The following is a 57,671-nucleotide window of genomic DNA, read 5'->3' on the forward strand; positions in this document are numbered from 1 at the left end:
AAATATAGAGAAGAATAAAAAAAGGAACGAATTTCGTTCCTTTTCACCATTTATATGTGTAAAAATTTCTCTACTTTTTCGTCTGGTAAAATGTTTCCAACGAAGAATGTTCCAAATTCACCATAACGAGCACTTACTTCATCGAAGCGCATTTCGTATATAAGTTTCTTAAATTGAAGAACATCGTCAGCGAATAATGTTACGCCCCATTCGAAATCGTCGAATCCAACAGATCCTGAAATCACTTGGCGTACTTTACCTGCGTATTGACGACCAATTTTACTATGGCTGTACATCATTTTTTTACGTTCTTCCATAGGAAGCATGTACCAGTTGTCATCACCTTGGCGACGCTTATCCATTGGATAGAAGCAAATATGATTTGCTTTCGGTAATTCAGGATATAAACGAGCTAAAATTTGCGGGTTTTGGTATGGATCCTCATCAGCTGGAAGGTAGTTGCTTAATTCAACAACAGATACGTAAGAATATGCAGGAACCATATATTCAGCTAAAGTTGTTTTATTCAATTCTGTCTCAATTTCATTTAACTCTTCCATTGTTGGACGTAAAATCATAAGCATAATATCAGCTTTTTGGCCAACAACTGTATACATTGCGTGACTACCTTTTTTCGCAGTAGCTACTTCGTTCCATTTTTCAACGACATTTAAAAATTCAGACACTGCTTGTCCGCGTTCGTCGCTAGATAATGTTTTCCATGCAGCCCAATCAATAGAACGTAAATCATGTAAACAATACCAGCCATCTAACGTTGTTGTTGCTTCACTCATTCTATTCACCTCAGTTAATGATAGTTTTACACGTTAACTATAGCATATATAGTTTTAAAATCATCTATATAAAACCTTGGCGCATAAAATTGTCACATTTAAGTGTTTAAGCAAGGTGAATTTAACGGCTGAATTTTATGAAAATATAATCATTTTTATTTTATCTATTTTTTGGGAGCTATAAGTTTAAAATATAGAAGAAAAGCAGTATTCTTAAAGATAGAGTTTTTTTAACATATGTAGGAGGGTTTATTCGTGAGCAACTTATTTACAACAGTAAAAGAAAAAGTTCAAGGAAAAGGCATTTCTATCGTACTTCCTGAAGGAACTGATGAAAGAATTTTAGGCGCTGCAGAGCGTTTAGCAAAAGAAGAGTTAGTAAAACCAATCTTAGTTGGTAATAAGGAAGAAATTAGCGCAAAAGCTGCTAGCATGAATTTAACATTAGTAGGCGTTGATATTTACGACCCAGCTACATACGAAGAAATGGATGCAATGGTAGCATCTTTCGTTGAACGCCGTAAAGGTAAAGCAACTGAAGAAGACGCTCGCAAAATCCTTAAAGACGAAAACTACTTCGGTACAATGCTTGTATACATGGGCAAAGCACACGGTTTAGTAAGTGGTGCAGCTCACTCTACAGCTGATACAGTTCGTCCAGCACTTCAAATTATTAAAACAAAACCAGGCGTTACAAAAACTTCTGGCGTATTCATCATGGTACGTGAAGAAGAGAAATATGTATTCGCTGATTGCGCAATTAACATTGCACCAAACAGCCAAGATTTAGCTGAAATCGGTATCGAAAGTGCGAAAACTGCTGAGTTATTCGGCATTGATCCACGCGTTGCTATGTTAAGCTTCTCTACAAAAGGTTCTGCGAAATCTCCAGAAACAGAAAAAGTTGTAGAAGCAACTCGCATTGCAAAAGAAATGGCTCCTGAGTTAACTTTAGATGGAGAATTCCAATTCGATGCTGCATTCGTACCATCTGTAGCTGAGAAAAAAGCTCCAGGTTCTACAATTAAAGGTGATGCTAACGTATTCGTATTCCCAAGCTTAGAAGCTGGTAATATTGGCTACAAAATCGCTCAACGTTTAGGTAACTTCGAAGCAGTAGGACCAATCTTACAAGGCTTAAACATGCCTGTAAATGATCTGTCTCGTGGATGTAACGAAGAAGAAGTGTACAAGTTAGCTTTAATTACAGCAGCTCAAGCACTTTAATTCTATAATGAATTGAAATAAAGACCGTCGCTATAATAGCGACGGTCTTTATTTTTCTAAGCCAAGTGCTTTATTATTACGATCAATAATACGTTGTAAATTCGTCTCATATAAAGGAATCTCATCTATTGTTAATTGAGATGGTGTTAACTTTGGAGCGAATTGCTGCAATGTTTTTAAAAGACGCATCATTAAATCTTGTACTGTAATGGTTTCGCCAAGTAATTCTGAGAGTGAGGCCATCGTACTTGGTACAATTTCAGGGTACGTAAAGCGTGTTTCTTCCCCTTGAATTGCTAGGTTGTAGAAATCACGAACGAGTGCGGCACGCTCAGAGCCACTTCCGGTAGCACAGAGATAAATTTGGACAGTGACACCGCCGCGAATACGACGTTGTGAAATACCAGCGAATTTTTGATCGCGAATACTTAAGTCATAACTACCAGGACAGTAAGAGCCAACAATTTCTTTTGCCTCGATAGTAACGTTGTAATCCTTTAACATCTCCTTAATTAAATGCCACATCGTATCGTATCCAAGATCAATATCGATACCTTTTTCTGTTTCTTGGAATAAAAGTGATACGTTTAAAACACCTTCATCAAGCACGACTGCAAGCCCGCCAGAATTACGAACAATAACATTGAAGTTGTGTTGTTTTAAAAAAGAAATACCTTCTTCTAAATGCGGAAGGCGTGAATCTTGAATGCCAAGGACAATTGTATTGTGATGAACCCAAGAACGCATTGTTGCGGCTGACTTGCCATTTCCAATGCTTGTGCATAATGTGTCATCCATTGCGAATGACTGAAGTGCATGGAATGTTGGTCCCAAACTAGACTGATCTACAATGCGCCACTCTGGCTGAGATAAAATGGAACGGGAATTGCTCATATAACTAACCCCTTATCTTTAAAATGACAATCTCTATTATAGCAAAAAATGAAGAATGGAGTTTTCTCACATATAAAGGGGGAGCTTAAAGGTGAAATAATAAAAAGGATGCATTACATGCATCCTTTTTATTCTGCAATTTTTTCTAAATTACCGTTTCGGTCCATTCGGAAAGATGTTTGAGAACGTTCTTCGTCATCCATGACTGCCAATTTACGAGCACGGTTCATAATGTTCATAAGTGTTTCGTAATCTTCTTGTACAGTATGAGATTGCTTTTCTAATTTTTCTAGTTTCTTTTCTAGTTCCTCATTCCGAAGGATTTGTGCTTTAATTTCTTGTTTCAATCTCGTATTCTCGTTTTCAAGAGCTGTCACTTTTATATTTGAAGATCCGACTGTTTGTAAAAAATAAATAACATCTTGCATTGTCATAGAGCTTCTTGCAGCAGGAGCAGTAGATTCTTGATATGGAATAGCTTCTTTATATTGTACGATTGATTCTTCTTGTACTAATTCTTCATAATCAGTTATCGAATCTGAAGCTGGTGGTGTATAAAGTAAACGTTTTTTCGCTTGTTCACCGCTTGCAGCACGCATTTTATCTTTACGATGTTTTTTTGCTAGTTGAAGAGCTTGTTCATAGCTATAGCGAACAACAGCATTCCAGCGGAAACCACAAGCAGCAGATGTACGATTTAACTGATCCCCTACTTCCTCAAATGCATTTAATTGCGTACTTCCTTCTCTAACATGACGAAGTACCGTTTCAGCAAGTAATAAATCATCCTCATCTGTCCAAGCATCTTGTCTTACTTTCATAGATTCAACTCCCTTTCTTTTTATGAACTTCCTATTTTTATAATGGGCAAAAAAATAAACTTTTATACAAAGCTTTTAAAAATATGGTAGATTTCGATGAAAGGTAAAAATTTTCCCATGAATGGTGAGCGCTTCTGTAGGAGAGCATATAAATATGTATCATTATGTAGAGAATAGGCTTTGTAGGGAAACTTGCAACGAGCTTCAAAGAGCGGTAAAATACCATTTAGTGTTTATTTTTAAATGTACTTGAGAAAAGTTTAAAATAGAGGAAGTGTTATGTAATGGGAAACGAGTTTCGCGTGTGCGATGACTGTCAGGCAACGAACATTAAAACGTTAGTTCCGAAGTTAAAAAAAGTAGATTCATGTGCAACGATTGAAGTTGGATGTCAGTCTTACTGTGGTCCTGGTCGTAAAAAATCATTCGCATTTGTAAATAACCGTCCAGTTGCGGCTCCAACAGAAGATGAGTTAATCGTGAAAATTGAAGCAAAGTTAAATAAGTAAGAAAAAGAAGAGTGAAAAGATTACTCTTCTTTTTTTATGCCCATAAGAGGAATGATTTATTCTGCGAAAGTACTCTTGTGTGGACGAACATTTTCTAAAGGATGAACATAACTTTTGTATTAAAATACCAATTTGTATAAATTTATATTTCAAAATAATGGTTGACAGTCTTTTAAAGCGATAGGTAGAATAGAAGTGTCTGATTCTGAGAATCATTATCAGGGAAATAACAATTCACCTAATTTTTTTATTACTATTTGAGAATAAATTTCATTTCAATAAATATATGTTGTTGGTTAGGATGGTTGAGGGATGGAAGCGAGCGCAAGCAGTATAGAACAGCAAGAAGAGAATGTTAAAGAGATTAAGAGCAGACCGCTCATCGCTTCTATTATTTTAGTAGCGGGTACAATTTTGTTAGCTTTAAGCATGGCAGTTTCTATTTCTTTTGGGGCTGCAGATATTAGTTTAAAGACTGTATGGCAAGCTGTATTTCAGTTTGATGGATCTATTACACATCATAACGTAATTCAAGAGCTTCGCATGCCTAGAGCAATAGGGGGCGTAGTTGCAGGTGCCTTTTTAGCGGTATCAGGAGCAATTATGCAAGGTATGACGCGAAATCCACTTGCTTCACCATCGTTAATGGGGATTACAGATGGAGCTGTATTTGGAATTGCAATTATGTATGCATTTTTCCCTAATTCACCTTATTTAATGTTTGTTATCGCATCTTTTATTGGAGCTGCGTTTGGTGCAAGCATTGTATATGGAATTGGATCTTCTTCACCAGGTGGATTAACACCTGTGAAATTAGCTTTAGCAGGTGCAGCTATTAGTGCTTTATTAGGGGCAATTTCATCTGGAATCGCATTGTATTTCAATCTTGCCCAAGAGGTGAGTATGTGGAATGCAGGCGGAGTCGCTGGAGTGAAATGGCAAAGTATTAATATGTTAGTGCCAATTGGCCTTATTTGTCTTTTTATCGCAATTATGATGTCGAGATATATTACAATTTTGAGCTTCGGTGAAGAAATTGCGATTGGACTTGGTCAAAATACGACATTGATTAAATTTATCGGAACAGTACTTGTTCTTGTTTTAACGGGTTCCGCAGTTTCCATGGCAGGATCAGTTGGATTTGTTGGTCTTGTAATTCCGCATATGACTCGTTTCCTCGTAGGCTCGGACTATAGATGGGTTATTCCATGTTCTGCGGTCTTAGGTGGGCTGTTAATTGAATGTGCAGATATGTTATCTCGCGTTATTAACCCGCCATTTGAAACGCCAATTGGAGCAATTACAGCGCTAATTGGGGTTCCATTCTTCCTCTACTTAGCACGTAATGAAGGGAGAGGAAAGATGTGAGGACGAGTGTCTTAACAAAAAAGAACATTTCTATATTAACGATTTTAGTAGGACTAATCGTTTCTATATTTCTTATTAGTTTAAATACAGGAACTTTTAAAATCCCGCCAATGGACGTATTAAAGTCATTGGTTGGACTAGGGGCTGAAGATCAGTCTGTTATTTTATTTGAATTCCGTATGCCGCGTATGGTAATTGCTATACTAGTCGGATCTGCTTTAGCTATGTCAGGCGCGATTTTGCAAGGTTTATCACGAAATCCTCTTGCTGATCCAGGTATTATAGGTATTAATGCTGGAGCGGGATTAACAGTTGTTATATTCGTCTACTTCTTCTTCGGGAAAGTAGGGACTGGTACATTTTTATCTGTATTCATTCTCCCATTCTTCGCACTAGTTGGAGCGATATTAGCAGCGGTAATTATTTATTTACTAGCATGGAAAGACGGCGTTTCATCGACTCGATTAATACTAGTCGGTATTGCCGTTGCAGCTGGATTTGGAGCTGTTAGTTTAATTTTCTCTATGAAGATGACATCTAACGATTTTCGTTTTGCTACGATTTGGCTGGCGGGAAGTCTATGGGGTACAGATTGGAAATTCGTATTAAGTGTACTTCCATGGATGGTTATTTTCTTACCGCTTGCTATAAGTAAAGCACACATATTAAATGTAATGAACCTAGGCGATTCTACAGCAGTTGGCCTTGGTGTAAACGTAGAAAAAGAAAGACGTAAATTATTATTTATTGCAGTTTGTTTAGCAGGGGCATCTGTTGCTGTTGCCGGCGGAATTGGCTTTATCGGTTTAATGGCCCCGCATTTAGCAAGGCGCCTTGTTGGTGGTAAACATCAAATTATGTTGCCCACAGCTGCGCTAATAGGAACGTTTTTACTTTTATTCGCAGACGTAATTTCAAGAAGTGTACTAACAACTTCAGAAATACCAGTCGGTCTTGTTATTTCTGTAATTGGTGCACCGTATTTTATTTATTTACTTATGAGGACAAAATAAAGGGAGGCTTTTCGTATGGCAACTTTAGCGGTGGATGCGGTATCGGTTGGCTATAATGAAGGTTTAATTATTGATGGATTAACAGTTGAAATTCCGGAAGGGAAAATTACAACAATTATTGGACCAAATGGTTGTGGGAAGTCCACATTATTAAAAACGGCGTCTCGTATTTTGAAGGCAAAGCAAGGTACTGTTTATCTTGACGGAAAAGCAATTGAGAAACAGCCAACGAAAGAAATTGCAAAGAAAATGGCGATTTTACCACAAACTGCAGAAGTGCCAACGGGTCTTACTGTATTTGAGCTTGTGTCATATGGAAGATTCCCTCATCAAAAAGGGTTTGGCACGTTGAAAGAAGAGGATTATCGCTATATTAACTGGGCACTTGAAGTGACAGGAATGAAAGAATTTGCGAATCGTCCAGCAGAAGCGCTATCAGGCGGTCAACGTCAACGTGTTTGGATTGCAATGGCTCTTGCACAAGGAACAGAATTACTTGTATTGGATGAACCAACGACGTACTTAGATATGGCTCATCAATTAGAAGTATTAAACTTATTGAAAAAGTTAAATGAAGAAGAAGGTAGAACGATTGTTATGGTTATCCATGACTTAAATCACGCTTCCCGTTTCTCAGATCATATGATTGCATTAAAAGCAGGTAAGTTAATGAAACAAGGAACGCCAGATGAAGTTATGACAAGTGAAACACTTCGTAACGTATTTGAGATTGAAGCTCAAATCGTTCCATGTCCAGTAAACTGTAAGCCAATTTGTTTAACATATGATTTAGCGATGATTAGTAATCAATTGCGTAAAAAAGCATAAGTAGAACCCCCTCGTGAAGAGGGGGACTTCTAATGGACGTTGAGCTTCTTATATAAGAATGGGAAGTTGAACGCCCGTTAGAATGGGTTATTAACAACAATTAATAAATATATATTAATTAATTGTTATCTTTGTTTCTTATAGTTCGTTGTAACTTATAAGATAAATACAGCTAGAAGGAGTGGGAACATGAAGAATTTTAAAATGGCACTATTAGCAATGGTACTAGTTGTGACTTCTGTACTATTTGCAGCTTGTTCTAACAAAGAAGAAGAAAAGAAAGCAGATGCAAAGACTGAAGAGCGCACTGTAAAACATGCAAAAGGGGAAATTAAAATTCCTGCAAACCCAAAGAAAATTGCTGACCTTAGTGGTTCAACAGAAGAATTATTAATTTTCGGTATGAAACCGGTTATTACTGCTAATACATCTCAAGAAAAAATTGATGCACATATTGAAAAGAAACTAAAAGACGTTAAACCAGTTGGTTCTGCTTGGGGCGATAAAATTAACATCGAAGCAGTAGCTGCTGCAAAACCAGATTTAATTCTTGTAAATAATCGTCAAGAAAAGATTTATGATCAATTATCTAAAATTGCACCAACAGTTATGTTAAACACTCCATTAGATCAATGGCGTCCAAAATTTGAAGAAGTAGGTCAAATCTTTGGTAAAGAAAAAGAAACAAAAGAATGGTTCAAAAAGTATGATGAAAAAGCAAGCAAATTACATGACAAAATCGTCGCTAAAACTGGTGAAGCAACATTTATGAAAATGGCTGCATATCCAAATGCTTTCCGTGTATACGGTGACTACGGTTACGGTAGCGTAATCTTTAATGATTTAAAACTACCAGCAGTTAAAGGTACACCAACTGATAAACCGTTAGTACAAGTACAAAAAGAAGCTTTAATTGATTACAACCCAGATTACTTATTCGTGTTTACAACTGGTGACGGTTCTCAGCGCTTGAAAGAATTCCAAGAAGAATCAATTTGGAAAAACATGAACGCTGTTAAAAACAACCACGTATTTACAATTAAAAATGAAGACTTAAACAAAGGTTACTTCCCACTTGGGAAAGATATGATCTTAGACGAAGTTGCTGAATTCGTTTTAGGTAAATAATGTATAAAGGAAATCACTTTTACTTCGGTAAAGGTGATTTTTTCTTTTTATAAAGGGAATTAATACAGTCTTTCATTTCTTTCTGTTTCTCATTTCGTTTATAATATAAAGTAAGAATGTAGTAAAGAAAGGGGGATGTCGGAAAGTGGTATATTTAAACGACAAACTCAGCGAAACAAAAGTGTTTAAAGACCCAGTACATAAATATGTGCACGTGCGTGATCGTGTTATTTGGGATTTAATCGGAACGAAAGAATTTCAACGCTTGCGCCGTATTAAGCAGCTTGGAACGACATTTTTTACATTTCACGGTGCAGAGCATAGTCGCTTTACTCATTCGTTAGGTGTATACGAAATTATTCGTCGTATGATTGATGATGTGTTTGATGGCAGACCAAATTGGAATGCTGAAGATAGATTGTTATGTTTATGTGCGGCATTACTTCATGATGTCGGCCACGGCCCATTTTCTCACTCGTTTGAAAAAGTATTTTCATTAGATCATGAGAAATTTACGCAAAAGATTATCGTTGGCGATACGGAGATTAATGATGTATTAAGTCGTGTTGATAAGGAGTTTCCACAAAAGGTAGCAGACGTAATTGCAAAAACGTCTACTAATAAATTAGCGATTAGTATGATTTCGAGTCAAATTGATGCGGATCGTATGGATTATTTATTAAGAGATGCTTATTTTACAGGCGTAAAGTACGGAAACTTCGATATGGAACGTATACTGCGTGTAATGCGTCCGTATGGGGATCAAGTAGTCATTAAAAATAGTGGTATGCATGCTGTTGAGCATTACATTATGAGTCGTTATCAAATGTATTGGCAAGTATATTTCCACCCGGTAACGCGAAGTGCAGAAGTTATTTTAACGAAGATTTTACACCGTGCGAAATCACTGCACGAGAAGTATTATACATTTAAAAATCATCCTGTTCATTTCTATTCTTTATTTGAAGAAGAAGTAACAGTAGAGGATTATTTAAAGTTAGACGAGAACGTTATGTATTACTACTTCCAAGTATGGCAGGAAGAAGAAGATCCAATTTTAAGCGATTTATGCCGCCGTTTTATGAATCGAAATCTATTTAAATATGTAGAGTTTACAAATAAACACGGTTTAGATAATTGGATGGAATTAAGTAGTTTATTTAAAAAGATTGGACTTGATCCGGAGTATTATTTAGTAGTTGATTCAACATCAGACTTACCGTATGACTTTTATCGTGCAGGAGAAGAAGAAGAGCGTCTACCAATCCTACTTCTTATGCCAAACGGAGAGCTTAGAGAGCTTTCACGTGAGTCGGATATTGTTGAGGCGATTACAGGTAAGAAAAGAACGGATCAAAAGCTATTCTATCCACATGATTTAATCTATGAAGATGGAAGAAAAGGAAAATATAAAGAGAGAATTATTGAGTTGTTAGAAGGAAAGAAATAAGAAGCAGCTAATGGCTGCTTCTTATGAAAAAACTTGAAATTATTTGTCGCTTAAGCGTTTTCCGCCAACTGCATAATGGTTTTTAGACATTTCTTCGATGAAAACAACGATGTTTTCTTCAGGAGCACCAGTTGTTTCGCTTACTGCTGCTGTTACTTTCTCAGCAAGAGCTTTCTTTTGTTCTTCTGTGCGTCCTTCTAGCATTTTCACTGTTACGTATGGCATGTACAATCGCTCCTTTTATGTAAGTTACACTCTTATTATAGCGGATTATGGGGAAGAACAATCGAAAAAACAAATAATTTCTTTTTTTGACATATGGAAGAGGAGATGAAGTATGGATCAGTTATTTAGATATCCATTGCACGAAATTCCGTTAGTAGCAATGGCAATTATTATTGCACTATCCGTTCATGAATTTGCACATGCATATGTTGCATATAAATTTGGGGACGATACAGCAAAGAGACAAGGGCGTTTAACGTTATCACCGATGGCCCATTTAGACCCTATCGGTTTGATTGCAGTATTAATTCTTGGATTCGGTTGGGCAAGACCAGTTCCTGTTAATCCATATAACTTTAAAAGACCGCGTCTGGCAGGTATATTAGTGTCAATTGCAGGGCCGATTAGTAACTTAATTTTAAGTGCAATTGGTTTAATTATTTGGTATAGCTTATTAAAATTTGGTGTATTATACTCAATTCCATCTGCAGTGGCAGATACGTTAGCTCAATTTTTCCAGATTTTTATTATGCTGAATATCGTTTTACTTGTATTTAACTTATTACCGATCCCGCCACTTGATGGATATCGAGTTGTGGAAGATTTAGCGCCAGCAAATATTCGCGCAAAAATGACACAGTATGAAAAATACGGGGCAATTGCGTTATTAATTCTCGTTATTACACCGCTTAGTAATTACACAATTCAACCTATTTTCCAGGTAGTTATTCCGCATGTATTTGTATTTTTAGACAGCATCATTGCGCCTATTTTTGGCCTTTTATAATTTTTAAGTGAGGAGGATTTTACATATGACAGAGAAAAAGAAAAAAATCGGTTTTAATATCGTGAAAAATGATTCAACAGATGGACATGGTGGATTTGGTGTTGGAGCATTAAGCTTAGAAAACATTTCACCTGTATTTGTTGATGTACTAGAGAAGACTGCATTCGTTGATATCGGTGCGATGCATGCGCGTAGTACAGTAGAAAAAGGTATTAAGTTTTTAACAAATAAAGATGAAGTTCCAAATGGAAAACCATTTTGGCTTGTTTGGGTAACAATTGAAAGAACTGCGACAGGTGCGTATTACGCGGGTGTAACAGCTTGTGAAATGACAGTTGACCGTGAGATTCGCCGCGGATATAAATCACTTCCAGAACACGTAAATAAAATGGATAAATCATTGAAGCGTCACATTATGGTTGACCATATGGATGAATCATCTAAAAAGGTACTTGGTACGTTCTTGAAAGAACATAATGAAGCGATTTGGAACGAATCTAGTGAAGAATTGCGCCGTGCATTATTAAGTGAATAAAAAATAGCTGACGGATGCCCGTCAGCTATTTTTTTTACCAAGGAAGATATTTTTTCCACCAACTTGTTTTTTTCTTTTCTTCAGTCGTTTTTTCAAATTCTTCTTTATCATCGACGTGATCCATACAATATTCAGTCGGTTCGGTACCTTTAGCGAAATACATTTTCACAGAAATAGGACAATTTTTTGTAGCAATTTTACCGTTCTCTGGATTGATATTAACCGCTACGACGTCACTTGGTTGTTTAAATTCTTTTTTAGGCTGTCCATCTAAGCCCTTCTCCATCGTATCAGTCCATATTTTCTTCGCATACCCCTGTTCTGCTACGTTTGAAATAGATTTAGGTTGATCATATCCGACCCATACACCTGTTACGATTTGCGGAGTAAATCCGATCATCCAACTATCCGTTTCAGTAGAACCAGATTTGCCGGCATATGTTCTTGATAATTTTGATAACATCGATTGGCCAGTTACAGCAGCATAACTGCTTAGTTTCTTATTAAACATACCAGTCATCATTTCTTCCATTACAAACGCTTTGCTCTTGTCGAGAACTTGTTTACTCTCTAAATGAGCATCGTATAATATATTTCCTTCATGATCCATAATGCGGCGAATGAAAGTAGGTTTTACTTCTTTTCCACCGTTTGCGAACATGCTATAAGCGTTAACCATTTCAATTGGTTTTACTGGTGATGTACCGAGAGCTAGAGAAGGCACATCTTTTAATGCACTTTTAATTCCAAATTGTTTCGCTGTTTTTGCTAGCGTGTCATCTCCTAAAAACAAATTCGTTTTCACAGCATAAATGTTATCAGAGACTGCGAGAGCTTGTGCCATCGTTACGAAATCATCTGCATAATAATCTTTATAGTTCTTCGGTTTATACTTTGAAACGCCGTCACCTAGGGTGAATACAGTATATTCGCTTTTTAAGCGCGTAGCAGGCGTGAATCCTCGTTCTAATGCCGCATAATATAGAAATGGCTTAAATGTAGAACCAGGCTGACGAACGGCTTGTGTAGCCCTGTTAAATTGACTCATATTATAATCAGTTCCACCAACAAGAGCAGCCACTTCACCTGTCGTTGGATTCATAGAGACGAGAGCAGTTTGTATGTTTGTTGTGTCAGGTATATGATCTTTTACAGCTTGTTCTGCTACAGCTTGTAGTTTAGGGTCTAGCGTTGTATAAATTCGTAAGCCACCTCGTTGTAAAGCTTGTTCGTCTAATCCAACATCACGAAGAAGCGAAGCTTGTACAGCATCTTGGAAATATGGTGCGACCTCTGCTACTTTTTTCGTATCTAATGAGGCAAAAGTTAGTGTCTCTTTCTTCGCTAAGGTTGCTTGTTGCTTCGTAATATATCCTTGCTTCACCATTTCATCTAATATGAGAGCTTGTCGTCCTTTAGCGCGATCCTCTTTCAAAAAGGGAGAATAGACACTTGGCCCTTTCGGGATACCTGCCAGCATACTAGCTTCTGCTAATGTTAACTCTTTTGCCGTTTTATCGAAATATAGACGGGACGCAGCTTCGATGCCATAAGCGCCATGTCCGTAATAAATTGTATTTAAATATCCTTCTAAAATATGATTTTTATTATAGTTTACTTCAAGGCGGATAGTGTACATTGCCTCTAATAATTTTCGTTTCCACGTTTTATCATGATCTAAATACAGATTACGCGCGTATTGTTGTGTAATTGTACTAGCTCCTTGTACCTTTGCCATCGCTTTTAAATCAGCAACAATTGCACCTGCAATCCGTTTCACATCGAAGCCGTGATGTTTATAAAATCTTTGATCTTCAATAGAAAGGGTCGCTTCTTTTACATAAGGTGAAATTTCATTAAGAGAGACATTGTAACGTTTTTGAATTTCGTTACTTTGTCCAATAACAGTATCATCGTTTGCGTAAAAGACGCTTGTTTGCGGGACCGCAACAGGAGGAGGTCCCATAATTTTTGCAACTATAATAATAACAAAAAAAGAAAAAACGAAGAAAAGGACGCACGAAAACATTGCGGTGAAGAAAAGACGTTTATATTTTTTAAGTTTTGGATTCATAGTTTGATCCATCTTTTTTCAGCCCCTCATTAATACAAGCGTTATTGTATTAGTATTGAGGGTTTTCGTTTATTTTAAACAATGAAATTTCGAAAATAAAAAGCTCCTTCCATTAAGAAAGGAGATCAAAGGCACGTGCTGGCCAATCGGTAATGATGACATCTACACCATAATCAATCATAGTTTGTAAATCTTTGTATTCGTTAATTGTATATGGACGGAAAACATATCCTTGCTCTTGTGCTAACTGCACAAATTCTTTCGTTAATAACTGGAAGTTTGGATGTAATCCACTTGCTTCTCTATGTTTTGCTTCGGAAATTGGATCAGTAAGTGGTGTATCATATAAAATTGCTCTTGGGATTTCAGGAGCAATTTCTGCTAATAATGAAACAGAGTCATGGTTAAATGATGAAAATACAATTTGATTAGAAAGATGATATTCACGCACAAGTGCAACAGCTTTTTCCTCAATATTTGGGTAATGAATAACATCTGTCTTTAATTCAATATTTAGTTGTAAGTTCGTTGTGGAAAGCCAAATGAAAACCTCACGCAACGTTGGGATTTTTGCTTCATGGAAAGAAGGGTCTTTATAGCTACCAGCGTCCAATAATTGTAGTTCCTCTACCGTTTTTTCAGAAACAAGTCCAACGCCATTTGTTGTACGATCGACGGTTTCATCGTGAATTACGACAAGTTCACCATCTTTTGATAAGTGGACATCGAGTTCAATTCCGTGAGCACCAATGCGTTCTGCTTCTTGGAAGGCAATCATCGTATTTTCGGGATGTGTTCCTTTTACTCCGCGGTGAGCGAAAATAAGTGGTTTACTCATGTGAAATTCTCCTTATTATCTCTTTTCTTTTATTATGAAACTGCTTTAGGGAAAATACAATTGAATATGACAAACATTTACAAAAGTCTAACAGTTGCAGAAAAGTTAACGTTAACGTAAAATGTAATAATCAAGTGAAGGGAGGAATAAACATGTATAAAATTGATGAAGTAACAAAGCAAGTCGGTTTAACAAAACGTACACTTCGTTATTATGAGGAAATTGGTTTAATTCATCCCCCAGAACGTAGTGAGGGAAATATCCGTCTGTATACGGATGAGGATATTGCCAGAATTAAAAGAATTGTAGAAGCGAAAGAAGTGCTAGGAATCACACTTCAAGAAATGCAGCATTTCTTATCACTAAAAGAAAGAATGGAGCAAAGAAGAAATAGCGAAAATCCTCGTGATCGTGAAGTGATTCAAGAAATTAAAGATATGCTTGAAAAACAAGTGCAAACGTTAGACGAAAAAATGGAGCAAATGCAACGTGTAAAGGCAGAACTAAAAGATAGTTTACATCGTGCAGTAACATTTTTAGAGAGCACAAAAGGAGAGTAATCAAAATGGAGAGCAAACAAAAACTAGGGAGATTGATTACAGTGGTGGCTACCTTCCTTGCCTTTTCGGGTATAGGAGTAGTCGACCCAATTTTGCCGATTATTGCAGAGAAAATTGGTGCATCGCATTGGCAAGTTGAAATGTTATTTACTGCTTATATTTTAACGATGGCAATTATGATGTTACCAGCTGGTATATTTGCATCGAGATTTGGTGATAAACGGATGATGACAATCGGTCTTGCGATTGTGACTGTATTTGCGTTTATATGTGGTATGTCACAAACGATTGCTCAATTATCTCTTTTCCGCGCTGGATGGGGATTAGGGAATGCGATGTTCTTCGCGACGGCGATGACTTTATTGATTTCATTAAGTAAAGAAGTTCATGAAGCAGTAGGATTATACGAAGCAGCTATCGGCTTAGGTATGGCTGGCGGACCGTTATTAGGCGGGATATTAGGTGGTCATTCTTGGCGTTATCCGTTTTTCGCGACGAGTATTTTAATTTTCTTAGCATTTATTTTAGTATTCTTTTTTGTAAAAGAACCAGAACGAAAAGTGAAGCGTAAGGCTGCTGGCGTAGGGGAATTACTTAACCTGGTGAAGTATAAACCATTTATGCAAGGTGCCATTTCAGGGATGCTATACTACTACGGATTTTTTGTCGTGTTAGCATATTCACCACTTATTATGCATTTATCAGCTATTCAATTAGGCTTTGTATTTTGCGGATGGGGACTCGCGTTAGCTTACGGTTCTGCAATTTTAGCACATAAGCTAGAAGGGAAATATGAACCAAAAACATTATTGAAGGGTAGTTTACTCGTATTTGCGATTTTCTTAATTGCACTATTCTTTGTGAAAATTATGTGGTTACAAATTACTCTTATCGTTTTATCAGGATTGGCGTCTGGCTTAAACAATGCATTATACACAAGTTATGTAATGGATATTTCACCTTATGAAAGATCTGTTACGTCAGGTGTTTATAACTTTGTTCGTTGGTTAGGTGGTGCGATTGCTCCGATTTTATCAGGAATTATCGGTCATACTGTTTCACCACAAAGTCCGTTTTTAGTAGGTGGAATTGTGGTGTTAGTTGGTTGTATTATGATCCTAATTCCAATTCGTAAACCAGTAGAAATAGAGACAAAAGCCCTTTCTTAAGAAAGGGTTTTCTTTCCTTTTACGGTGCAAACCCTTTCCGCACATATGTTAGAACCCTCTGACTAAAATATATTTTCGGTATTTTTGTACTTTTAACTATACATTTTGGATGTTTTGTTTTATTTTTGTTAGGGGACATTAATGATGTCCCTATTATAAATTTGCATTGAAAGGCGTGATTGTACGATGGAACTATGGTTCACTGAAAAACAAACAAAACATTTTGGGATTACGGCGCGTATTAACCGCACATTACATACGGAGCAAACAGAATTCCAAAAACTTGATATGGTTGAAACGGAAGAGTTCGGAAACATGCTTATTTTAGATGGCATGGTTATGACAACAGAAAAGGACGAGTTCGTTTATCACGAAATGGTAGCGCACGTACCTTTATTTACACATCCAAACCCTGAAAACGTATTAGTTGTTGGTGGCGGTGATGGTGGTGTTATTCGTGAAGTGTTAAAACACCCAAGTGTAAAGAAAGCAACTCTTGTTGAAATCGATGGAAAAGTAATTGAGTACTCTAAACAATACTTACCATCAATTGCAGGCGCATTAGATAATGAGCGTGTAGAAGTAAAAGTAGGAGACGGTTTCCTACATATCGCAGAAAGCGAAAATGAATACGATGTAATTATGGTAGATTCTACTGAGCCAGTAGGACCAGCAGTAAACTTATTTACAAAAGGCTTCTACGCTGGAATTTCAAAAGCGTTAAAAGAAGATGGTATTTTCGTTGCACAAACGGACAACCCTTGGTTCACACCAGAGTTAATTACAACTGTGTTTAAAGACGTAAAAGAGATCTTCCCAATCACTCGTTTATACACAGCAAACATTCCAACTTACCCAAGTGGTCTTTGGACGTTCACAATTGGATCTAAAAAACATGATCCATTAGAAGTAAGTGAAGAGCGTTTCCACGAAATCGAAACGAAATACTACACAAAAGAATTACACAATGCAGCATTCGCATTACCGAAATTTGTTGGCGATTTAATTAAGTAAGAGAATTGTATCAAACAAATAAAGTGTAAGTAGCTCATTTAAGGTGTTTGTCCAGAAGACTTGAACATGCTAGCTACTTACACTTCTGTAGAGAAAATCGTCTTCTTGTTGTTAAAAAGAAGACCCGGTAAATCGAGAAAGAGGAGCAATTCGCTCCAAATTTGAGAAATAGTGAAAGGTTGGGATACCTTAAGTTCCACATAAGGAGGAAAAGAATATGCGTTTTGATGAAGCTTATTCAGGTAAAGTATTTATTAAAAGTCATCCAAGTTTTGAAGAGTCAAAGGTAGTTATTTATGGGATGCCTATGGATTGGACAGTAAGTTACCGTCCGGGATCTCGTTTTGGCCCTGCACGTATTCGTGAAGTATCAATCGGTCTTGAAGAATATAGCCCGTATTTAGATCGTGAACTAGAAGAGGTAAAATATTTTGATGCGGGTGATATCCCATTACCATTCGGAAACGCACAACGCAGCTTAGACATGATTGAAGAGTATGTATCAAAACTTTTAGATGCCGATAAGTTTCCACTAGGTCTCGGCGGTGAGCACCTAGTGTCTTGGCCAATTTTTAAGGCAATGGCAAAAAAATATCCGGATTTAGCAATCATCCACATGGATGCTCATACTGATTTACGTGAATCGTATGAAGGGGAGCCTTTATCCCACTCTACACCAATTCGTAAAGTGTGTGATTTAATTGGTCCGGAAAACGTATATTCTTTCGGAATTCGTTCTGGAATGAAGGAAGAATTTGAATGGGCGAAAGAAGTAGGTATGAACTTATACAAATTTGACGTATTAGAACCGTTAAAAGAAGTATTACCGAAACTTGCTGGCCGCCCAGTCTATGTCACAATCGACATTGATGTATTAGACCCAGCTCACGCTCCAGGAACAGGAACGTTAGAAGCTGGCGGTATCACATCTAAAGAATTATTAGATTCCATCGTAGCAATTGCAAATTCAAATATAAATGTAGTTGGAGCAGACTTGGTAGAAGTAGCTCCAGTCTACGACCATAGTGATCAAACACCAGTCGCAGCAAGCAAATTCGTGCGGGAAATGCTGCTCGGTTGGGTGAAATAAAAGTGAAGCCCACTGTTTAGGCCCGGTGGCTAAGGTTCTTTCCTGCAAAAGGCGCTTTTTGCCTCGAAGGAAGAAGCGAAGCCACCGATCATTCTAGCCACTGCAGCTAGATAAAATAAAAGCCCTCTATATGATTAGAGGGCTCTTATTTTTTCGTTATGTGTCGGTAAGTCGATATATTAAAAAAATCGCTGATATAATTCGAGTTGCGCCGATATATTAAAAAAATCGCCGATATAATTCGAGTTGCGCTGATATATTAAAAAACCGCCGATATAATTTCATTTACTGTTACGCAACACAAAAAAGAGCTATTCCTAAACGATGGGAATAGCTCTTTTTCTTATGCAACCTTCTCTTCCGAAGTAACTCCGCGAATTTCATCAGCAGAGCGGATCGGATATTTACGGAACACAATAGATCCGATGTATCCGACAATAGTGGTAACGATTCCACATAATATAGCAGCAATTGTTACTTTTACAACGTCATTAAATCCGAATAAGACAAGAAGTCCTGGGATTGGTGATGCTGTTCCTGGTGCATTATTAACGAGCTGGAACAGAGAGGTAATAATACCAGCAAGTGCACCGCCAACGAAGTTTGTCGCATAAATTGGAATCGGATTTGCTGAAACAACATCGGCTTGTGTTAAAGGCTCGATTGCTACAGCAATTGTATCTTTCTTTGAACAAATTTTTAAGCGTTTAAAGAAAATAAAGTTCATTGGGGCTGAAGCTGCTACAGCCAGACTACCAATTGCCATTGGTAAACCTGTTAATCCAAGCATTGCAGTTAGTGCCATAGAACTCAGTGGAGAGGTAGAAATAACTGTTATTAATCCACCAAGCATAATACCCATAATGATAGGACTTTCTGTAGTTGCAACTGAAATCATAGAACCGATTTTACCAAGTGTGGCGTTAACGAGCGGATCCATAAGCATTGCCATTCCGCGTGAGATTGGTGCAGCGATAAATAGGATTGCTAAAAATTCCACACCAGCTGGTAATTTCTTTTCGAGAAATTTCACGACGAAGGCACAAACGTATCCAGCGAAAAATCCTGGTAAAATACCAAATCCACTAGTAGCGATACCAATTAAAACAGCATATACGGGGGAAACACCGATTGCTAATGCGACTAAAATCGCTGCTGCGACACCGCTCATACTACCGGAAGCTTCTCCTACTGATTGTAAAAAGTCATTATGAAACATTTCTCCACCTATATAACGGTGAAATGCTTCAATAAGAAAACTTGCAATTGCTGCATTAGCTAAAGCGCCCATCGCCTTCATTCCGTAAGGCGCACGGTAACTGAAAAGTGTAAATAGACAAAGTACAACAAGTAATAGTGCTAAACCTTGCAAGATAGCCATTTGAAAACTGTCTCCTTTGATTTTTGTAATAAAAATTCGTATCATTCAATAATAATATAAAAGTGTATGAAACGGAAAAATTTTTTCTTGGGAACTGGTTGTAAGAAAAAATCCCTTACAATAATGTAAGGAAAGTGTAAGACTTTTAGATAGAGTATAGTATGCTCTTTTCCGTATAATACAAGTATAGATATAATACTAGCGAGAAAGAAGTGCAAACAGGAGGTTCATGTATGAAATTGGTAATTAAAGTTTTAGCTGTATTCGCCATTATTCTAGGTGGAACAGCGTATTATTTGAACACAAAAACAGAAGGTGTACATGCTTTTGTAGACAACTTCTTTTCAAATAAAGAAATACAAGATTATTATGCGGTTATAGATAAAGGTGAGAAAAAAGACGGAGAATACTTGTATACTTTTAAAGGGTATACAGAAGATGGAAAGTTACAAGTTATTAAAAGAATGATGAACCGTGAATTGCATACGGGGGCGTTTATAAAAATTTATGCAAAAGGTATGCAAGGAAAAGGATGGGCTGAAATCCCGAAAGAATCCATTCCGCAAAAAGCGTTGGAAAAAATAGAAAAACCATAAAAGGAGCGACTCATTCGCTCCTTTTTTAGTACGTTAAAATAGTGATAGATGTCTTCTCTTTGTGAGAAATAATTTTTGCACGTCCACCAATTGGAAAAGTGAAAATCGGGGTTGTATGCCCGAAACTTGCGTTTGCAATGATAGGGATATGTGCAAGTTCAGGTTTTGAAGCAATCATTTCTTGAATGTCTTCTATCGTACATTCTGCACCTTTTTGCATCTTTCCTATAACGATTCCCTTTATGTATTCAAAACCTTGCTGCTGCATAAGGGAATGTAAATAACGATCAAAAGTTTTAAGAGTAGATGTTCCAGTTAAACTATCTTCTTCAATAAATAAAATTTTCTCCTTTAAATTTGGCATATATGGTGTACCTTGCAGTAAGTTAAATGTGCTCATATTGCCACCGATAATATCTCCCGTAGCTTCTCCTTCTTGAATTGAAACATATCCTTCATTTTTAATAAATTCTCGATTTTCCTGATCTATATACCAAGAATCATCGCTCCATGTTTCAGATGGAAGGACTTCAATAGGCTCATTAGAAGTTAAGCACTTTAAAAAGTAATCGGTTGTATACCCGAGCCCTTTCTCCATTCCAAACGAAGAGAAATGGGGTCCTGAATATGTAACAAGCCCTGTTTTTGCGTAAATTGCATTATTTAAGGCAGTAATATCAGAATAACCACAGAAAAATTTCGGGTTTTCACGAATTAAATCATAATCGAGATGTTTCAATAAACCATTTGAGTTGTATCCGCCAAGTGTAGTCAAAATAGCTTTTACATTAGAGTCTCGAAATGCTTCATGGAGGTCTTGAATGCGGGAAGAAATAGAGGAGGAAGCAAATCGATCTATCTCATCAGCATATTTTGAGAATGTAACTTGAAAGCCCATGTCAGTTAATCTTTTTATAGCAAGTTTTCTATTTTCATTTGAAACAATACTTAAACTACACGATGGTGAAATCACTCGTATTTCAGCACCCTTTTTTAACTTTGTTGGTATCACTACATTCACCTCTTTAATTGAAAGAATATTTAGATTTAAAAAATATTTTATCATATGAAATAAAGTAGAAGTGAATTATTTTTTGAAATGGAGTTTTCCTGATTTTTCAGCAGACAGACAGAGTCTTTTTTTGATATGATAGGAAAAGTGATTTATTATAAGTAGTATTTAATATCTATAACATTTGAAAGGTGTGCAAGACGTGGAGAAACAACTTGCAGGCTTGCCGGTACACGTTCATTTCGTAACAGAAATCCGTGAAGGGGCGAGGAAGGAAACCGTTGCTTTTGAAGCAAATGGTCAATACTATGTAAAAGGTCAAGGTACATATGTAACATTCCAGGAGCCGAACGAACAAGGCGAAGTGAAAACAATTATTAAAATTCAAGATGAACAAGTTCTCATTATGCGTTCAGGTGCTGTTTCTATGCGTCAGACGCATGTGAAAGGTGAATGGACAACTGGTACGTATACGAGTGAACTTGGTACGTTTGCATTGCAAACAAAGACTGATAACGTTCTTTTTAAATGGTCGGATGAAAAGAAAAAAGGACAACTCTTCTTAACGTACGCATTGCTTCTAAGTGAACAAGAAGCTGGCAGATATACTATTACAATTAATTTGAAGGAGGCAAAATAATGAATTCCTTAGAACAGGTAAAAGGATTGATTAAAGAAGAAATTCAGGCTGCTGTATTAAAGGCAGAATTAGCGACAGAAGAACAAATTCCAAACGTTGTATTAGAATCTCCAAAAGATAAAACAAATGGTGACTTCTCTACAAATATGGCAATGCAACTTGCACGCGTTGCGAAAAAAGCACCTCGTATGATTGCAGAAGAACTAGTTGCAAACTTCGATAAAGCAAAAGCTTCTATTGAAAAAATCGAAATCGCTGGTCCTGGTTTTATTAACTTCTATATGGATAATAGCTACTTAACAGATTTAATTCCAACAATCGTAAACGCTGGTGAAGCTTACGGTGAAACGAATACTGGTAAAGGTGAAAAAGTACAAGTTGAGTTCGTATCTGCGAATCCAACAGGTGACCTTCACTTAGGACATGCACGCGGTGCGGCAGTAGGTGACACTTTATGTAACCTATTAGCAAAAGCAGGATACGATGTATCTCGTGAGTACTACATTAATGACGCTGGTAACCAAATTCATAACTTAGCTCTTTCTGTTGAAGCTCGTTACATGCAAGCTTTAGGCTTAGAGAAAGAAATGCCAGAAGACGGATACCATGGTGCGGACATCATTGGAATCGGTAAACGTTTAGCAGAAGAGTTTGGCGATCGTTATGCGAAAGCTGATGAAAAAGAAAGCTATGAATTCTACCGTGAGTACGGTTTAAAATATGAGTTAGCAAAACTTCAAAAAGACTTAGAAAGCTTCCGTGTTAAATTTGATGTATGGTTCTCAGAAACATCATTATACAAAAACGGAAAAATTGATCAAGCTCTTGCTGTATTAAAAGAGCGCGACGAGATCTTTGAAGAAGACGGTGCAACTTGGTTCCGTTCAATGACTTACGGTGACGATAAAAACCGTGTATTAATTAAAAATGACGGTTCTTACACATACTTAACGCCAGATATCGCGTATCATCGTGATAAATTAGAGCGTGGTTTCGATAAGTTAATTAACATTTGGGGTGCTGACCATCACGGTTATATTCCACGTATGAAAGCTGCTATTCAAGCACTTGGTTACGATAAAGACACGCTTGAAGTAGAAATCATCCAAATGGTACAACTATACCAAAATGGTGAAAAAATGAAGATGAGTAAGCGTACGGGTAAAGCAGTTACACTTCGTGAGCTTATGGAAGAAGTAGGCGTGGACGCAATGCGTTACTTCTTCGCAATGCGTAGCGGTGACTCTCATTTAGACTTCGATATGGACTTAGCTGTATCAAAATCTAATGAAAACCCAGTATACTATGCACAATACGCTCACGCTCGCGTATGCAGCATCCTTCGCCAAGGTGAGGAATTAGGATTAGCTACAGGCGGAGATGTGAACTACAAACTTGTTACTTCTGAAAAAGAAGTAGAGTTACTGAAAAAACTTGGTGAATTCCCAGCGGTAGTTGCGGATGCAGCACAAAAACGTCTACCACACCGTATTACAAACTATGCATTTGAATTAGCAGCAACATTACACAGCTTCTACAATGCAGAAAAAGTATTAAACCAAGATAACTTAGAATTAAGTAAAGCTCGTTACGAGTTAATGAAAGCAGTACGCACTACACTTCAAAATGCATTAGCAATCGTAGGAGTATCTGCACCAGAAAAAATGTAATGAAGAAAAGCGGAAGCGGACTTTCGTTTTTAAATAAAAGGCAATCACACGATGTTGTGATTGCCTTTTTATGTGGAGATAATAAAAAAAATTTATCAAACAAAAGGGGAATTTGCGTCGTCTTATATAAATGACAGGAGGCTTATGATGGAAGAAAAGATAGAAGAATTAATTGATATATATAAGCAGCAAATATATTCCTTATGCTATAAGTTAGCAAAGACGAAAGAAGACGCGGAAGATATTTTTCAAGAGACATGGATAAAAGTTTTTTCATCGCGGCACCAACTTTCTTACGTGGAGAATTATAAAAAATGGATTACTACAATTTGTGTTCGTACGTTTTATGATTTTTATCGTAAGAAAAAAAGGTGGAAAGATCGAATATTGGATTTGTTTCATAAAGAGGATGGTGGAGAAATAGATTTCGCAGATGATGTGAATATATCAGAAGAATTTATTCAAAAAGTGGAAGCGGAAATGATACGGGAAGTTATACAGCTATTGAATGAAAAATATAAAACCGTGCTCGTACTCTACTATTATGAACAATACTCTTATAAAGAAATGAGCGAAATATTAAATATACCGATTGGTACGGTAAAGTATCGGCTTAATTATGGGAAAAAGAAAATGCGAGAACATTTGGAGGGGTTCGTTCATGAAGGAAGATAAATTTGAACAGAAAATAAAGAGCAGTTTAGCAGAAGAGATAACTCCAAGCGAAGAGCTAATAAATAACACGAAGCAGGGCGTGCGAAAGGCTCAGAAGTTAGAGAGGAAATGGATGATTTGTATTCACACCATTTGGATTGTTTTGTTAACAATTGTTATAGAACAATTTGTCACTCATTTGGATTATAAAATTCCTATGTTAATAGCCATTGTGATTATGATGCATGTATACATTCCGATATATGTTGTAATACAGTCATTTTTAAAGAAGGAGTATAAATTACATGAAAGAGTTCGCTAATCCGTTTGTACTATTTGAAGTAGCTGGAGTGACGATGTTTTTAGCTTTTATAGCACTTTTAATATGTGTTGCATCATGGGTATATACAGATGCTAAAGCACATCAAATGAGTAAAGGATGGAGTGTCTTAGCGGTTATATTTCCATTTTTTATCGGTTTTTTGTTATATATGGTAAGAAGAAGTAAAAAGAAAGTTGAAGGAGAATATAAGATGAACTTTGTTAAAAAACAGAAAGTAACATTAGTTGCGATATTGGCAAGTACAATGTTTGTATTACTTAGTGGCTTTGCTTTTGCACAAACGTTAGATGACGCGTGGAAAGCGGGAGATATATATTTAGAAAATGAGAAGCAAGGGGAGACAAGTTACGAGGCGAAATTCTCATCATGGGATATTGCCGGTAAAGATATTGAACTTCAGTATGAGAAGGACACAGAAGCGACATTTTCTTATGAGACAGATGCAAAACGAGGGAACTTATGCTTTAGCGTGTATGAAAGACGAGGAGAAGGTATAAAAGAGTTAAAGGAAATCTGTGAATCGAAAAAAGGTAGTTTTACAGTTACTTTAAAAGCAAATGAAGAGTATGTATTGAATATAAGCGGATTAAAAGTGAAAGATGGATTCGTAAAAGTGAATTGGCAAGAGAAATAAAAGGGGCCCTATAAAGGACCTCTTTTTTATTGAATAGTATAAGTAACAGAAAAACTAACAGGACTATAGTAAACGTAAGGTGCATGAAATTGAACATACATATTTCCATCTGTTTTTGCAGTGAAAATTCGCCCGTAACCATCAGAATAACGTCCAATTAGGTTATGATTTGAGTCATAAACACTGTAACTAGGAGTTTTGCTGTTTTAGTTCTTGTCCTTTTTGAAGGAAAATAGGTTCTTGTTCAGAACTACCTCCAGTTTGCAAAGAATAAAATTTTGTAAAGCTTTGTTCTTGAGCGGCAGCAGCGACTTTTGTTTCAGGAATAAACGCAGTAGCTCCAGTAATTCCTGCTAAAGTTAATGCACCTGCTAAAATCATTTTTTTCATAATAGAAAAAGCCTCCTTATTAGTTGTAATCGGTGTTGTTACAGTTAATATTGTATACGATAATGGGTAGGATAAAATATGCTTTTATGCATATATATTTTTTCTCAATAAAAGACCACTGATAAAATCAGTGGTCTTTTAAATGATTAAGCAGCTTTCTGTTCAGTTTGAGGAACAGGTTTTTGAAGCGAGTTATAAACTCCTGTTCCGATAACGTCTAATGCCATTCTCATTCGTTCAGGTGAAATGTTTTCTAATACGTTATCTTGAGGTGTATGGTATACCTTCTCAATATGATAGATTAATGGATTCCAACTATCGACACCCATCCAAATGAATAGAGCAGCAGGAATACCAGCTTCAGCAAATGGAACATGATCACTAGAACCGAATTTACCTTGTAGGACGAGGTCATTATTTAGTTGTTTACCTGCTTGCAAGGCAGCGTCTGTTACAAAGTTTGTAGAGCCATCAGGTGTCATAGCGTATAAATTCTTTGCTTTATCATAATTTGTTGCAACCATGTCGGCGTTAAAGACACCTAAAATACGGTCGCGTTCTTTTTGGGATAGACTATTCACGTAATAATCCGAACCAAGTAATCCAGTTTCTTCAGAACCAAAGGTAATAAAGCGAATTTCTTTATCAGTTTCTACATTTTGAAAAGCACGAGCTAGTTCTAATACTAATCCAGTTCCAGAAGCATTATCATTTGCGCCAGGTGCTCCGACAACACTATCATAGTGCGAGCTTACAACGACTGCTTTCTCATTACCTGTACTCTTTTTTGGTTTCTTTTTGGCGATAACATTTAGAGATGTTAATTTAGATTCATGTCTCACTTTTAGGGAAAGAATTGTTGTCCCTTTTTTAGCGATTTCTTCTTTAAATGCATTTCCTTGCGCATAAGCAAGACCAAAGACAGGGATAGATTGCTTTTTCGTTAGGCGGGGATTGAAGGTTTGTCCATAATTTCCGCGTCCGCCAATTAAACTGTATAAAAGAACACCTTTTGCACCTTTGCTAATAGCATTTTCAACTTGTTTATTATAGTCTGTAACTGTCGTTCCTCTTTCAAATAAAACAATTTTACCGTTTACTTCATTTGGAATATCTTCTAATTTTGTCCCACCTTGAACAAAGATAAGGGGAGCTGTAACAGCTTCTGTAGAAATGAGTGCATTAGGAGCAGCACCAGCTTGCCAATTACGTTTTGTTGATAGTGGTGATTCAATGAATCCAACGTATTGATCGGGCACCTGAAATGGTTGATATTCTACGTCATAGCCCATTGATTTAAGCTGCATACCAATGTAACGAGAAGCCCATTCTTCGGATTTTGTTCCACCGGGTCGAGGACCAATTGTTTCAGATAAGAAACGAACATGTTCAATTGCGCGGTTTGGATCAATCTGTTTTGTAATAGATGGAGTTTGTGTAACCTCTGACGTAGAATCCGCTTTTGCTTGCCCAATTGGAGCTAAGCTAACAGCGAGTGATACAGCAAGCAAAGAGCTTACTATTTTTTGTTTCAATGATTTTCTCATTTTTTCCTCTCCTATTCTTCTATTCTCTGTGACTGACAAAAGAAGACGGATAATGACTTTATTTTATCTTCGAGTCTTTTGTTTTTCAATATTCTGACATTGAGAAATAAAAACAATATATGCATATTTGCATATTTTTGAGGAAGATATGTATGCTATCATTTTAAACGAAGGTTCGCTTTCTACTCTGAAAGCTCCTACATTGCATGAATCTAGTGTACCCAAACTTTAGATTATGTAGAGAAATGGAACCACTGTAGGGCTTCATTTCTCATGTTTGAATCAGTTGATGGTAATTATGTTTCCGCATTTCATAATTATTATCAGTGATATATGTAAGGCATCCATATGAAAATAAGAGGCTGTTCAAAGGTTTTCCGTACTTTTGGGCAGCCTCACCCCGTTAAAAGGACGATACTTTATGTATCGTCCTTTTTGTATAAAAAAACATCCAATCAATTGAGAGATTGATTGGATGTGAAAAAATTATTAATAATTTTTTTTGCGTTTTGTAGCTAAAATACTTAATAATCCAGCTAGTAGAAGGACGGTACCTACTGTTTGTGTAGGGTCTTCTTTATGACCTGTATTTGGAAGGTGTTTATCCGTATTTCGATCATCTTGCTGTTTGTTATCTGTTTCATTTGATGTTTCTTCGGAAGTTCCGTTTTTGTGTTTCTCAGATGTTTCATTGCCTTTGTTCTCTTCTTTATTTGGAGGAGTAACTGGCTTGTCATCTCCACCTGACGAAGATTCAATCTTTTTATTTGAAACTGTAATTTGTAGTGGTGTAGCTTGGGCTTTATCAATTGTAAGGTTTATTGGTGATGCATCTAATTGATAGCCTTTAGGAGCCTGTGTTTCTACTAATTGATAATTACCAGGTTTCAAATCATTTACGATTACTTTTCCGTGTTGGTCTGTTTTTAAACCTTCTCGGATGATTTTTCCATCTTGGTCTAAAATATTGAAAATGGCACCTTCAAGTGTTCCATGGTGATCAATATCAACTTTAGTTAACTCAATTGAACCTGTTGTTAAACTATTTAAAGCTGTAACAGAGGTAATCTGAGATTGTCCTTTCGTAATTGTGAAAGGAATTGGTTTAATGTTTAAATCATAGCCAGTTGGAGCTTTCGTTTCAATGAACTGATAATCTCCCGGACGTAAATCAGAAACAGAAATCTTCCCATCTTTATCAGTAGTTAAATCAGAACGAACATCCTTGCCGTCCATATCTACAATTTTAAAGATTGCTCCTTCAAGAGTAGTACCATCGATGTCATCAACTTTAGTTAATTCAACTGCGCCTTTAGTTAAGCTATTCGTAGCAGTAACAGAGGCGATTTTTTCTTGTCCTTTTTTAACTGTGAACTTAATAGGTGTTTTGTTTAAGTCATAGTGTTCAGGAGCTTTCGTTTCGATAAACTCATAGTCTCCTGGCGGTAATTCATCCACAACTAAACGGCCGTTTTTATCAGTAGTTAAATCGGTACGAACATCGTGTCCATCCTTATTAACAATTTTAAATACTGCACCTTCAAGTGTTGTGTTTTGCTTGGCATCATCAACTTTAATTAACTCAACACTACCTTCCGTTAAGCTATTAATAGCTGTAACGAAGACATGCTTTGTTTGACTTCTTTCGATTGTGAACTTAATTGGTTCTTCATTTAAGTCGTAATGTTTAGGAGCTTTTGTTTCAATAAATTGATAGTCTCCTGGTTGTAAGTCTTTAGCGATGATTTTTCCGTCTTTATTGGTAACTAAATTCGTACGAATGTCGTTACCGTTCAGATCAGTAATTTTAAATACCGCACCTTCTAGCATTTCTTTCTTATCTATAGAGTCAACTTTCGTTAATTCCACGCCACCTTTTGTTAGGCCATTCTTAGCAGTAACAGAAGCGTGAGTTAGTTGACTTCTTTCAATAGTGAAGCTAATAGGTGTTTTATTTAAATCGTAATCTTTCGGAGCTTTCGTTTCAATGAATTGATAGTCTCCTGGGCGTAAGTTCGTAGCAGTAATCTTCCCATCTTTATCAGTAGTTAAATCAGTGCGAACAATTTTACCTTTCGCATCGATGATGTTAAACACTGCATCAGAAAGTTTTGTATCTGGATTTATATCATCTACTTTTATTAATTCTACAGAACCCTCAGTTAAGCTATTTGTAGCAGTAACTTGGAGCATTTCTTTTTGGCTTTTCTTAATTGTAAACTTAATAGGTGTACTATCTAATTTATAGTGTTCAGGAGCTTTCGTTTCAACAAACTGATAGTCCCCAGGACGTAAATCAGAAACAGAAATTTTTCCGTGTACATCTGTTGTAAGCTCAGTACGAATGTCTTTACCATTCAGATCAGTAATTTTAAATACCGCATCTTTAAGAGCAGTAGCATCTACATCATCCACTTTAGAAAGTTCCACAGCGCCTTTCGTTAAGCTATTTGTAGCTGTAACGGAGATAGGATCAGCTTGGCTCTTTGTAATTGTGAATGGAATTGGCTCTTTGTTTAAATCGTAGTGTTTCGGAGCCGTTGTCTCGATGAATTGATAATCACCAGGACGTAGGTCAGAAACGCTAATTTTACCTTGTTGATTCGTAACAAGATTTTTGCGAATTACAGTACCATTCATATCCGTAATTTTAAATACTGCGCCTTCGAGAGTAGTGCCATCGACGTCATCCACTTTAGAAAGTTCCACGCCGCCTTTTGTTAAACTATTTTTCATAGTAACGGTAGCAATATCTTTTTGGCTTTTTTCAATTGTAAATATAATTGGTTTTTTGTCTAAATCATAGTGTTCAGGAGCCGTTATTTCAACGAATTGGTACGTACCAGGACGTAAGTTTTCGATAACGATTTTACCTTCACTGTTTGTTTTTAAATCTGTTTTAAGTACTTTGCCATCTTGATCTAGTAAATTAAATACCGCATCGGCAAGTTTTGTTTGAGTGTTTAAATCATCAACTTTAAGTAATTCGATACTACCTTGTTTTAAGCTATTTGTAGCAGTTAAAGAAATAGCTTTCTTCTGTCCTTTTTCAATAGTGAATTTGATTGGTGTTTCATCTAAAACGTAATGCTTCGGAGCTTTCGTTTCGATAAATTGGTAATCACCAGGACGTAGGTCGTTAATTTCGATTATTCCTTGTTCATTTGTAACAAGGTCTTTATGAACTACATCACCATTCATATTAACAATTTTAAATACTGCATCTTTAAGAACAGTGCCATCAACATCATCAACTTTAGAAAGTTTAACTGCACCCTTTGTTAAAGCATTTGTAGCAGTGACATGAAGAGTTTCAGTTTGGCTCTTTTTAATTGTAAATACGATAGGTTTTTTATCTAAATCGTAATGTTCAGGAGCAATTATTTCAACGAATTGATACGTACCAGGACGTAGGTTTTCAACAACAATTTTACCTTCATCATTTGTTTTTAAGCCTTCTTTAACTAGCTCTCCGTCTGCATCTAATAAATTAAATACGGCGTTAGCAAGTTTTGTATTTATATCAATATCGTCAATCTTTGTTAGTTCAACGCTACCGTTTTTCAAAGCATTTTTGCCTGTAACATTGATCTCTTTCGTTTGACTTCTTTCAATTGTAAATGGAATCGTTGTTTTATCTAATACATAGTGCTCAGGAGCTTTTGTTTCAATGAACTGATAGTCTCCAGGGCGTAAATCAGAAACAGAAATTTTACCGTTTTTATCTGTAACAAGATTCGTATGAACTTCCTTACCATTCATATCAACAATCTTAAAGATTGCACCTTCGAGCATCGTACGATCGATGTCGTCAATTTTTGTTAATGTTACTGCACCTTTCTTTAAACTGTTAGTAGCAGTAACAGTAATATTCTCTTTTTGACTTTTTTCGATAGTGAACGGAATAGGGTCTTTGCTTAAGGTATAGTCTTTTGGAGCTTTTACTTCAATAAATTGATAGTCTCCAGGACGTAAATCAGAAGCAGAAATTTTACCGTTTTTATCAGTCGTTAAACCTTTGCGAATTACCTTTTTAGTATCATGAGCGTCAACGATTATAAATTCTGCACCTTCAAGAATAGTGCCATCAACATCATCAACTTTTGTTAAAGTGACGCCACCTGTAAGTAAACTATTTTTTACAGTAACAGGGATAGGAAGATCTTCCTTACTACCTTTTTTAATTGTGAACTTAATAGGTGTTTTGTCTAATTTATAATGTTCAGGGGCTTTTGTTTCGATAAATTGATAATCCCCTGGTGCTAAATCAGGAATAACTAATACTCCGTAATCATCTGTTGTTAAATCTTTCATAATTTCTTTGCCAGTTGCATCTTGCAATGTGAATACAGCGCCGGCAAGAGCTTTACTACTTTCCACATCATCTTCTTTAATAAGTTTAACTTTTCCTTTTGTTAAACTATTTTTAAATGTAAGTGGAAGGAGTTTTTGTTGTCCTTTTTCGATTGTAAATTCAATTGGTTCTACATTTACATCGTAATAAGTTGGAGCCTTTGTTTCGATAAGCTTATAGTTACCAGGACGTAAGTCATCTACAACTAGCATTCCTTTACTATTCGTAACAAGGTCCGTACGAACATCTTCATTAGTATCTCTATTAACGATTTTAAATACTGCACCTTCAAGTGTTTCCTTTTCATCTGCAGCATTCACTTTTGTTAACTCAATACCGCCTTTTGTTAAGCTGTTTTTAGCGGTAACAGTAGCCTGAGTTGTTTGACTTTCTGTAATCGTAAATTTAATTGGTTTTGTATTTTTGTCGTAATACTTCGGTGCTGTTACTTCGATAAATTTATAATCGCCAGGGCGTAAGCCAGTAGCGATAGCTTTACCATCCGCACCAGTTTTTACATTTTCGCGAATAACTTTCTTTTCATCATTTGCATCAACAATTTTAAATACAGCACCTTCAAGAGCTGTACCATCGATATCATCAACTTTTGTTAATTCAACATCTCCTGGTTTTAAAGCATTTTCAGCTTTCACAAGTAGAGTTTCTTTCTGACTTCTATCGATTGTAAATTCAATAGGTTCTGCTCGTAAAACGTAATGTTCAGGAGCAGCTATTTCAATAAATTTATACGTACCAGGACGTAGGTTACTAACTTTAACTTTACCGTATTTATCAGTAGTTAAGTTAGTGTGAGGGGAAACGTCATTATTATTTGTATCGACAAGTTTGAATACAGCACCTTCTAGTGGTTTTTTCTCACCAAACTCATCAACTTTTAATAATTCAACCTCGCCCGTTTTTAAGCTGTTATTTGCCGTAACAGTAGCAAGAGCTTGTTGGCTTTTATCAATTGTAAACTCGATAGGGTTTGTACTTAACGTATAATCCTTAGGAGCTTCTGTTTCGATAAATTTATAAGCACCAGGCTCTAAATCTTTAACGGTAACTTTTCCATCTGAACCTGTTTTTATATTTTCACGAATTACTTGTTTCTCGTCATTCGCATCGACAATTTTAAATACAGCACCTTCAAGGGCAGTGCCATCGACATCATCGACTTTTGTTAAAGTGACACCACCTTTAATGAGGTGATTCGTCGCAGTAACAGTAACTGCTTTCTTTTGACTTTTTATAATTGTAAACTCAATTGGTTTTTTATCTATGTCGTAATCTTTAGGTGCTTTTTCTTCGACAAATTGATAGTCTCCAGGGCGTAAATCTTTTGCTTCGATTTGTCCTTGATCATTTGTCGTTAATTTTTCATATCCACGAATTACTTTGTTATATCGATTGCGTACACTGAACTCCGCACCTGCTAAAGTTTTTCCATCTTTATCGAATTTTGTTAAAATGGCCGATCCTGGAATCAAACTGTTTATTGCAGTTCGGTTTATTACTGTTGTTTGATCTTCTTTGATTGTGAATTGAATAGGTGTACTGTCTAATTTATAATGCTCAGGAGCAGTTGTTTCTTGTAAGTAGTAAGTTCCTGGTTTTAAATTATCTACAGTAATTTGTCCTTGATCATTTGTTGTTAATTTTTCGTGTTCTGAAATTATTTTTTTGTCTTTATCAAGTAGTGTGAAAACGGCACCTTGCAGTGTGACGTTTTTATTCAGGTCATCAGACTTTGTTAAAACTACTTTACCGACAAACTTCTTATTTGCAAGTTTATATGTTGTAGTCTCTTGTGTACCAAGTTCAACAATTTTCCCTTGTTTTAAATCCCAGCTAATTACATAGCCTTCAGGAGCCTTTGTTTCTTTTAATAAATATTTATCGCGTTTTAAATTATTAAATTTAGCGATACCGTCTTTGTCTGTTGTAATTTTACGGATAACAGTTTTACCTGTACGATCGTATAAAGTAAATTCTGCCCCAGCTAATAGTGCGTTCTTATTGTCGTTATCTACCTTTATAATTTCAAGGTTTCCACGGCCTTTAGTAGCAGATCCTCCGCCTGAACCAGAAGACATTCTCACTTCAATCGTTTCAGTAGTTTCTGTGTTTTTAACTGTCAACTTATTGCCTGTGATTTTCGCTTTATTACTTACTTTTTCTTTATCGTCTGCATTAATAAGTGAGCGATATTCTAAAATATAAGCTCGATCAATTTTTTTCAAGAAGGCAATTTCGAAATGTTGCTTTCCGGTATTATTGTCTGTTGTTATTTTGAGTTTATAGTCTGTTCCTTCTTTTAATTCGTTTACTGTATCTTTTGTTAAATTTCCATATGGATCAACAGTTGTAGGATATAAGTGGAATGAATCTTCCACAATTACCTGATTTTCGGTTGGGTCATCTGTTACAACGGCATCTGCAATGGTTGATTGGCTTTCGTTAATTGCGATACTCCAATTAATATAGTTGTCGTCTTGCACAGCTTTTTTAGTAACGAAGCTACCACCTTTATTTACTTGAGTGTCACCTGTAAGGGTGTTTACGATTTTAGAGCCATCTTTTAAATCTGCCTCGTTTTTGTAGGTGCCTTGGATAAGTTCACCATCAAGGCTTGTTTTAAAGATAATATAGTAAGGTGAATTAATTGATTGTTTGAAATGAACCTTTAGGGTGTTTTTATTTTTCTCTGTAGGTTCTTCAAGTTCATATTTCTCAGTTGGTACAGCATTACCAGGTTGTGCATTATCAGGATTTCCATTTAGAATCATATCGCGCACTTCAATGGATCCAGGCACTAATTTTTGTTTATCTTGTATTACGTCTATAACATAAGGATCTTTAATCTCAACATTATTATAGTTAAAGCCTATTATCCAAGTAATTTCCTTCGTTTGGGCGTTATAAGAACCGTATTTATAACCATTTGCCTTTGTGAAAGTATCAGGATCGAAATTAGCTTCAACTTTATTTGATTGTGGATTAGAATCCGTATCTATCCAAGAAAGGTTACCTGTATTTTTAAATGAAGTTTTACCACTTTCTAGCTTTGTATAATCAAAGTCTGTCGTATATTTTACGACTAATGTCTTTGTCATATTAGACTGATACGTACCTATAAGAGTAATTTTGAAGCCTTTATCTGTTACATCTAAAACATAGTCAGTCCCAGCTTGAAGGGTATAATTTCCGTCTTTAATTTCTAGTTTCTTATCTTTTAATTGTAATCCACCATGATCAAAGGTGTCCGTAATAATCGCGTTGCTTAATGGATAGTTGTTATTATTTACTATAATTGTCCAAGTTGTTGTTTTGTCTTTATAATTTGTTTCAGCTTTATTATTAGATTTAATAATATTTTGCTGCTTGAAGCTAGCTTCATTTTCTTTACTTGAATCATTATCAGCTGTAACTTTATTTTTTACTTTTCCATCTTCTATAACTTTATTAGTTGGCTTGGTTTTATAGGTAATCACATAAGCACTATTAATATCATCATTAAACTGTAAATCGAATCCATTCTTCTTGTTACTTACAGTGTAATTATTAACAGCGTCTCCTGTTACAAGCGTTCCTTTTTCATTATATGAAGCGTTTTTTACAACAATAGAATTTGCATCTAGTTCGTGTGTATCGTCAAAAATATCTTTTAAAATCGCATCTGCTTTTTTGATCTCTCTTTGATCACCATTGTAAGTAATTGTCCACTCAATTGTTTGCGTCTTTGGATCATATTTACTTGTTTTATTTAAGTGTGTACCACGAGAAACCGTTACAGTAGAACTTGCGTTTTGTTGCTTTTGATTATCACTCGTTATCGTAACGTTATTTCGGAAACTTTTAATATTTTCATCAGTAATTTTTGTGGCATATTCGATTTGATATGCTTTATTGATAGAATCTTTGAAAGCAATCTCCAATTTTGAGCCATCTGATGAAATAATATTGTAATCTGTTGGCTCAGCTTCTGCACCACGCGTTACATTCCCATTAACATCAACTTCTAAATAATAAACTTTAATAGAATCTTTATTTAAGCTTGTACCCTGTGGAATGTTATCTTTAAAAACAGCGTTTTTAAGGGTGTCTTTCGTTTTGTTCATCTCTACTTTCCAATTAATTTCATTTGTATTAATTGGTCTATCAGGTAAACCCTTTTTATTCGTAGCTGTTTGTACATTAGGCTTAAAGTCAACTGTAATAGAAACATCCTTATCTTTAATCGGGAAAGGAATTTCTTGTGTTGTTGTACCTTTAATTTCAGCTTTATTAAATTCTGTCTTTAATTGTAGGTTACCAGCAACATCTGGATGCTCTTCAACATAATCGTTGAATGTCATCGTGACTTTTCCATCTTTTGTAACAGTGAAATTACCAATTTGATGGTTTTCACTATCATATAAAGGACTGTTAATTGTATTGTAAATCTTAAAATGTTTAGGAAGATCAAAAATATAGTAATCTCCATTTTTCACATTCATTGATTTTAAAAGTTCCCATGTAAACTCAATATTGGCAGGGGAATCTGTACTTGGACGGTTATCCTCTGTAAATGGTTTTCCGTCTTTATCCGTCAACTTTACACTGGTTAAAATGTTTGTTGTTATTTGCTTTGGACCTGAATTTGTATTCTCAGCAGGGTCGCTTGATAGCTTTTGTTCTGGATTGTCAGTAGCAATTTTAGCTGCTGGGTTTTGTTCCGGATTATCAGTGGCAGTTTTAGCTGCTGGGTTTTGTTCCGGATTATCAGTAACAGTTTTAGTTGCTGGATCTTGCTCCGGATTGTTAGTAACAGGTTTAGCTACTGGATCTTGCGCTTGTTTATTAGTATCCTGTTTGGTGCCATCTTCTTTAGAGTTTTCTACTTGAACAGGAACTGATATAGGCTGAACCATTGTTCCTAAAGGAAAAGCGATTTGAACTGATTTTTCCCCAGGTTTTAAAGTTGAGTTAAACACGGTATCAACTTTAATTTTTCCTTTAGCGTCTTTCAAATTTTCTACTTGATCATTAAATATTAATTTTAATTTATTATCTTTAGCTGTTATAAAATATTGACCAATATTTTTTTGATCTGTTACTAAATCCCCTTGCAAATCTTTAGATACTTTTAATGCAAGTGGTATTTGAACTACTGCTGTATCATTTACGTGTGCAACTTGTTGATCCTTTATTGACCAAGCGTATTCTACTTGAATGGTTGATCCTATCTTTATTAAATTGTTAGGATTTTTTGATTCGTCAATAATATGATTCGTTGCATCTTTCATTTCAACAGTGTCAAATAAGGAATCTCCTGTTAAGGTTTCCGCACTTACTTGATTGTATGGAAAACTAGCAAGTTGCGAAAATAGTACGAATACAATTAAACATACATTAAAAAGTTTTTTCATTTTTCCTCCTCTGAACATTCATTTGTCCATTGGGGACTTATTCCACATGAACAAATGGAATATTAAAAGTATTTGTTATAAGCTATTTATTTTTGTTATCCCTCCGTTTCTATACGCGTTCTCAGACAAACAGAATTATGTTCAAAGCAATATTATTTAACGTAAAACAAAATGTATATTTACACAGTTCTATGGAAATATACACAATTCGACAAAAAATGTCGAAAAAAATACTGATATAAATAATGATATCAGACCTTTATATGTGAGATAGTTTTCATGTATATCTAGTAAAAAAGAATGGTTATAAAGGTAAGTTTTACGATACATACTAACCAAGGTAGTGTATCCCTTTGTGAAGGCTTATTTTTGCCTTAAAGTTATGTGGAAATAAAAATCTAGATAGAGTTGGTTTTGGTCAGAATGAAGACAATATGTACTTTGAAAATAGTCATTTATTTTGTCTAAAGAGAGTTGTGCGACTAGTGGACCGAAGTTGAAAGGTGATAGTTTCTTACATTGTTAGAGAAATATAAGGATTACAGAATATTCGACTAACACGTTACTACGGTCATTTTTGAGCCTGTTTAAACAATAAGAAAGAAGGTGTTTTACTCCTTAGTTACAATATCTTTTTAGTAAAGATAAGCTTAAGTAACCTCCGCTAAAGATTATATACTTAAATGATAAAGAGTTCAACAATGGTTCACATATTTTCCCAAAAATAAAAACGGCTGTTTTATGTGGAATGAATCTACAAAACAGCCGTTTTTGGTATTAGATTTCTGTTAAGATTATTGGCTCGCCGCGTGTTACGACAACAGTATGTTCACATTGTGCAACAAGACTTTTATCAGGTGTAACGAATGTCCAACCGTCGTCACCACGTTCAATAATATGATCAGCTTTCATAGAGATGAACGGTTCTACAGCGATAACAAGACCGTCTTTTAGAAGCGCATTATCCATTGGATCATAGTAACTTAAAATGTGATTTGGTGCTTCATGTAAGCTAAGACCAATGCCGTGACCAGTTAAGTTTTGAATAACATTGTATCCACTTTTATGTGCGAAGTTTGAAACAGCACGACCAATTTGATTTTGTTTTGAGCCAGCTCTAACCTTTTTCATTGCTGCCCAAAATGCATCAACTGCTGCTTGGCAAAGTTTTTCTTTTGCCTCGTCTTCTCCAAGAACAAATGAAATGCCTGTATCTGCATAATAGCCATCAAGTGCAGCAGATACATCGACGTTTACTAAGTCGCCTTCTTTTAATACGCGATCTCCTGGAATACCATGAGCAACTTCCTCATTTACACTAATGCAAGTTACACCTGGGAAATCATATTCTTTTTCAGGTGCAGAAATAGCACCATGCTCATCTAATACTTTTTTACCGATCAAATCAAGCTCTTTCGTTGTCATACCTGGCTTCGCTTGTTTTTTCATTTCTTCACGTGCAAGCGCAACGATGCGGCCGATTTTTCGTAAGCCTTCTAAATCTTGTTCATTACGAATAATCATGAAAACCACTGTCCTTCCTCGAATATATATCTTATCCGATTGTATCATGTTTATTTTCGTCCTGCTACTCGCTTGCGGTATGCGGGTTGATTCCTCTCATAAAGAATACATGACAATTGTCATATCGATGTCATGACGCATCATACTGTTTCCTAAGTTTTCCAAGTAATACAATGTAAATATAAGAAACAGCGGGGGTGGAGAGATGGAAAAGATTATTGAAGTAAATGGTGTTTCTAAAACATTTAAACATAAAAACGCAGTAAATAATGTTTCATTTCATGTAAATAAAGGGGAAATAGTAGCGTTACTTGGTCCGAATGGTGCGGGGAAAACAACGACGATGTCGATGATGCTTGGATTAAAGGACCCGACAGAAGGTAAGGTCTTTATATTTGGAAAGAGTCCAAAGCATAGAGATGTTCGTAATAGCCTCGGTGCGATGCTGCAAGAAGTAAGTGTCATTGATAGTATTACGGTGGAAGAGGCAATTGAGTTATTCCGTAGTTATTATACGAATCCTATAGCGAAAGAAACGTTACTGCAGTTATCAAATTTAGAATCAGAGCGAAAGCAAAGATGTGAGAAGTTATCAGGTGGGCAAAAAAGAAGGTTGAATTTTGCGCTTGCACTTGCGGGAAATCCAGATTTGTTATTTTTAGATGAGCCGACAGTCGGAATGGATATTACGTCTCGAAGAATGTTTTGGGAAACGATTCGAAAGTTAGCAAGTGAAGGGAAAACAATTATTTTAACGACGCATTATTTAGAAGAAGCAGATGCTTTAGCAAATCGTATCTTATTATTTGCGAACGGAAAGATTATCGCAGATGGTACACCAGACGAAATGAAAGCGACGATTTCGCGAAAAACAATCACATTTTACTCGAAGGAAAGCATTCCTACAAAATTACTAAAGGAATTACCAAATGTAACAGAAGTAAAGTCAAGCGAAGGACGCTTCATTTTAACAACGGAGGATACGGATGCAACTTTAAAAGCCATTTATCAAAAGAGTTTACCTGTAACAGATGTTTCAGTTGAACGTGGAAGTCTTGATGAAGCATTCGAACAGTTTGTCGCAAATCAGAAGGAGGAAATCGCATGAGAGCATTATGGATGCAATGCAAAATAGAAATTTTACGTACATTCCGCAATAAATTATTTATCTTTTTCTCATTATTAATGCCTGTTATGTTTTACTACATTTTTACAAATGTTGTTCAAGTACCACAAAACGGAGATGCGTGGAAAGCACATTATTTAATTTCGATGGCAACCTTCAGTATTGTAGGGACTGCACTCTTTAGTTTCGGTGTGAGACTTTCTCAGGAAAGAGGGCAAGGATGGACACATCTTCTAAAAATTACACCGCTTCCAGAGGGAGCATATTTAACAGCAAAAATTATCGCTCAAACAGTAGTAAATGCTTTTTCAATATTAGTTATCTTTATTGCAGGGATACTAATTAATCATGTTGAGTTAACGGTAGGGCAATGGATTGGTGCGGGATTATGGTTATTGTTAGGGGTAACACCATTTTTAGCGTTAGGAACAGTAATAGGTTCCATTAAGAAGGCGGACGCAGCTGCTGGCTTAGCAAATATTTTAAATATGAGTTTAGCTATAGTTGGCGGGTTATGGATGCCGATTGAAGTATTCCCCAAAATATTAAGAACGATTGGTGAATGGACACCGACATACCATTTCGGAAGTGGTGCGTGGGATATTGTAGCTGGAAAATCAATTGGATGGGAAAATATCGCGGTATTAGGAGGTTATTTCCTTATATTTGTTGTAGTATCAATATATATAAGAAAAAGACAGGAAGCGGTATAAATGATAGAGAAGAAGAGGATTGAGATTTTTCCGAAACATATGGGATTCTTCCCGTATATGTGGTTTGTTTATCTATTATTTCCAATTTATCACTTAGCGCAGGCATCAGGATGGAAGCTTGTAATAGGAAGCGGTATGTTGATAATTTTTATCGTCACATACCGTCAGCTTTATTTTGTTCAGAGGACGTTTGTTTTTTGGGCGTGTATTCAAATGGTACTCATCTTTTTATTTGCTTTATTTTATAATCCTTTTATGATATTTTTTGGCTTTTTCACAGCAAGTGCGATGGGATTTGCGCCAAATAAGAAAGTATTTCGAGTGCTGTTATGTTCGTTAGTTATCATGCTTGGAGCATTTTTATTTGTAAATATGAATCAACTAACAACTACAATTTTAGTAAATATCGTTCCAATGTTTATTTTAATGCTTCTTACGCCATTTGGTATGCGCAATTTTAATCAGAAAAAGATGTTAAGAAATCAATTGGATCAGGCGAACGAGCAAATTAAAGACTTAGTAAAACGTGAAGAACGGCAGCGGATTGCAAGAGATCTTCATGACACATTAGGGCATACGTTATCTCTTATTACTTTGAAAAGCCAGCTTGTAGAGAAGTTAATTGTGAAAAATCCAGAGCGTGCAAGTGCGGAAGCGAAGGAAATTACACAAACGTCTCGTACAGCCTTAAAACAGCTGAGAGAATTAATTTCTGATATGCGTATGATTACGGTAGAAGAAGAGCTAGAGCAAATAAAAGCGATCTTACAAGCAGCTAATATTGAATTAGAAGTGAGGCAAGAAGCAAGATCGAGCTCGTTATCACCAATTGAACAAAATATTGTCGGGATGTGTTTACGTGAGGCCGTTACAAATGTTGTAAAACATAGTAAGGCAACGCGGTGCGCAGTTTCTGTATTAGAATCACAAGGTGAACTGATTTTGAAAGTAGAAGATAACGGAATCGGTTTAACAGATCAAAATCATGATGGAAATGGTATTCGCGGCATGAAAGAACGAATTGCTCTTATTGATGGATTTGTTGAACTAGGTACAATCAATCCAGGGACGTTATTAACGGTAAAAGTTCCAGTTGTTATTAGAACAGGAAAAGATGAGGTGAGGGCATGATTCGAATTATTATTGCAGAAGACCAGCGGATGCTTCGTGGTGCATTAGGGGCCCTGCTTGATCTAGAAGATGATATCGAAGTAATTGGGCAAGCTGCGAACGGGGAAGAGGCGTTAGAATTAATTGAATCGTTAAAGCCAGATGTAAGTATTATGGATATTGAAATGCCGATTCAAAGTGGATTGGATGTCGCTGAGACTTTAAAGAAAGAAAAATCATCATGCAAAGTAATGATTTTAACAACATTTGCACGGCCGGGATATTTTGAAAGAGCAATGAAAGCTGGTGTGCACGGCTATTTATTAAAGGATAGCCCAAGTGAAGATTTAGCGGCAGCAATTCGTAATGTAATGAAGGGGAAACGAGAGGTCTCCCAAGATTTAATGTTTGGCTTATGGCAGGAGCAAAATCCGTTGTCAGATCGCGAAAAGGAAGTACTGTTGCTTGCGAAAGAAGGAAAGACGGCAAACGAAATTGCGAAGGCACTTTATCTTTCGCCGGGTACAGTACGTAATTATATTTCTGAAGTATTAGCGAAGCTTGATGCGAAAAATAGAATTGAGGCAATTACAATTGCGGAAGAAAAGGGTTGGATATAAAAAGAAGGTTACCTATGAGAGGTAACCTTCTTTTTATAATTATTGTACTTCTATTACTTGATTTACTTTTTGTAACGGTTTGTAACCGTGTGCTTCAAATGCCTTTGCAAATTCATTTGATACGGCAGTGCCATATAAATCTTTTGCAGCTTGTACGATATGAGATTGAAGTGATTCAAAGTCTTCAGCGGAAGTTGCATAATTTTGCAATGCACGCATAACAACTTTACTTACTTTTTCATTTCCTTGTTTTTGAACAGCAACACCGTTATATGTTTTACCTTCAGCTAATTGATATAATACGTGACTGATAATACCAGAATTCACGTGTGATTCTTGATTATTACCATCGTTATAGAAATCTTGTAAATTTGTATATAGTTTATGACCGCCGTCACCAATTTCCCTTGGGATATCACGAATTGTTAGGCCACCTAATGTATCGCCCATAATCCAGTTTCCTTTATCTTTCTTTACGTAATATTCGATTTGTGTACCCCAGAAATCCGCTAATCCCTCGTTTAGTGCAGATGTTTCAGCGCTTGGATATCTCACGACTTTATTTTTCGTCGTGCCACTGAATACAGCATGTCCAAATTCATGAGCTGTTACATCAAGAGCGGATGTTAGTTTTCCGTCTAAACCATCACCAAATACCATTTGGTTCCAAGCGGGATGCCAAAATGCATTTACATAGTCTTCTTTTACACCATCACTAACTTCAGTAGAATCAAAACCGTGTACACTAGCAACAACTTTTGAATCTTTATTGTCGTAACTTTTTAGATTATGTTCTTTCCTAAAGTAATCGTAAATATCACTCATGTTCTTCATAGCGCCCGCGGCTTCTTTATCTGCAAAATTAGGAGTACTACTTGAAATTAGTGTCCCTGGATAACCAGCTTGACTATATCCTCCAAGGGAATCGGCGTAGTTTGCATTATAAATATAAATACCATTTCCGCGTGATAAATCCGCTAAATAAAATTTTCCATCAGTTCCTTTGGCAATATTGAAAGAGATGTTTTCTTGAAGTGCATTTTTCCCAGTTCCTTGCTCACTTGCAGGGGATAATCTAGGTGATGTTACTTGATTTATAGTCTTATTCTCTTTGTTTTTAATGAACTTTTCTTGGAAAAGTACTTCTCCAGTTTTTAAATCAACGATAGCATTGCCGTTTATAATTTGTTCATTGTTTTCATAAGTAAATGTAATAACAGTTGCGAATGTATAATAGCCATCTTTTTTCTTATAAACAACGGTTTCGCTAGAGAATTCAGTCTCAACTGCATCGCTTGGAATTTGAACTATATCGCGTAATTTAGATTTTACTTCATTTTTCGACAAAAAATTTGTTATAGTAAGATTAGGTTGTTGATTTAAATTTTGAACAACTTTACCACTAACAGTTGTGATCACTCCATTTTTATCTACTTTTACAATGAGATCTTGGCCATATACTTTATAGTTTTTATATGTTTGTGCAAGGCGAACTTCGGTTTGATTTTCTTTGGTTTCTTTATTTGTAGGTTGGAAATCTACATTTTTTTCAGTAGTGACTTGTTCTTGTTGAGCTTTAGCCCCGTTTACCTCACCTTTTAAATACTTTTTCGCAATATTTTCTTTCGTATCATTTTGAGGTTCTGTTAATTTTCCAATTGTTAAACCAGGCTGAGCAATTTCAACTTTGACTTCATTTTTATCTAATTCTTGGGCATAAATAGCTTTTGTTGATAAAGGACAAAGGAGACCGAACGTAACGAAAGCACTAGCAAATTTTCTATAATTCATCTATAACACTCCTAATCTATTATTGTATGTGAGATGAATTGTATGAAAAATTTGCCGAATTATATATATATTATGCATTATTTCATATCAAAAATTGTCGAATTCACATTATTGTAGTGGTATGACAACTTAAAAAACTAGATTGTTATAATGGGATGGTGAGTAAGTATGCACGCAGAAAAATTAGGAAGTGAAATTAAGAAAATTAGGGTGATGAGAGGATTAACACAAAAACAGTTATCCGAGAACATATGTCATCAATCGGAAGTAAGTCGAATTGAATCGGGTGCGGTATACCCAAGTATGGATATATTGCAAGGTATTGCAGCAAAATTACAAGTTCCCATCATTCATTTTTATGAGGTACTCATTTATTCTGATATTGAGAGGAATAAGCAGTTAAAAGATCAAATTATTCTACTTTGTAAGCAAAAAAAATATAAAGAAATTTATAATAGAGTATGCAATGAATTGAAAAAGGAAGAATATCATCCCGAGCTTCAGCAATTTCTTCAATGGCAATATTATGTAGCTGCTTACGTATTGAAAAAAATCGATTACGAATATTGCATTTTAGAATTAAAGAAATTGCTCAATCAACAACTGGTAGGAATAGATGTATATCAGAACCTTTATATTGAAAATGCAATTGCAAACATTTATGCTGAAAACGGCTATTTGAAGCAGGGTATTGATTTGTTTGAAAATATATTAAAACAATTAGAGGCATTGCATGATAATAAAGAGTTTGATGTGAAGGTGAGACATAATCATGCAAAAGCATTATACATAGACAATCAATACGAAGAAGCGCTTTGTCACGCAAATAAAGCCATTGACCTATCGTGTCGAATTAACAGTATGACATTGATTGGACAGTTATACTTTCGAAAAGGTGAATGCCTAGCAAAACTTGGGTGTGATAGAGCAGAAATTGAAGATGCTTACGAAAAAGCATGCTTCTTTTTTGATATATTAGGAAACCATGAATTAAAAGAATCACTTATAAAAAAAATGAAGAAATAAAAAAGACATAAAGAACAAATATGCATAATTGCATAAAGTCTGGATAATTTTTCATGATATATTTAAAGAAAAAAATGCGGGTGATGGAATATGAAAAAACTACTTATTGGTAGTTTACTAACGTTAGCGATGGCATGGGGTATTTCATTAGGAGATACAGCATTAGAGAAAAACCAAATAATTTCTCATAATAATCAAGAGGTACAATTAGCTAATGAAGTACCTTTTGAGTTCTAAAAAACAACCGTCTTACTTAGACGGTTGTTTTTTTATGGAGTAACATCCAAACGTCTTTACTAGAGACAGGTTTGCTAATAAAGAATCCTTGAATGTGATCACAATTTTGTTTATGTAAAAATTCCCATTCTTCTTCCGTTTCTACACCTTCTGCAATCACTTTTAAATTTAGTTCTTTTGATAGTGTAATAATGGAAGAGACAATTGCTTCTTCTAAAGGGCTAGTTGTAATTCCACAAATAAACTCTCGAGCGATTTTTAATGTGTTGATTGGATATTTTGTTAAATAAGCTAAAGAACTATAACCAGTTCCAAAGTCGTCGATTGAAATTTGAATACCGAGATTTTGAAGTTGTTCTAGTTTTGCAACTACAGATTGATTTTGATTAATTGCGATGCTTTCCGTAATTTCAATATCTAGTGCTTCGGGTTTCAGTTCTGTTTCTTCCAATACCTTTGAAATAGTTGGGATTAAATCTGCATGGTTAAATTGAACAACAGATAAATTTACACCAACTTTTAAGTGAGAGAAACCTTGATTATGCCATCTTTTTGCCTCTAAACAAGCAGTACGTAATATCCAATTGCCAAGTTCAATAATAAAACCAGTTTCCTCTGCTAGAGGGATAAATTGGGCAGGAGATACGATACCGAGTTTTGGATGCTTCCAACGTATTAATGCTTCAAAACCGATAATTTGTTTTGTTTTTGTGCTTACTTGTGGCTGGTATTCAAGGAAAAATTCATTTTGTTGTAATGCTTTTGAAAGTTCACCTTCTAAGAATTGAATTTCATTTTGAGCGATACTCATTTCTTTTGAGAAGAAAACAAATCTGTTTTTTCCATTTGCTTTCGCACGATACATAGCCATATCAGCATTTTTCATTAACTCATTTACATCAGTTCCATAATCAGGGTACATCGCAATTCCGATACTTGGTGTAATAGAGAGTTCTTCGCCTTGAATGAAGAATGGTTTGTTTAAAATAGTTAAAATCTGTTCAGCTATAAAAATTGCACTTTTTTCTGAGTACATTTCTGGTAATAGAATTGTAAACTCATCGCCACCTTGGCGAGCGACGATATCTTTTGAACGCAAGCAACCGCGTAATCTTTTTGCTACTTCAATTAATAATAAATCTCCAACGTCATGGCCAAGTCTATCGTTAATTTTTTTAAATCGATCTAAATCAAGGAATATGACGGCGACATCATTTGCGTTAGTTTGGGCTGTATTTAAAATGGCTTTTAAATCTTTTTCGAACTTTCGACGATTTGGTAATCCAGTAAGTGCATCGTGAAAGGCTAAATGTTCTACTTGTTTTTGTTTTTCATATAAGGTGGTAATATCACGTGCTATCCCAAACATTCCGACCACTTCTTTGTTTATAAAAGTAGGGATAAGTGTAATATGGAGATAATAATAATAGCCTTCTTGTTCTTTTGTACGAACTTCTAACGTTTGTGGCCTACCTTCCTTTGTAATTTGTAAAGCCTTCTTTAGTAGTTCGTGGTCTTTTGAATCAATGAAGTGTACCAGAGAATAGCTTGCCACTTCGCAATAATAGGCAGTAAATAAGCTTTCGCACGCCTTATTAGATTGTTGAAAAATGCCATTCATATTTAAAGAGAAAACGGCATCGGGATGGTCCTCGAATAAAGATTTATAACGTTGTTCACTTTTTGATAATGCAAATGCACCTTCTTCAACTTCGTCCTCTAGTTGTGTAGTCAACTGTTCATATGTATGAATTAGTGCTTGATTATCTTTCCACAGGTAAAGTTGCCGCAAGAATAACAAAATAAGTGATAATACGAGACCGATCAACATGAATTTATCATCCCAAGGTTGAATGATAATAAAAGAAAAAGTAATAATTATACTAAAATAAGGTAGTATAAAACGTACATAATCGAATCGATAATATTTTGTTTTCGTTTCATGCTGCATTGGTTTATCTAAAATATATAGTATGGAAGAAAGTCCAATTAATAAAATAGAAGCAGTGTGTATTAAATAATTAATTTCAGCAGAAGTTTTCATCCCAAAATTCAATTGAAACAGATGAATATAACCGTATACGAGTATAATAGTGAAACCGATAATTAATGCAATTCTACTAGAAGAATATTGTTCTCTTCTATATAGGCTAATAACGGCGTAAATTACTAATGATTGTGCAATGAAATACCCAATTAAAATCCAAGTATCCTTTGTTAACATGCGGAAGCTTGAAAGGTCTAAGATAAAAGTTAAGGTGAAATAAATGTTCATAATAATAATAAAGATGCTATCGAATGAAAATTGAGAAAGCCCCTTAATAGAATAATTTTTTATAAACTTTATAGCAAATCCAACAAAGAGCAAAATATATTGTATGATAAAAAAAGGTAATGCTTTATATGAAAATATAGATTGATCATGTATAGAAAGTGAACTAAGAAATAGGGTTATCTCCATAACTAATCCACATAGGCAAGTACATAGTAATAAAATCCAAAATAGTTTATCACTGCGTTTCATTCTCTTAATAGCTTTATATAAACAGTGACAAGAAAAAAGTGCAGCGAAACAGAATAAGAAAAGAATTCCAATCTCCTTTATATGCGACTCATTTGGAATAAAGAGTATCCAAAGAGCAAATATAGATATGTATATTATGACAAATTGTACATATTTTTTTTGATTAATCATATTATGACTCCGTTTCAATAAAGTTGAATCTCGAGGGAATGCTAATTTAAATAATAGCATATAAAATAGGATGTTTTTTACTATAAAAATTACTTTTTTGAAAAAATGGTGCAAAGTTACAATTTACCACTGTAACATTGCACCACCTATTCTTTTAATTCCTCTTATAGCAGAAAGTTCATCTATTAATTGGAATAATGCTAAGTCTTTTTGTTTACTTTCAATCATAATATCGAAATTATGATTGTGTTTTTTTGCAATGTGTAAGAAAGGCTTAATAAACTCTAAATCGATATATTCAGCATGAGCCCTAAATTCTTTTTCCGATCTCGGGGAGGAAATGTGAACTTTAGGAGAAATATTTGTATGTGACCAAGTTTCAAAAATTGCAGGAAGCAACTCTTCTAGTGGTTCCTCGCAAAGATTGGCCATATGATGATGATAATCAAATACAAATGGAATATTTTCTTTTTGGCAAATTGATAAAGTTTCAGCGGTTGTATAGGTTTTATCATCATTTTCAAGAGTCATTTGTTTTTTTATATGTGTAGGAAGTTTTTTTATGTTTTCATGGAAGCGATCAATTGCCTTTTCTTTATTTCCATAGGCTCCACCTACATGAATATTAATGTAAGAAGAATCTGCAATGCCTATAGCATCCAATATTTTATAATGATAAGTCATATCCGTAATAGCGTTAGTAGTAATATGTGGCTTGTCGCTTGTAAATAGCGTAAATTGATTTGGATGAAAACTTATTCGTAAATTGTGTTCTTTAATTAAAGCCCCTATTTTACGCCAAAGTGGTGTGAATACCCCAATATAGTCAAACTCGACTTCGGGATGTGTTGCAAGTGGGACGATGGAAGACGATAGGCGATATAGTGGGATTTCATGCGCTATATTGTAATGAAGGATACGTATTGTGTGCTCTAAATTTTGCCTTATAACATGGTACAGTTTGTCTTCTCGCTCTTGCTTGCTGAGTTTCTTAAAGCGTGTAAACGTCATTGTTTTGGCAGGAGAACAGTCCCAGAGTGCCATTGCATGTGAGACATATCCAAACCGTATAAGCATATGAGATACACCTCTTTTATTCATTGTCTTTCCTATAAAAAGAAAGCAAACATTGTTCCAATCCATTCCTTTCCTCTATCGATAAGAGAAGGCGGGTTTACATCGCTATAGGAAAGTACAGATGCATTCTCTAGATCTTCATGGAATTTCTTTTTTACTGTTTGAATGAAATGTTTATTATATAACAGGCAGTTTATTTCATGGTTAATATATAAACTTCTCATATCAAAGTTTGCTGTTCCGATATCGCAAATATCATCGTCTACTATAATAATTTTGGCGTGAAAAAAACCTTGTTGAAATGCATAAATATTGCAACCAGCCTGTATTAATTTTCGGCAGTACGGAAATTTGGCTTCTCGAACAAGAGGGTGATCAGCTTTTTCTGGAACAAGAATTGTGATTTGAACCCCTCTTTCTTTTGCTTTTAATAAGGCATTCATAATTTTTTTTCCAGGAATGAAATATGGTGTACCGATACAGATTTCTTTTTTTGCCGCGTTAATTAAATGTAAAAAAGTATGCTGTAAATAAGCCCCATCAGTCGGAATAAATTGATGCAGGATGGTACCTGGGTTTTGTTTTGGAAAATAAAGAGAAGCATCTAATAAATTTTGTTTCGTATCATCAAACCAGTCATGCAAAAATTGCTTTTGTAAATCTTGAACCCCTTCTCCTGTAAGACGTAAATGGTAGTCTCGCCATAATCCTAAATATTCATTATGCCCTAGATACTCTTCACCGATATTAAATCCCCCGATATAGCCGGTTTTCCCATCAATCACTGTAATTTTCCTATGATTTCGTTGATTGGCAGAAAAGAAAGGCAGAGGAAATTTTACCTTATGACAAAATGAAAAAGATACACCATGTTTTTGCAGGGAGCGAATAGCTTCGTTTGATAAAGAATGGCTGCCAAATCGATCAAGTAAAAGTCGTACTTCAATTCCTTCCTGAGCCTTATCAATCAGCAATTTTAAAAATTCACGACTGATTTTATCGTTTTTTACAATGAAGAATAAAATATGAATGTGATGCTGTGCTTGTTTTATATCAGTAAATAAAGCGTCATACAAATCTTTCCCGTATGTATAAAGGTGAAAATCACTTTGACGTAAAGGGAAAGTGCGAGAGCTTACTCGTTTTAAATGAAGAAGTCTCCCGTATGAAAGGTCAATTGTAATCCAAAGAGCAACGGATATTAACAAAAGAGATAAGTAGAGCATTAGTGAATTCCCTCCTTCGCATTCTTTTCACCTTCAGTGTGTTACAAATGATACGGGTAGCACGGCTGTTATTATAAATTTCTTTAGAGGATAGATCTTGTACTGTTTAAAGTTTCACTTTATCCCGCTTTAACGGGCAGTAAGCCTTTCGACTCAAAAACTGTTGAATAAGTAGAAGTTAGCTTGAAAATCTACTGCCCGTAAAAGCCCGATTGGTTCAACTAATAATTAGAGGGGGATGAACCACCCCTGCTGATTAAAGTTTCACTTTATAGTTTCACCGAAATAAACAGCTTTATGAAAAAATGTGTTGTTCTATAACAAAAAACTGTTGACTGAATGCTCACTCATTATATAATGGGGATAGGGGATATAATTCAGAAAATTATATATTTTTGAAGATTCAAAAAAGAAAGAGGGCTTACAAAGAGAGGGGTAGCATAAAAATGAATAGCTTACTGATCATTAATTGGCTGGCTGCCATTGCTGTTATTGCTTATGCAGGATATTTGTTTGTATATCTTATACGGACGAGAATGGCCTACATACAATTAGGAAAAAAAATTGAATTTGACCGTCGTTTTAAAGAGCGTTGGGATCTCCTTAAGGTCAATGTTTTCGGTCAAAAAAAGCTGCTGAAAGATAAGAAAAGCGGCATCATTCACGTTATGTTCTTTTACGGATTTATTCTTGTCCAATTTGGAGCAATTGACTTCGTTTGGAAAGGACTCGCACCAGGATCACATCTTCCACTTGGACCACTATACCCTGCATTTACATTCTTCCAGGAAATTGTCACACTTGTTATTTTAATTGCAGTATTTTGGGCTTTTCATAGACGTTATGTAGAAAAGCTTGTTCGTTTAAAACGTAACTTCAAATCAGGTCTTGTTCTTATCTTTATCGGTGGCTTAATGATTTCTGTGCTACTTGGTAACGGTATGGGACTTATATGGCATGGCGAGGAGCTTTCATGGAGTGAACCAATTGCTTCTGCAATCGCTTACGTTTTTAGCGGGATAAATGAAACCGTAGCCATTTCAGTGTTCTATTTTTCTTGGTGGGTGCATTTACTAATTTTGTTAACGTTTTTAGTGTATGTTCCACAATCAAAACATGCGCATTTAATTGCAGGACCAGCTAATGTATTCTTCGGTCGTCTTTCAAACCCAGGGAAGCTTGAAAAGATTGATTTTGAAGATGAAACGCAAGAAACATTTGGTGTTGGTAAAATTGAAGACTTTAGACAAAATCAACTTATTGACTTATACGCTTGTGTAGAGTGTGGCCGTTGTACAAATATGTGTCCGGCAACAGGAACAGGAAAAATGTTATCGCCGATGGACTTAATTTTAAAACTTCGCGATCATTTAACTGATAAAGGAGCTGCGGTAACATCAAAAGCACCGTGGGTTCCAGTAGTTGCCTTCAATAATACACAAGGAAATCAGTTAGCGATGATGGCAGCTGGAAAAGGACAACAAGAATCAGCGTCTACAACGCTCGCTTACGATCCGAGTTTAATCGGAGATGTTATTACAGAAGAAGAGATTTGGGCATGTACAACGTGTCGTAACTGTGAAGATCAATGCCCAGTTATGAATGAGCATGTTGACAAAATTATTGATTTACGTCGATATCTCGTTTTAACAGAAGGAAAAATGGACGCGGAAGCACAACGCGCGATGACAAATATCGAGCGTCAAGGGAATCCGTGGGGTCTGAACCGTAAAGAGCGTGAAACATGGCGCCAAGGTGATGACGAAGTAACAGTTCCAACTGTAAAAGAAAAATCAAAAGCTGGGGAGGAATTCGAGTATTTATTCTGGGTTGGTTCAATGGGATCATACGACAATCGTAGTCAGAAGATTGCGATATCGTTTGCGAAGTTAATGAACGAAGCAGGTATTTCATTCGCAATTCTCGGTAATAAAGAAAAGAATTCTGGAGATACACCACGCCGCCTCGGAAATGAATTTGTATTCCAAGAGATGGCGACAAAGAATATCGAAGAATTTGAAAAGGCAGGAGTGAAGAAAATCGTTACGATTGATCCTCATGCTTATAACACATTTAAAAATGAGTATCCGGACTTTGGCTTGCAAGCAGAAGTCTATCATCATACAGAATTGTTAGCTCAGTGGGTGAAAGAAGGGCGCTTAAAGCCTGTTCACGCTATTGAAGAAACAGTTACGTACCATGATTCCTGTTATTTAGGAAGATACAACGAAGTGTACGAAGCGCCACGTGACATTTTGAAAGCGATTCCTGGAGTGAATCTTGTAGAAATGGCACGTAACCGTGAAACTGGAATGTGCTGTGGCGCAGGTGGTGGCTTAATGTGGATGGAAGAAACAACAGGTTCTCGTATTAACGTTGCTCGTACAGAACAAGCATTAGCTGTACAGCCATCCATTATCGGTACAGGTTGTCCATATTGCTTAACGATGATCAGTGATGGAACGAAAGCGAAAGAGGTAGAAGAGAAAGTTCAAACTCTTGATGTGACAGAGATTTTAGAACGATCTGTTATCGGACAGAAAAAAGAAGCAATGTAGTTTGTAAGAATGTATACAACTTTAGAAAGAGGTGCAATGATTGCACCTCTTCTCAACGTAGGGATACCGAGCGAGCGCTCAGTGTTAAAAAATGAAATGGGGGAAAGAAACATGAGTAAAACAGTTATTTTAAGTGCCGCAAGAACACCAGTTGGAAAATTTGGAGGATCTTTAAAGGATGTAAAAGCGACGGAACTTGGAGGAATTGCAATTAAAGCAGCACTTGAAAGAGCAAATGTTGCGGCTAGTGATGTTGAAGAAGTTATATTTGGAACGGTTATTCAAGGTGGGCAGGGACAAATTCCATCGCGCCAAGCTGCGAGGGCTGCTGGAATCCCTTGGGAAGTGCAGACGGAAACAGTGAATAAAGTTTGTGCATCAGGGCTTCGTGCGGTTACGTTAGCGGATCAGATTATTCGTACTGGCGATCAATCACTGATTGTAGCTGGCGGTATGGAGTCGATGAGTAACAGTCCTTACATTTTACGTGGAGCAAGATGGGGATACAGAATGGGCAACAACGAAGTTATTGATTTAAACGTTGCTGACGGTTTAACATGCGCATTTTCAGGTACACACATGGGCGTTTATGGCGGAGAAGTTGCAAAGGAAGATGGAATTTCTCGTGAAGCGCAAGATGAATGGGCATATCGTAGCCATCAGCGTGCGGTTTCAGCGCATAAAGAAGGGCGTTTTGAAGAGGAAATCGTGCCAGTAGCGATTCCGCAAAGAAAAGGCGATCCTATTGTCGTTGCAAAGGATGAGGCGCCACGTGAAGATACAACGATTGAAAAGTTAGCAAAGTTAAAACCTGTATTTGATAAGACAGCGACGGTGACAGCTGGTAATGCGCCGGGACTAAACGATGGTGGTGCCGCACTTGTATTAATGAGCGAAGACAGAGCGAAGCAAGAAGGAAGAAAGCCATTAGCGACAATTTTGGCGCATACAGCAATTGCAGTGGAATCTAAAGATTTCCCAAGAACTCCAGGTTATGCAATTAACGCATTGCTTGAAAAAACAGGAAAGACAATTGAAGACATTGATTTATTCGAGATTAATGAAGCCTTTGCAGCGGTAGCAATTGCAAGTACAGAAATCGCAGGAATTGATCCGGAAAAATTGAATGTAAATGGCGGCGCGGTAGCGATGGGACATCCAATTGGAGCAAGCGGAGCGCGCATTATCGTTACACTAATCCATGCACTTAAGCAGCGCGGCGGCGGAATTGGAATTGCTTCGATTTGTAGCGGTGGCGGTCAAGGGGACGCAGTGATGATTGAAGTTCACTAATTAAAGTTCGAGGGTATAAAATTTATTAACAATTAAGGGGGAAGAAAAAATGGGTGTACAAAACATTGTTGTAATTGGTGCAGGGCAAATGGGATCAGGAATTGCACAAGTATGTGCAATGGCAGGATATGACGTGAAGGTACAAGATTTAAAGCAAGAGCAATTAGATAGAGGATTGGCTATCATTACGAAAAACTTAGCACGGCAAGTAGAAAAAGGACGTATGAAGGAAGAAGAGAAGGAAGCCACATTAAATCGTCTTACAGTAACGCTTGATTTAGATTGTGTGAAAGAAGCGGATCTTATTATTGAAGCAGCTGTTGAGAAAATGGATATTAAAAAGAAAATCTTTGCGAATCTAGATGAAATTGCTCCAGAACACGCAATTTTAGCAACGAATACGTCATCTCTGCCAATTACAGAAATTGCAGCGGTAACGAAGCGTCCGGAAAAAGTAATCGGTATGCACTTTATGAATCCAGTTCCAGTTATGAAGCTTGTTGAGATTATTCGTGGTTTGGCTACCGATGATGCGGTATATGAAGCAATTGAAGATATTACGAAAAAAATTGGGAAAGTACCAGTTGAAGTGAATGATTTCCCAGGTTTTGTATCAAATCGTATTTTGCTACCGATGATCAACGAAGCAATTTATACGTTATATGAAGGTGTAGCGACGAAAGAAGCAATTGATGAAGTCATGAAGCTTGGTATGAACCATCCGATGGGGCCTTTGACACTCGCCGATTTTATCGGTTTAGATACGTGTTTATACATTATGGAAGTGTTGCATGAAGGATTAGGAGATAGTAAATATCGCCCATGTCCGTTATTACGTAAGTATGTGAATGCAGGATGGTTAGGGCGTAAAACAGGTCGTGGATTCTACGTTTACGAATAAATGCCCCCTTTGTTACAACATAGTGGTCTTACCAAATTATTTAAAGGATATATAGCAAATGGAGGCGGAATATATGAACTTTCGTTTTAATGAAGAGCAGCAAATGATGAGGAAAATGGTTCGGGATTTTGCACAGAAGGAAATAGCTCCCTTTGTTCCTAGTATGGAACAAGGGGTGTTCCCGAAAGAGATTTTGCAAAAGATGGGTGAGCTTGGATTAATGGGTATTCCAGCGCCTGCAAAATACGGTGGGGCAGAAATGGACTTTATATCTTACATTCTAGCAATTGAGGAAATCTCAAAGGTAAGTGCAACAGTTGGTGTAATTTTAGCTGTACATACGTCAGTTGGAATGAATCCGATTTTATATTTCGGAACAGAAGAACAGAAGAAAAAATATGTTTCTAAACTTGCAACTGGGGAATATTTAGGTGCATTTGCTTTAACAGAGCCAAATGCAGGATCAGATGCAGGGAGTTTGAAATCAAGAGCTGTGAAAAAAGGTGATCATTATATTATTAATGGATCGAAAGTGTTTATTACAAATGGTGGTGAAGCAAGTACATACATTGTATTCGCTTCTACAAATCCAGAGGCAGGAAAAAGTGGTATTTCTGCATTTATAGTAGAGAAAGATACACCTGGTTTAATCATCGGAAAAGATGAACATAAGATGGGACTTCTCGGTTCTCGTACAGTACAACTTACTTTTGAAGATATGAAAGTGCCAGCTGAGAATTTACTTGGGGAAGAAGGACAAGGATTTAAGGTGGCAATGGCGAATTTAGATGTTGGGCGAATTGGAATCGGTGCGCAGGCGTTAGGAATTGCTGAAGCGGCGCTTGGCTGTGCAATTGATTATGCAAAAGAAAGAGAGCAATTCGGGAAGCCAATTGCGGCGCAGCAAGGGATTGGCTTCAAGCTTGCAGATATGGCAACAAGTGTCGAAGCAGCAAGGTTACTCGTATATAGAGCGGCATCTCTTAGGGCACAGGGCTTACCATGCGGTAAAGAAGCATCTATTGCGAAATTATTTGCTTCTAAGACAGCGGTTGAAGTCGCGATTGAGGCGGTGCAAGTGTTTGGTGGTTACGGTTATATGAAAGACTATCCAGTAGAACGATTTTTCCGTGATGCGAAAATCACACAAATATATGAAGGAACAAGTGAAATACAGAAACTTGTTATTAGCCGTGCTTTATAAAAGGGCGAGGGGGAGACGGAGATGCATTTTAAACTATCAGAAGAACATGAAATGATAAGAAAAATGGTTCGAGATTTTGCTAAAAATGAAGTGGCACCAACAGCAGCTGAGCGTGATGAGGAAGAGCGATTTGATCGAGAATTATTTGATCAAATGGCAGAACTTGGTTTAACCGGTATTCCGTGGCCTGAAGAGTACGGTGGAATTGGAAGCGATTACTTAGCGTACGTAATCGCTATTGAAGAATTATCCCGCGTTTGTGCTTCAACAGGCGTAACACTGTCCGCGCATACTTCACTTGCAGGATGGCCAATTTTTAAATTTGGGACGGAAGAGCAAAAGCAAAAGTTTTTACGACCGATGGCTGAAGGAAAGAAAATTGGTGCATACGGCTTAACGGAGCCAGGATCTGGATCGGATGCTGGTGGAATGAAGACAATCGCAAAGAGAGATGGAGACCATTATATTTTAAATGGATCAAAAATTTTCATTACAAATGGCGGTATTGCTGATATTTACGTTGTTTTTGCGCTAACTGATCCTGAATCAAAGCAGCGCGGTACGAGTGCATTTATTGTAGAAAGTGATACACCGGGATTTTCAGTTGGGAAGAAGGAGAGCAAGCTAGGGATTCGCTCTTCACCAACGACTGAAATTATGTTTGAAGATTGCCGTATTCCTGTAGAGAATCTACTTGGAGAAGAGGGGCAAGGGTTTAAAGTTGCGATGCAAACATTAGATGGAGGTCGTAACGGTATTGCGGCGCAAGCTGTTGGTATTGCACAAGGGGCTTTAGATGCTTCTGTAGAATATGCAAGGGAGCGCCATCAATTTGGAAAACCAATTGCGGCGCAGCAAGGGATTGGCTTTAAACTTGCAGATATGGCAACAGATGTAGAAGCGGCACGCCTTTTAACATATCAAGCGGCTTGGCTTGAATCAGAAGGGCTTCCGTATGGAAAAGAGTCAGCGATGTCAAAAGTATTTGCAGGAGATACAGCGATGAGGGTGACGACTGAAGCGGTGCAAGTATTTGGTGGTTACGGTTATACGAAAGATTATCCAGTAGAGCGTTATATGCGAGATGCAAAAATTACACAAATATATGAAGGAACACAAGAGATTCAGAGGCTTGTAATTTCTCGTATGTTAACGAAGTAGGAACGAAAGCGTAGGTATTTTCCTACGCTTTTTCCTTCCAAAAAATAATAGAGAGAGGTGAAGGGAATGGTTAAACATAATGTACATGCATCGGTGAAAGATGAAAAATTAGTTGCGTTAAGACGTGAGCAAATGATTAAAGGTGCGGTGCAACTGTTTAAACAAAAAGGATTTCCGCGTACAACAACGAGAGAAATTGCAAAAGCGGCTGGATTTAGTATAGGGACACTTTATGAGTACATTCGTACAAAAGATGATGTTTTGTATTTAGTTTGTGATAGTATTTATGAACATGTAAAAGAAAGATTAGAGGAAGTAGTTTGTACAGAAAAAGGGAGTGTAGAAAGTTTAAAGATAGCAATAACGAATTATTTTAAAGTGATGGATGAATTACAGGAAGAAGTATTGATAATGTATCAAGAGGTACGCTTTTTACCGAAAGAATCACTTCCG

General features: G+C 36.2%; 46 protein-coding genes and 1 pseudogene (1 of these 47 cut by a window edge). 31 read left to right on the forward strand and 16 right to left on the reverse strand.

Going from position 1 to position 57,671, the window contains the following annotated elements; translation table 11 throughout:
• Nucleotides 1–50 precede the first annotated feature (50 nt).
• Nucleotides 51–794: a hydrogen peroxide-dependent heme synthase gene (gene hemQ / locus ACTFRM_RS21940; protein ID WP_001287595.1), complete on the reverse strand. Its 744-nt coding sequence runs from the start codon at nt 792–794 to the stop codon at nt 51–53.
• Nucleotides 795–1,049: 255 nt separating this feature from the next.
• On the opposite strand from hemQ, the gene pta reads away from it, so the two are divergent.
• On the forward strand, nt 1,050–2,021 hold the full coding sequence (pta, locus tag ACTFRM_RS21945) for a phosphate acetyltransferase (protein ID WP_000067223.1): 972 nt from the start codon (nt 1,050–1,052) through the stop codon (nt 2,019–2,021).
• Nucleotides 2,022–2,069: 48 nt separating this feature from the next.
• On the opposite strand, the gene ACTFRM_RS21950 is transcribed toward pta, so the two are convergent.
• Both ACTFRM_RS21950 and ACTFRM_RS21955 read right to left on the reverse strand, forming a co-directional pair.
• Complete coding sequence (locus ACTFRM_RS21950; RefSeq protein ID WP_000071946.1) at nt 2,070–2,915, reverse strand: lipoate--protein ligase family protein; 846 nt, start codon at nt 2,913–2,915, stop codon at nt 2,070–2,072.
• Nucleotides 2,916–3,043: 128 nt separating this feature from the next.
• Nucleotides 3,044–3,736, reverse strand: coding sequence for an RsfA family transcriptional regulator (locus ACTFRM_RS21955; protein ID WP_000868358.1), 693 nt, complete (start codon nt 3,734–3,736; stop codon nt 3,044–3,046).
• 284 nt (nt 3,737–4,020) lie between these two features.
• Here ACTFRM_RS21955 and ACTFRM_RS21960 point away from each other — a divergent pair, with 284 nt between their 5' ends.
• From ACTFRM_RS21960 to ACTFRM_RS21985, 6 genes are all read left to right on the forward strand, one after another.
• Complete coding sequence (locus ACTFRM_RS21960) at nt 4,021–4,245, forward strand: DUF1450 domain-containing protein (protein ID WP_000526071.1); 225 nt, start codon at nt 4,021–4,023, stop codon at nt 4,243–4,245.
• 312 nt (nt 4,246–4,557) lie between these two features.
• Nucleotides 4,558–5,613, forward strand: coding sequence for a FecCD family ABC transporter permease (locus ACTFRM_RS21965; RefSeq protein WP_000388293.1), 1,056 nt, complete (start codon nt 4,558–4,560; stop codon nt 5,611–5,613).
• Entirely contained in the window at nt 5,610–6,626 is a 1,017-nt protein-coding gene (locus ACTFRM_RS21970; RefSeq protein WP_001260757.1) for a FecCD family ABC transporter permease, read from the forward strand. The genes ACTFRM_RS21965 and ACTFRM_RS21970 overlap by 4 nt, the downstream gene beginning before the upstream one ends.
• A 15-nt stretch (nt 6,627–6,641) precedes the next feature.
• Nucleotides 6,642–7,454: an ABC transporter ATP-binding protein gene (locus ACTFRM_RS21975; RefSeq protein ID WP_000212068.1), complete on the forward strand. Its 813-nt coding sequence runs from the start codon at nt 6,642–6,644 to the stop codon at nt 7,452–7,454.
• Nucleotides 7,455–7,643: 189 nt separating this feature from the next.
• Nucleotides 7,644–8,582, forward strand: coding sequence for an ABC transporter substrate-binding protein (locus tag ACTFRM_RS21980; RefSeq protein ID WP_000787724.1), 939 nt, complete (start codon nt 7,644–7,646; stop codon nt 8,580–8,582).
• Nucleotides 8,583–8,727: 145 nt separating this feature from the next.
• The gene (locus tag ACTFRM_RS21985; protein ID WP_000262729.1) at nt 8,728–10,032 is read left to right on the forward strand and encodes an HD domain-containing protein; all 1,305 of its coding nucleotides are present in this window, start codon (nt 8,728–8,730) and stop codon (nt 10,030–10,032) included.
• Nucleotides 10,033–10,071: 39 nt separating this feature from the next.
• Here ACTFRM_RS21985 and ACTFRM_RS21990 read toward each other — a convergent pair whose 3' ends face one another.
• Nucleotides 10,072–10,257, reverse strand: a complete 186-nt coding sequence (locus ACTFRM_RS21990; protein WP_001147171.1) for a 2-hydroxymuconate tautomerase — start codon at nt 10,255–10,257, stop codon at nt 10,072–10,074.
• 112 nt (nt 10,258–10,369) lie between these two features.
• Here ACTFRM_RS21990 and ACTFRM_RS21995 point away from each other — a divergent pair, with 112 nt between their 5' ends.
• Nucleotides 10,370–11,044, forward strand: a complete 675-nt coding sequence (locus ACTFRM_RS21995) for a site-2 protease family protein (RefSeq protein WP_000372445.1) — start codon at nt 10,370–10,372, stop codon at nt 11,042–11,044.
• Nucleotides 11,045–11,069: 25 nt separating this feature from the next.
• Nucleotides 11,070–11,579 (forward strand): YwhD family protein, encoded by a 510-nt coding sequence (locus ACTFRM_RS22000; protein ID WP_000136678.1) that lies wholly within the window; start codon nt 11,070–11,072, stop codon nt 11,577–11,579.
• A 34-nt stretch (nt 11,580–11,613) separates the two neighbouring features.
• On the opposite strand, the gene ACTFRM_RS22005 is transcribed toward ACTFRM_RS22000, so the two are convergent.
• Nucleotides 11,614–13,665, reverse strand: a complete 2,052-nt coding sequence (locus ACTFRM_RS22005; protein ID WP_000372958.1) for a transglycosylase domain-containing protein — start codon at nt 13,663–13,665, stop codon at nt 11,614–11,616.
• Nucleotides 13,666–13,765: 100 nt separating this feature from the next.
• Nucleotides 13,766–14,491, reverse strand: a complete 726-nt coding sequence (locus tag ACTFRM_RS22010; RefSeq protein ID WP_173600722.1) for a glycerophosphodiester phosphodiesterase — start codon at nt 14,489–14,491, stop codon at nt 13,766–13,768.
• 152 nt (nt 14,492–14,643) lie between these two features.
• On the opposite strand from ACTFRM_RS22010, the gene ACTFRM_RS22015 reads away from it, so the two are divergent.
• The 4 genes from ACTFRM_RS22015 to speB all read left to right on the forward strand — a co-directional run bounded on the left by ACTFRM_RS22015 (nt 14,644) and on the right by speB (nt 18,324).
• Entirely contained in the window at nt 14,644–15,051 is a 408-nt protein-coding gene (locus tag ACTFRM_RS22015; protein WP_000276561.1) for a MerR family transcriptional regulator, read from the forward strand.
• 5 nt (nt 15,052–15,056) lie between these two features.
• A complete protein-coding gene (locus ACTFRM_RS22020; protein ID WP_000444229.1) occupies nt 15,057–16,220 on the forward strand; it encodes an MFS transporter in 1,164 nt (387 codons plus the stop codon).
• Nucleotides 16,221–16,406: 186 nt separating this feature from the next.
• Nucleotides 16,407–17,234 (forward strand): polyamine aminopropyltransferase, encoded by an 828-nt coding sequence (speE, locus tag ACTFRM_RS22025; RefSeq protein ID WP_000424696.1) that lies wholly within the window; start codon nt 16,407–16,409, stop codon nt 17,232–17,234.
• A gap of 217 nt (nt 17,235–17,451) precedes the next feature.
• A complete protein-coding gene (speB, locus tag ACTFRM_RS22030; protein WP_001209831.1) occupies nt 17,452–18,324 on the forward strand; it encodes an agmatinase in 873 nt (290 codons plus the stop codon).
• A 343-nt stretch (nt 18,325–18,667) separates the two neighbouring features.
• Here the strand turns inward: speB and ACTFRM_RS22035 are convergent, their stop codons facing one another.
• Entirely contained in the window at nt 18,668–19,705 is a 1,038-nt protein-coding gene (locus ACTFRM_RS22035; protein WP_000996319.1) for a PTS sugar transporter subunit IIC, read from the reverse strand.
• A 233-nt stretch (nt 19,706–19,938) separates the two neighbouring features.
• Here ACTFRM_RS22035 and ACTFRM_RS22040 point away from each other — a divergent pair, with 233 nt between their 5' ends.
• Entirely contained in the window at nt 19,939–20,301 is a 363-nt protein-coding gene (locus ACTFRM_RS22040; protein WP_000779921.1) for a YxeA family protein, read from the forward strand.
• A 25-nt stretch (nt 20,302–20,326) separates the two neighbouring features.
• Here ACTFRM_RS22040 and ACTFRM_RS22045 read toward each other — a convergent pair whose 3' ends face one another.
• A complete protein-coding gene (locus ACTFRM_RS22045) occupies nt 20,327–21,313 on the reverse strand; it encodes a S66 family peptidase (protein WP_000613225.1) in 987 nt (328 codons plus the stop codon).
• Nucleotides 21,314–21,515: 202 nt separating this feature from the next.
• Here ACTFRM_RS22045 and ACTFRM_RS22050 point away from each other — a divergent pair, with 202 nt between their 5' ends.
• The 5 genes from ACTFRM_RS22050 (at nt 21,516) to ACTFRM_RS22070 (ending at nt 25,254) form a co-directional block, all read left to right on the forward strand.
• Nucleotides 21,516–21,953 carry a DUF1934 domain-containing protein gene (locus ACTFRM_RS22050; RefSeq protein ID WP_000414867.1) on the forward strand — a complete coding sequence of 146 codons (438 nt, stop codon included), beginning with the start codon at nt 21,516–21,518 and terminating at the stop codon, nt 21,951–21,953.
• Nucleotides 21,953–23,623: an arginine--tRNA ligase gene (argS, locus tag ACTFRM_RS22055; protein ID WP_001086454.1), complete on the forward strand. Its 1,671-nt coding sequence runs from the start codon at nt 21,953–21,955 to the stop codon at nt 23,621–23,623. Before ACTFRM_RS22050 ends, argS begins: the two co-directional genes overlap by 1 nt.
• A 147-nt stretch (nt 23,624–23,770) precedes the next feature.
• Nucleotides 23,771–24,298 (forward strand): RNA polymerase sigma factor, encoded by a 528-nt coding sequence (locus tag ACTFRM_RS22060; protein WP_002183016.1) that lies wholly within the window; start codon nt 23,771–23,773, stop codon nt 24,296–24,298.
• Entirely contained in the window at nt 24,285–24,599 is a 315-nt protein-coding gene (locus ACTFRM_RS22065; RefSeq protein WP_000656685.1) for a hypothetical protein, read from the forward strand. The genes ACTFRM_RS22060 and ACTFRM_RS22065 overlap by 14 nt, the downstream gene beginning before the upstream one ends.
• On the forward strand, nt 24,583–25,254 hold the full coding sequence (locus tag ACTFRM_RS22070; RefSeq protein ID WP_000657194.1) for a hypothetical protein: 672 nt from the start codon (nt 24,583–24,585) through the stop codon (nt 25,252–25,254). Before ACTFRM_RS22065 ends, ACTFRM_RS22070 begins: the two co-directional genes overlap by 17 nt.
• A 26-nt stretch (nt 25,255–25,280) precedes the next feature.
• Here the strand turns inward: ACTFRM_RS22070 and ACTFRM_RS22075 are convergent.
• The 4 genes and pseudogenes from ACTFRM_RS22075 to map all read right to left on the reverse strand — a co-directional run bounded on the left by ACTFRM_RS22075 (nt 25,281) and on the right by map (nt 38,528).
• A pseudogene (locus ACTFRM_RS22075) lies at nt 25,281–25,644 on the reverse strand (hypothetical protein).
• Between the two features lie 146 nt (nt 25,645–25,790).
• A complete protein-coding gene (locus ACTFRM_RS22080; protein WP_001232214.1) occupies nt 25,791–27,191 on the reverse strand; it encodes a M28 family metallopeptidase in 1,401 nt (466 codons plus the stop codon).
• Nucleotides 27,192–27,680: 489 nt separating this feature from the next.
• Nucleotides 27,681–36,956, reverse strand: a complete 9,276-nt coding sequence (locus ACTFRM_RS22085; RefSeq protein WP_440043598.1) for a SpaA isopeptide-forming pilin-related protein — start codon at nt 36,954–36,956, stop codon at nt 27,681–27,683.
• Between the two features lie 777 nt (nt 36,957–37,733).
• A complete protein-coding gene (map, locus tag ACTFRM_RS22090; protein ID WP_003313889.1) occupies nt 37,734–38,528 on the reverse strand; it encodes a type I methionyl aminopeptidase in 795 nt (264 codons plus the stop codon).
• 157 nt (nt 38,529–38,685) lie between these two features.
• Between map and ACTFRM_RS22095 the strand changes: the two genes are divergently transcribed.
• The 4 genes from ACTFRM_RS22095 to ACTFRM_RS22110 are packed head-to-tail and all read left to right on the forward strand — an operon-like array spanning nt 38,686 to nt 42,049.
• Nucleotides 38,686–39,588: an ABC transporter ATP-binding protein gene (locus ACTFRM_RS22095; protein ID WP_000411127.1), complete on the forward strand. Its 903-nt coding sequence runs from the start codon at nt 38,686–38,688 to the stop codon at nt 39,586–39,588.
• Nucleotides 39,585–40,319, forward strand: a complete 735-nt coding sequence (locus tag ACTFRM_RS22100) for an ABC transporter permease (RefSeq protein WP_001202431.1) — start codon at nt 39,585–39,587, stop codon at nt 40,317–40,319. Before ACTFRM_RS22095 ends, ACTFRM_RS22100 begins: the two co-directional genes overlap by 4 nt.
• Nucleotides 40,320–41,450: a sensor histidine kinase gene (locus tag ACTFRM_RS22105; RefSeq protein ID WP_440043600.1), complete on the forward strand. Its 1,131-nt coding sequence runs from the start codon at nt 40,320–40,322 to the stop codon at nt 41,448–41,450. It abuts the gene before it with no gap.
• Nucleotides 41,447–42,049, forward strand: a complete 603-nt coding sequence (locus tag ACTFRM_RS22110; protein WP_000619237.1) for a response regulator transcription factor — start codon at nt 41,447–41,449, stop codon at nt 42,047–42,049. Before ACTFRM_RS22105 ends, ACTFRM_RS22110 begins: the two co-directional genes overlap by 4 nt.
• A gap of 39 nt (nt 42,050–42,088) precedes the next feature.
• On the opposite strand, the gene ACTFRM_RS22115 is transcribed toward ACTFRM_RS22110, so the two are convergent.
• Nucleotides 42,089–43,840, reverse strand: coding sequence for a M4 family metallopeptidase (locus ACTFRM_RS22115; RefSeq protein WP_322372585.1), 1,752 nt, complete (start codon nt 43,838–43,840; stop codon nt 42,089–42,091).
• Between the two features lie 168 nt (nt 43,841–44,008).
• Between ACTFRM_RS22115 and ACTFRM_RS22120 the strand changes: the two genes are divergently transcribed.
• The gene (locus tag ACTFRM_RS22120) at nt 44,009–44,866 is read left to right on the forward strand and encodes a helix-turn-helix domain-containing protein (RefSeq protein ID WP_000542925.1); all 858 of its coding nucleotides are present in this window, start codon (nt 44,009–44,011) and stop codon (nt 44,864–44,866) included.
• Between the two features lie 90 nt (nt 44,867–44,956).
• Nucleotides 44,957–45,103, forward strand: a complete 147-nt coding sequence (locus ACTFRM_RS22125; RefSeq protein WP_000734727.1) for a quorum-sensing peptide PapR — start codon at nt 44,957–44,959, stop codon at nt 45,101–45,103.
• A 16-nt stretch (nt 45,104–45,119) separates the two neighbouring features.
• Here ACTFRM_RS22125 and ACTFRM_RS22130 read toward each other — a convergent pair whose 3' ends face one another.
• From ACTFRM_RS22130 to cls, 3 genes are all read right to left on the reverse strand, one after another.
• Nucleotides 45,120–47,798 (reverse strand): DUF4084 domain-containing protein, encoded by a 2,679-nt coding sequence (locus tag ACTFRM_RS22130; protein WP_440043602.1) that lies wholly within the window; start codon nt 47,796–47,798, stop codon nt 45,120–45,122.
• A 123-nt stretch (nt 47,799–47,921) separates the two neighbouring features.
• Complete coding sequence (uvsE, locus tag ACTFRM_RS22135; RefSeq protein ID WP_173600718.1) at nt 47,922–48,875, reverse strand: UV DNA damage repair endonuclease UvsE; 954 nt, start codon at nt 48,873–48,875, stop codon at nt 47,922–47,924.
• A 32-nt stretch (nt 48,876–48,907) separates the two neighbouring features.
• Complete coding sequence (gene cls, locus ACTFRM_RS22140; RefSeq protein ID WP_000966420.1) at nt 48,908–50,101, reverse strand: cardiolipin synthase; 1,194 nt, start codon at nt 50,099–50,101, stop codon at nt 48,908–48,910.
• Between the two features lie 446 nt (nt 50,102–50,547).
• Between cls and ACTFRM_RS22145 the strand changes: the two genes are divergently transcribed.
• The 6 genes from ACTFRM_RS22145 to ACTFRM_RS22170 all read left to right on the forward strand — a co-directional run.
• Nucleotides 50,548–52,659, forward strand: coding sequence for a heterodisulfide reductase-related iron-sulfur binding cluster (locus tag ACTFRM_RS22145; protein WP_001086776.1), 2,112 nt, complete (start codon nt 50,548–50,550; stop codon nt 52,657–52,659).
• A 9-nt stretch (nt 52,660–52,668) separates the two neighbouring features.
• Nucleotides 52,669–53,952 (forward strand): acetyl-CoA C-acetyltransferase, encoded by a 1,284-nt coding sequence (locus ACTFRM_RS22150; RefSeq protein ID WP_141096672.1) that lies wholly within the window; start codon nt 52,669–52,671, stop codon nt 53,950–53,952.
• A gap of 49 nt (nt 53,953–54,001) precedes the next feature.
• Entirely contained in the window at nt 54,002–54,853 is an 852-nt protein-coding gene (locus ACTFRM_RS22155) for a 3-hydroxybutyryl-CoA dehydrogenase (protein ID WP_000538874.1), read from the forward strand.
• 73 nt (nt 54,854–54,926) lie between these two features.
• The gene (locus tag ACTFRM_RS22160) at nt 54,927–56,057 is read left to right on the forward strand and encodes an acyl-CoA dehydrogenase (protein ID WP_001011178.1); all 1,131 of its coding nucleotides are present in this window, start codon (nt 54,927–54,929) and stop codon (nt 56,055–56,057) included.
• A gap of 21 nt (nt 56,058–56,078) precedes the next feature.
• Complete coding sequence (acdA, locus tag ACTFRM_RS22165; protein ID WP_000545544.1) at nt 56,079–57,218, forward strand: acyl-CoA dehydrogenase AcdA; 1,140 nt, start codon at nt 56,079–56,081, stop codon at nt 57,216–57,218.
• 66 nt (nt 57,219–57,284) lie between these two features.
• Nucleotides 57,285–57,671, forward strand: partial view of a TetR/AcrR family transcriptional regulator gene (locus ACTFRM_RS22170; RefSeq protein WP_000238605.1) — the 5' portion only. Its footprint extends 243 nt past the window's final position; 387 of the gene's 630 nt are visible here — the first part of the coding sequence; it begins with the start codon at nt 57,285–57,287; its stop codon lies off the right edge, out of view.

Source organism: Bacillus cereus group sp. MYBK227-1, assembly GCF_051916325.1.
Lineage (GTDB): Bacteria > Bacillota > Bacilli > Bacillales > Bacillaceae_G > Bacillus_A > Bacillus_A cereus.

Coding starts and splice junctions, on each gene's coding strand:
- hemQ (WP_001287595.1), bottom strand. CDS start 794: ATGAGTGAAGCAACAACAACGTTAGATGGCTGGTATTGTTTACATGAT.
- ACTFRM_RS21950 (WP_000071946.1), bottom strand. CDS start 2,915: ATGAGCAATTCCCGTTCCATTTTATCTCAGCCAGAGTGGCGCATTGTA.
- ACTFRM_RS21955 (WP_000868358.1), bottom strand. CDS start 3,736: ATGAAAGTAAGACAAGATGCTTGGACAGATGAGGATGATTTATTACTT.
- ACTFRM_RS21960 (WP_000526071.1), top strand. CDS start 4,021: ATGGGAAACGAGTTTCGCGTGTGCGATGACTGTCAGGCAACGAACATT.
- ACTFRM_RS21965 (WP_000388293.1), top strand. CDS start 4,558: ATGGAAGCGAGCGCAAGCAGTATAGAACAGCAAGAAGAGAATGTTAAA.
- ACTFRM_RS21975 (WP_000212068.1), top strand. CDS start 6,642: ATGGCAACTTTAGCGGTGGATGCGGTATCGGTTGGCTATAATGAAGGT.
- ACTFRM_RS21980 (WP_000787724.1), top strand. CDS start 7,644: ATGAAGAATTTTAAAATGGCACTATTAGCAATGGTACTAGTTGTGACT.
- ACTFRM_RS21990 (WP_001147171.1), bottom strand. CDS start 10,257: ATGCCATACGTAACAGTGAAAATGCTAGAAGGACGCACAGAAGAACAA.
- ACTFRM_RS21995 (WP_000372445.1), top strand. CDS start 10,370: ATGGATCAGTTATTTAGATATCCATTGCACGAAATTCCGTTAGTAGCA.
- ACTFRM_RS22000 (WP_000136678.1), top strand. CDS start 11,070: ATGACAGAGAAAAAGAAAAAAATCGGTTTTAATATCGTGAAAAATGAT.
- ACTFRM_RS22005 (WP_000372958.1), bottom strand. CDS start 13,665: ATGGATCAAACTATGAATCCAAAACTTAAAAAATATAAACGTCTTTTC.
- ACTFRM_RS22010 (WP_173600722.1), bottom strand. CDS start 14,491: ATGAGTAAACCACTTATTTTCGCTCACCGCGGAGTAAAAGGAACACAT.
- ACTFRM_RS22015 (WP_000276561.1), top strand. CDS start 14,644: ATGTATAAAATTGATGAAGTAACAAAGCAAGTCGGTTTAACAAAACGT.
- ACTFRM_RS22020 (WP_000444229.1), top strand. CDS start 15,057: ATGGAGAGCAAACAAAAACTAGGGAGATTGATTACAGTGGTGGCTACC.
- speE (WP_000424696.1), top strand. CDS start 16,407: ATGGAACTATGGTTCACTGAAAAACAAACAAAACATTTTGGGATTACG.
- speB (WP_001209831.1), top strand. CDS start 17,452: ATGCGTTTTGATGAAGCTTATTCAGGTAAAGTATTTATTAAAAGTCAT.
- ACTFRM_RS22035 (WP_000996319.1), bottom strand. CDS start 19,705: ATGGCTATCTTGCAAGGTTTAGCACTATTACTTGTTGTACTTTGTCTA.
- ACTFRM_RS22040 (WP_000779921.1), top strand. CDS start 19,939: ATGAAATTGGTAATTAAAGTTTTAGCTGTATTCGCCATTATTCTAGGT.
- argS (WP_001086454.1), top strand. CDS start 21,953: ATGAATTCCTTAGAACAGGTAAAAGGATTGATTAAAGAAGAAATTCAG.
- ACTFRM_RS22060 (WP_002183016.1), top strand. CDS start 23,771: ATGGAAGAAAAGATAGAAGAATTAATTGATATATATAAGCAGCAAATA.
- ACTFRM_RS22065 (WP_000656685.1), top strand. CDS start 24,285: ATGAAGGAAGATAAATTTGAACAGAAAATAAAGAGCAGTTTAGCAGAA.
- ACTFRM_RS22070 (WP_000657194.1), top strand. CDS start 24,583: ATGAAAGAGTTCGCTAATCCGTTTGTACTATTTGAAGTAGCTGGAGTG.
- ACTFRM_RS22080 (WP_001232214.1), bottom strand. CDS start 27,191: ATGAGAAAATCATTGAAACAAAAAATAGTAAGCTCTTTGCTTGCTGTA.
- ACTFRM_RS22085 (WP_440043598.1), bottom strand. CDS start 36,956: ATGAAAAAACTTTTTAATGTATGTTTAATTGTATTCGTACTATTTTCG.
- map (WP_003313889.1), bottom strand. CDS start 38,528: ATGATACAATCGGATAAGATATATATTCGAGGAAGGACAGTGGTTTTC.
- ACTFRM_RS22095 (WP_000411127.1), top strand. CDS start 38,686: ATGGAAAAGATTATTGAAGTAAATGGTGTTTCTAAAACATTTAAACAT.
- ACTFRM_RS22100 (WP_001202431.1), top strand. CDS start 39,585: ATGAGAGCATTATGGATGCAATGCAAAATAGAAATTTTACGTACATTC.
- ACTFRM_RS22105 (WP_440043600.1), top strand. CDS start 40,320: ATGATAGAGAAGAAGAGGATTGAGATTTTTCCGAAACATATGGGATTC.
- ACTFRM_RS22110 (WP_000619237.1), top strand. CDS start 41,447: ATGATTCGAATTATTATTGCAGAAGACCAGCGGATGCTTCGTGGTGCA.
- ACTFRM_RS22115 (WP_322372585.1), bottom strand. CDS start 43,840: ATGAATTATAGAAAATTTGCTAGTGCTTTCGTTACGTTCGGTCTCCTT.
- ACTFRM_RS22120 (WP_000542925.1), top strand. CDS start 44,009: ATGCACGCAGAAAAATTAGGAAGTGAAATTAAGAAAATTAGGGTGATG.
- ACTFRM_RS22125 (WP_000734727.1), top strand. CDS start 44,957: ATGAAAAAACTACTTATTGGTAGTTTACTAACGTTAGCGATGGCATGG.
- ACTFRM_RS22130 (WP_440043602.1), bottom strand. CDS start 47,798: ATGATTAATCAAAAAAAATATGTACAATTTGTCATAATATACATATCT.
- uvsE (WP_173600718.1), bottom strand. CDS start 48,875: ATGCTTATACGGTTTGGATATGTCTCACATGCAATGGCACTCTGGGAC.
- cls (WP_000966420.1), bottom strand. CDS start 50,101: ATGCTCTACTTATCTCTTTTGTTAATATCCGTTGCTCTTTGGATTACA.
- ACTFRM_RS22145 (WP_001086776.1), top strand. CDS start 50,548: ATGAATAGCTTACTGATCATTAATTGGCTGGCTGCCATTGCTGTTATT.
- ACTFRM_RS22150 (WP_141096672.1), top strand. CDS start 52,669: ATGTATACAACTTTAGAAAGAGGTGCAATGATTGCACCTCTTCTCAAC.
- ACTFRM_RS22155 (WP_000538874.1), top strand. CDS start 54,002: ATGGGTGTACAAAACATTGTTGTAATTGGTGCAGGGCAAATGGGATCA.
- ACTFRM_RS22160 (WP_001011178.1), top strand. CDS start 54,927: ATGAACTTTCGTTTTAATGAAGAGCAGCAAATGATGAGGAAAATGGTT.
- acdA (WP_000545544.1), top strand. CDS start 56,079: ATGCATTTTAAACTATCAGAAGAACATGAAATGATAAGAAAAATGGTT.